General features: G+C 65.6%; 56 protein-coding genes, 1 tRNA gene and 1 riboswitch (2 of these 58 only partly in view). Of the genes, 35 read left to right on the forward strand and 22 right to left on the reverse strand.

Features of this window, described 5'->3' with window-relative positions; translation table 11 throughout:
* The 5 genes from GRB96_RS14015 to GRB96_RS14035 all read left to right on the forward strand — a co-directional run.
* Positions 1–567 carry the final stretch of an AMP-binding protein gene (locus tag GRB96_RS14015; protein ID WP_161432699.1) on the forward strand. The gene continues 1,104 nt to the left of window position 1, outside the view, so 567 of the gene's 1,671 nt are visible here — the last part of the coding sequence; the start codon falls outside the window, past its left edge; its stop codon occupies positions 565–567.
* Between the two features lie 16 nt (positions 568–583).
* Positions 584–1,351: an SDR family NAD(P)-dependent oxidoreductase gene (locus GRB96_RS14020; protein WP_161432700.1), complete on the forward strand. Its 768-nt coding sequence runs from the start codon at positions 584–586 to the stop codon at positions 1,349–1,351.
* A 250-nt stretch (positions 1,352–1,601) separates the two neighbouring features.
* Positions 1,602–3,413, forward strand: coding sequence for an acyl-CoA dehydrogenase C-terminal domain-containing protein (locus GRB96_RS14025; RefSeq protein WP_161432701.1), 1,812 nt, complete (start codon positions 1,602–1,604; stop codon positions 3,411–3,413).
* 180 nt (positions 3,414–3,593) lie between these two features.
* The gene (locus GRB96_RS14030; protein ID WP_161432702.1) at positions 3,594–4,559 is read left to right on the forward strand and encodes a zinc-binding metallopeptidase family protein; all 966 of its coding nucleotides are present in this window, start codon (positions 3,594–3,596) and stop codon (positions 4,557–4,559) included.
* Positions 4,560–4,643: 84 nt separating this feature from the next.
* Positions 4,644–5,525, forward strand: a complete 882-nt coding sequence (locus tag GRB96_RS14035) for a glutathione S-transferase N-terminal domain-containing protein (protein ID WP_161432703.1) — start codon at positions 4,644–4,646, stop codon at positions 5,523–5,525.
* 16 nt (positions 5,526–5,541) lie between these two features.
* Here the strand turns inward: GRB96_RS14035 and GRB96_RS14040 are convergent, their stop codons facing one another.
* A complete protein-coding gene (locus tag GRB96_RS14040) occupies positions 5,542–6,018 on the reverse strand; it encodes a nucleoside deaminase (protein WP_161432704.1) in 477 nt (158 codons plus the stop codon).
* Between the two features lie 132 nt (positions 6,019–6,150).
* On the opposite strand from GRB96_RS14040, the gene GRB96_RS14045 reads away from it, so the two are divergent.
* Complete coding sequence (locus GRB96_RS14045) at positions 6,151–6,510, forward strand: hypothetical protein (RefSeq protein WP_161432705.1); 360 nt, start codon at positions 6,151–6,153, stop codon at positions 6,508–6,510.
* Between the two features lie 63 nt (positions 6,511–6,573).
* Here the strand turns inward: GRB96_RS14045 and GRB96_RS14050 are convergent, their stop codons facing one another.
* Positions 6,574–7,176 (reverse strand): hypothetical protein, encoded by a 603-nt coding sequence (locus GRB96_RS14050; protein WP_205743545.1) that lies wholly within the window; start codon positions 7,174–7,176, stop codon positions 6,574–6,576.
* 601 nt (positions 7,177–7,777) lie between these two features.
* On the opposite strand from GRB96_RS14050, the gene GRB96_RS14055 reads away from it, so the two are divergent.
* The 5 genes from GRB96_RS14055 to GRB96_RS14075 all read left to right on the forward strand — a co-directional run bounded on the left by GRB96_RS14055 (position 7,778) and on the right by GRB96_RS14075 (position 16,471).
* Positions 7,778–8,323, forward strand: coding sequence for a DUF6624 domain-containing protein (locus GRB96_RS14055; protein WP_161432706.1), 546 nt, complete (start codon positions 7,778–7,780; stop codon positions 8,321–8,323).
* Positions 8,324–8,419: 96 nt separating this feature from the next.
* Positions 8,420–8,800: a hypothetical protein gene (locus tag GRB96_RS14060; RefSeq protein WP_161432707.1), complete on the forward strand. Its 381-nt coding sequence runs from the start codon at positions 8,420–8,422 to the stop codon at positions 8,798–8,800.
* 308 nt (positions 8,801–9,108) lie between these two features.
* Positions 9,109–9,900: an aminoglycoside adenylyltransferase family protein gene (locus GRB96_RS14065; protein WP_161432708.1), complete on the forward strand. Its 792-nt coding sequence runs from the start codon at positions 9,109–9,111 to the stop codon at positions 9,898–9,900.
* A 385-nt stretch (positions 9,901–10,285) separates the two neighbouring features.
* On the forward strand, positions 10,286–11,311 hold the full coding sequence (locus GRB96_RS14070; RefSeq protein ID WP_161432709.1) for an ATP-binding protein: 1,026 nt from the start codon (positions 10,286–10,288) through the stop codon (positions 11,309–11,311).
* A 24-nt stretch (positions 11,312–11,335) separates the two neighbouring features.
* Positions 11,336–16,471: a hypothetical protein gene (locus GRB96_RS14075; RefSeq protein ID WP_205743546.1), complete on the forward strand. Its 5,136-nt coding sequence runs from the start codon at positions 11,336–11,338 to the stop codon at positions 16,469–16,471.
* 333 nt (positions 16,472–16,804) lie between these two features.
* Here the strand turns inward: GRB96_RS14075 and GRB96_RS14080 are convergent, their stop codons facing one another.
* The 10 genes from GRB96_RS14080 to GRB96_RS14125 form a co-directional block, all read right to left on the reverse strand.
* A complete protein-coding gene (locus GRB96_RS14080; protein WP_161432710.1) occupies positions 16,805–19,123 on the reverse strand; it encodes a heavy metal translocating P-type ATPase in 2,319 nt (772 codons plus the stop codon).
* The gene (locus tag GRB96_RS14085; protein WP_161432711.1) at positions 19,120–20,484 is read right to left on the reverse strand and encodes an APC family permease; all 1,365 of its coding nucleotides are present in this window, start codon (positions 20,482–20,484) and stop codon (positions 19,120–19,122) included. The genes GRB96_RS14080 and GRB96_RS14085 overlap by 4 nt, the downstream gene beginning before the upstream one ends.
* 138 nt (positions 20,485–20,622) lie before the next feature.
* Entirely contained in the window at positions 20,623–20,961 is a 339-nt protein-coding gene (locus tag GRB96_RS14090; RefSeq protein ID WP_161432712.1) for a cation transporter, read from the reverse strand.
* A gap of 30 nt (positions 20,962–20,991) precedes the next feature.
* On the reverse strand, positions 20,992–21,195 hold the full coding sequence (locus GRB96_RS15770) for a DUF2933 domain-containing protein (RefSeq protein WP_161432713.1): 204 nt from the start codon (positions 21,193–21,195) through the stop codon (positions 20,992–20,994).
* A 45-nt stretch (positions 21,196–21,240) separates the two neighbouring features.
* Entirely contained in the window at positions 21,241–22,062 is an 822-nt protein-coding gene (gene lgt / locus GRB96_RS14100; protein ID WP_161432714.1) for a prolipoprotein diacylglyceryl transferase, read from the reverse strand.
* Between the two features lie 195 nt (positions 22,063–22,257).
* Entirely contained in the window at positions 22,258–23,010 is a 753-nt protein-coding gene (locus GRB96_RS14105; protein WP_161433144.1) for a copper resistance protein B, read from the reverse strand.
* A gap of 27 nt (positions 23,011–23,037) precedes the next feature.
* Positions 23,038–24,825 carry a copper resistance system multicopper oxidase gene (locus GRB96_RS14110; RefSeq protein WP_161432715.1) on the reverse strand — a complete coding sequence of 596 codons (1,788 nt, stop codon included), beginning with the start codon at positions 24,823–24,825 and terminating at the stop codon, positions 23,038–23,040.
* Positions 24,826–24,896: 71 nt separating this feature from the next.
* Positions 24,897–26,186 carry a sensor histidine kinase gene (locus GRB96_RS14115; RefSeq protein WP_240894180.1) on the reverse strand — a complete coding sequence of 430 codons (1,290 nt, stop codon included), beginning with the start codon at positions 26,184–26,186 and terminating at the stop codon, positions 24,897–24,899.
* Between the two features lie 22 nt (positions 26,187–26,208).
* Entirely contained in the window at positions 26,209–26,874 is a 666-nt protein-coding gene (locus tag GRB96_RS14120) for a response regulator transcription factor (protein ID WP_075369354.1), read from the reverse strand.
* A gap of 8 nt (positions 26,875–26,882) precedes the next feature.
* Positions 26,883–27,383 carry a cupredoxin domain-containing protein gene (locus GRB96_RS14125; RefSeq protein WP_161432717.1) on the reverse strand — a complete coding sequence of 167 codons (501 nt, stop codon included), beginning with the start codon at positions 27,381–27,383 and terminating at the stop codon, positions 26,883–26,885.
* Between the two features lie 127 nt (positions 27,384–27,510).
* Between GRB96_RS14125 and GRB96_RS14130 the strand changes: the two genes are divergently transcribed.
* From GRB96_RS14130 to GRB96_RS14135, 3 genes are all read left to right on the forward strand, one after another.
* A complete protein-coding gene (locus tag GRB96_RS14130) occupies positions 27,511–27,894 on the forward strand; it encodes a hypothetical protein (RefSeq protein WP_161432718.1) in 384 nt (127 codons plus the stop codon).
* Positions 27,895–27,967: 73 nt separating this feature from the next.
* Complete coding sequence (locus GRB96_RS15555) at positions 27,968–28,120, forward strand: hypothetical protein (protein ID WP_170293780.1); 153 nt, start codon at positions 27,968–27,970, stop codon at positions 28,118–28,120.
* Positions 28,117–28,557: a DUF411 domain-containing protein gene (locus tag GRB96_RS14135; protein WP_161432719.1), complete on the forward strand. Its 441-nt coding sequence runs from the start codon at positions 28,117–28,119 to the stop codon at positions 28,555–28,557. The genes GRB96_RS15555 and GRB96_RS14135 overlap by 4 nt, the downstream gene beginning before the upstream one ends.
* Positions 28,558–28,646: 89 nt before the next feature.
* Here GRB96_RS14135 and GRB96_RS14140 read toward each other — a convergent pair whose 3' ends face one another.
* Positions 28,647–29,522, reverse strand: coding sequence for an MBL fold metallo-hydrolase (locus GRB96_RS14140; RefSeq protein ID WP_161432720.1), 876 nt, complete (start codon positions 29,520–29,522; stop codon positions 28,647–28,649).
* Between the two features lie 145 nt (positions 29,523–29,667).
* On the opposite strand from GRB96_RS14140, the gene GRB96_RS14145 reads away from it, so the two are divergent.
* The 16 genes from GRB96_RS14145 to GRB96_RS14220 all read left to right on the forward strand — a co-directional run bounded on the left by GRB96_RS14145 (position 29,668) and on the right by GRB96_RS14220 (position 44,743).
* Complete coding sequence (locus tag GRB96_RS14145; RefSeq protein ID WP_161432721.1) at positions 29,668–30,621, forward strand: GlxA family transcriptional regulator; 954 nt, start codon at positions 29,668–29,670, stop codon at positions 30,619–30,621.
* 282 nt (positions 30,622–30,903) lie between these two features.
* Positions 30,904–31,950: a nicotinate-nucleotide--dimethylbenzimidazole phosphoribosyltransferase gene (gene cobT, locus GRB96_RS14150; protein WP_161432722.1), complete on the forward strand. Its 1,047-nt coding sequence runs from the start codon at positions 30,904–30,906 to the stop codon at positions 31,948–31,950.
* On the forward strand, positions 31,947–32,651 hold the full coding sequence (locus tag GRB96_RS14155) for an adenosylcobinamide amidohydrolase (RefSeq protein ID WP_161432723.1): 705 nt from the start codon (positions 31,947–31,949) through the stop codon (positions 32,649–32,651). Before cobT ends, GRB96_RS14155 begins: the two co-directional genes overlap by 4 nt.
* A complete protein-coding gene (gene cbiB / locus GRB96_RS14160; RefSeq protein ID WP_161432724.1) occupies positions 32,644–33,633 on the forward strand; it encodes an adenosylcobinamide-phosphate synthase CbiB in 990 nt (329 codons plus the stop codon). Before GRB96_RS14155 ends, cbiB begins: the two co-directional genes overlap by 8 nt.
* The gene (cobD, locus tag GRB96_RS14165) at positions 33,630–34,793 is read left to right on the forward strand and encodes a threonine-phosphate decarboxylase CobD (RefSeq protein ID WP_161432725.1); all 1,164 of its coding nucleotides are present in this window, start codon (positions 33,630–33,632) and stop codon (positions 34,791–34,793) included. Before cbiB ends, cobD begins: the two co-directional genes overlap by 4 nt.
* Positions 34,790–35,362 (forward strand): bifunctional adenosylcobinamide kinase/adenosylcobinamide-phosphate guanylyltransferase, encoded by a 573-nt coding sequence (locus GRB96_RS14170; protein ID WP_161432726.1) that lies wholly within the window; start codon positions 34,790–34,792, stop codon positions 35,360–35,362. Before cobD ends, GRB96_RS14170 begins: the two co-directional genes overlap by 4 nt.
* A complete protein-coding gene (gene cobS, locus GRB96_RS14175) occupies positions 35,359–36,114 on the forward strand; it encodes an adenosylcobinamide-GDP ribazoletransferase (protein WP_161432727.1) in 756 nt (251 codons plus the stop codon). The genes GRB96_RS14170 and cobS overlap by 4 nt, the downstream gene beginning before the upstream one ends.
* Positions 36,066–36,698: a histidine phosphatase family protein gene (locus GRB96_RS14180; protein WP_161432728.1), complete on the forward strand. Its 633-nt coding sequence runs from the start codon at positions 36,066–36,068 to the stop codon at positions 36,696–36,698. The genes cobS and GRB96_RS14180 overlap by 49 nt, the downstream gene beginning before the upstream one ends.
* Entirely contained in the window at positions 36,653–37,069 is a 417-nt protein-coding gene (locus GRB96_RS14185) for a bifunctional adenosylcobinamide kinase/adenosylcobinamide-phosphate guanylyltransferase (protein ID WP_161432729.1), read from the forward strand. Before GRB96_RS14180 ends, GRB96_RS14185 begins: the two co-directional genes overlap by 46 nt.
* A gap of 57 nt (positions 37,070–37,126) precedes the next feature.
* Positions 37,127–37,362: riboswitch (cobalamin riboswitch) on the forward strand.
* A 128-nt stretch (positions 37,363–37,490) separates the two neighbouring features.
* On the forward strand, positions 37,491–39,350 hold the full coding sequence (locus tag GRB96_RS14190) for a TonB-dependent receptor domain-containing protein (protein ID WP_161432730.1): 1,860 nt from the start codon (positions 37,491–37,493) through the stop codon (positions 39,348–39,350).
* Entirely contained in the window at positions 39,350–40,258 is a 909-nt protein-coding gene (locus GRB96_RS14195) for a cobalamin-binding protein (protein ID WP_161432731.1), read from the forward strand. The genes GRB96_RS14190 and GRB96_RS14195 overlap by 1 nt, the downstream gene beginning before the upstream one ends.
* Positions 40,255–41,223 carry an iron chelate uptake ABC transporter family permease subunit gene (locus GRB96_RS14200; RefSeq protein ID WP_161432732.1) on the forward strand — a complete coding sequence of 323 codons (969 nt, stop codon included), beginning with the start codon at positions 40,255–40,257 and terminating at the stop codon, positions 41,221–41,223. Before GRB96_RS14195 ends, GRB96_RS14200 begins: the two co-directional genes overlap by 4 nt.
* The gene (locus tag GRB96_RS14205) at positions 41,223–41,990 is read left to right on the forward strand and encodes an ABC transporter ATP-binding protein (protein ID WP_161432733.1); all 768 of its coding nucleotides are present in this window, start codon (positions 41,223–41,225) and stop codon (positions 41,988–41,990) included. Before GRB96_RS14200 ends, GRB96_RS14205 begins: the two co-directional genes overlap by 1 nt.
* A gap of 4 nt (positions 41,991–41,994) precedes the next feature.
* Complete coding sequence (gene cobO / locus GRB96_RS14210) at positions 41,995–42,600, forward strand: cob(I)yrinic acid a,c-diamide adenosyltransferase (RefSeq protein WP_161432734.1); 606 nt, start codon at positions 41,995–41,997, stop codon at positions 42,598–42,600.
* Positions 42,597–43,304, forward strand: coding sequence for a 5,6-dimethylbenzimidazole synthase (gene bluB, locus GRB96_RS14215; protein WP_161432735.1), 708 nt, complete (start codon positions 42,597–42,599; stop codon positions 43,302–43,304). The genes cobO and bluB overlap by 4 nt, the downstream gene beginning before the upstream one ends.
* Positions 43,292–44,743, forward strand: a complete 1,452-nt coding sequence (locus GRB96_RS14220; RefSeq protein ID WP_161432736.1) for a cobyric acid synthase — start codon at positions 43,292–43,294, stop codon at positions 44,741–44,743. Before bluB ends, GRB96_RS14220 begins: the two co-directional genes overlap by 13 nt.
* Before the next feature lie 22 nt (positions 44,744–44,765).
* Here GRB96_RS14220 and GRB96_RS14225 read toward each other — a convergent pair whose 3' ends face one another.
* The 8 genes from GRB96_RS14225 to bioB form a co-directional block, all read right to left on the reverse strand.
* Entirely contained in the window at positions 44,766–45,758 is a 993-nt protein-coding gene (locus tag GRB96_RS14225) for a hypothetical protein (protein WP_240894181.1), read from the reverse strand.
* 34 nt (positions 45,759–45,792) lie between these two features.
* Positions 45,793–47,073, reverse strand: coding sequence for an adenosylmethionine--8-amino-7-oxononanoate transaminase (bioA, locus tag GRB96_RS14230; protein WP_161432737.1), 1,281 nt, complete (start codon positions 47,071–47,073; stop codon positions 45,793–45,795).
* A 121-nt stretch (positions 47,074–47,194) separates the two neighbouring features.
* Positions 47,195–47,279: transfer RNA gene (locus GRB96_RS14235), tRNA-Leu, on the reverse strand.
* A 43-nt stretch (positions 47,280–47,322) separates the two neighbouring features.
* The gene (gene bioD / locus GRB96_RS14240; protein WP_161432738.1) at positions 47,323–48,024 is read right to left on the reverse strand and encodes a dethiobiotin synthase; all 702 of its coding nucleotides are present in this window, start codon (positions 48,022–48,024) and stop codon (positions 47,323–47,325) included.
* A 1-nt stretch (position 48,025) separates the two neighbouring features.
* Complete coding sequence (locus tag GRB96_RS14245; RefSeq protein ID WP_161432739.1) at positions 48,026–48,823, reverse strand: methyltransferase domain-containing protein; 798 nt, start codon at positions 48,821–48,823, stop codon at positions 48,026–48,028.
* Positions 48,820–49,575 carry an alpha/beta fold hydrolase gene (locus GRB96_RS14250; RefSeq protein WP_161432740.1) on the reverse strand — a complete coding sequence of 252 codons (756 nt, stop codon included), beginning with the start codon at positions 49,573–49,575 and terminating at the stop codon, positions 48,820–48,822. The genes GRB96_RS14245 and GRB96_RS14250 overlap by 4 nt, the downstream gene beginning before the upstream one ends.
* Entirely contained in the window at positions 49,572–50,747 is a 1,176-nt protein-coding gene (gene bioF / locus GRB96_RS14255; protein ID WP_161432741.1) for an 8-amino-7-oxononanoate synthase, read from the reverse strand. Before bioF ends, GRB96_RS14250 begins: the two co-directional genes overlap by 4 nt.
* A 3-nt stretch (positions 50,748–50,750) precedes the next feature.
* On the reverse strand, positions 50,751–51,881 hold the full coding sequence (bioB, locus tag GRB96_RS14260; RefSeq protein WP_161432742.1) for a biotin synthase BioB: 1,131 nt from the start codon (positions 51,879–51,881) through the stop codon (positions 50,751–50,753).
* 69 nt (positions 51,882–51,950) lie between these two features.
* On the opposite strand from bioB, the gene GRB96_RS14265 reads away from it, so the two are divergent.
* Both GRB96_RS14265 and GRB96_RS14270 read left to right on the forward strand, forming a co-directional pair.
* On the forward strand, positions 51,951–52,667 hold the full coding sequence (locus GRB96_RS14265) for a ComF family protein (protein WP_161432743.1): 717 nt from the start codon (positions 51,951–51,953) through the stop codon (positions 52,665–52,667).
* Between the two features lie 41 nt (positions 52,668–52,708).
* Complete coding sequence (locus GRB96_RS14270) at positions 52,709–53,695, forward strand: serine/threonine protein kinase (RefSeq protein ID WP_161432744.1); 987 nt, start codon at positions 52,709–52,711, stop codon at positions 53,693–53,695.
* Positions 53,696–53,750: 55 nt separating this feature from the next.
* Here the strand turns inward: GRB96_RS14270 and GRB96_RS14275 are convergent, their stop codons facing one another.
* Complete coding sequence (locus tag GRB96_RS14275; RefSeq protein WP_161432745.1) at positions 53,751–54,293, reverse strand: TraB/TrbI/VirB10 family type IV secretion system protein; 543 nt, start codon at positions 54,291–54,293, stop codon at positions 53,751–53,753.
* Between the two features lie 262 nt (positions 54,294–54,555).
* Between GRB96_RS14275 and folE the strand changes: the two genes are divergently transcribed.
* The 3 genes from folE to GRB96_RS14290 form a co-directional block, all read left to right on the forward strand.
* On the forward strand, positions 54,556–55,113 hold the full coding sequence (gene folE / locus GRB96_RS14280; protein WP_161432746.1) for a GTP cyclohydrolase I FolE: 558 nt from the start codon (positions 54,556–54,558) through the stop codon (positions 55,111–55,113).
* 39 nt (positions 55,114–55,152) lie between these two features.
* A complete protein-coding gene (gene folX / locus GRB96_RS14285) occupies positions 55,153–55,554 on the forward strand; it encodes a dihydroneopterin triphosphate 2'-epimerase (RefSeq protein WP_205743548.1) in 402 nt (133 codons plus the stop codon).
* Between the two features lie 167 nt (positions 55,555–55,721).
* Positions 55,722–55,870, forward strand: the beginning of a protein-coding gene (locus tag GRB96_RS14290; RefSeq protein ID WP_161432747.1) for an NAD-dependent succinate-semialdehyde dehydrogenase. The gene runs 1,309 nt beyond the window's last position; only the first 149 of its 1,458 coding nucleotides appear in the window; it begins with the start codon at positions 55,722–55,724; its stop codon lies off the right edge, out of view.

The following is a 55,870-nucleotide window of genomic DNA, read 5'->3' on the forward strand; positions in this document are numbered from 1 at the left end:
ATGGGCGTGCCGATGCCGGGTTACCGTCTGGTGATCCTCGACGCCGAGTACAACGAGTTGCCCCCGGGCCAGCCGGGCGTGCTGGCGGTGGACATCAAGAACTCCCCGGCCCACTTCTTCGCCGGTTACACCTGGCAGGAGAAGCATCCCTTCGCCGAAGGCTACTACCTGACCGGTGACGTGGTGATCCGCAACGAGGACGGCACCTTCCAGTTCGCCGGCCGCGACGACGACATCATCACCACCGCCGGTTATCGCGTGGGCCCCACCGACGTGGAGAACAGCGTGATGACCCACGCGGCAGTGGCCGAGTCCGCCGCTGTGGGGCAGCCCGACGAGATCCGCGGTGAGATCATCAAGTCCTACGTGGTGCTGCGCGAGGGCTTCGAGGCCAGTGACGAACTGGCCGACGAGATCCGCCAGCAGGTCCGCGAGCGACTCTCCACCCACGCCTTCCCGCGGGTGATCGAATTCGTCGATGAACTGCCCAAGACCCCGAGCGGCAAGATCCAGCGCTTCAAGCTGCGCGCCGATGCCGTCGATAAAACCGAGGCACCGACCCAGTAACCCCGAGGAACCCGATATGCAAGTCAAGGACAATACCTTTCTGATCACCGGGGCCGCCTCCGGGCTGGGGGCGGCCACCGCCGAGCGCCTGGTCGCCGCCGGCGGCCGGGTGGTGCTCTGCGACCTGAGCGACGCCGTCGAGGCCCACGCCGAGCGCCTGGGTGACGCCGCTCGGGCGGTGCGCGGCGACGTCACCTCCGGCGAGGATATCCAGGCCGCGGTGGATGCCGCCATCGAACTCGGCGGCGAGCGAGGCCTTTCCGGGGTGGTGCACTGCGCCGGCATCGTCAGCGTGGCCAAGCTGGTCGACCGCGAGGGCAACCCCGCCGACCTCGAGGCCTACAACCGCACCATCCAGATCAACCTGGTTGGCACCTTCAACGTGATGCGCCTGGCGGCCGCGGCCATGGCGAAGAATGCCCCGGGCGAGGACGGCGAGCGAGGGGTGATCATCAACACCGCCTCCATCGCCGCCATGGATGGCCAGGTGGGGCAGTGCGCCTACAGCGCCTCCAAGGCCGGCGTGGTGGGCATGAGCCTGCCGGCGGCCCGGGAACTCTCTCGCCACGGCGTGCGCGTGATGGCTATCGCCCCCGGGGTTTTCGAGACCCCGATGATGAGCGAGATCCCCGACGAGGCCGCCCAGGCCCTGGCCGCTGCGGTCCCTTTCCCCAAGCGGCTCGGCAAGCCAGACGAGTACGCCCGCCTGGCCGAGCAGATCATCACCAACTCCATGCTTAACGGCGAGGTGATCCGCCTGGACGGCGGGATTCGCATGCAGTAAGGCCTTCGGCAAGCTGCAAGCCACAAGGAGCAAGCTTCAAGGAAACCCCTTGGCTTGCTCCTTTTTTCATCTTGCTCATGGGTGGTATCCCTTGCGCCTTGTCGCTTGAGGCTGGAATTTAAACGAACGCTTGACTCCCCATTCTCGCACGCGTAATTTCAAACGCATGTTTGAAAGTGGCCGCCGCCACTTTTCTTGACTGACTGCTGGCGACACTTCTCGTGGCCAGGTGTGGAATTGGAGAGTTGAGATGCCCGATTATCAGGCCCCCCTGCGCGATATTCGCTTCGTCATGGACGAGTTGCTGGACTATCCGGCCCATTACGCCAGCCTGCCCGGTGGCGAGGATGCGACCCCCGACGTGGTGGCGGCCATCCTGGAGGAGGGTGGGCGTTTCGCCCGCGAGGTGCTGTTGCCGCTGAACCAGAGTGGCGACCAGGAGGGCTGCCTGCTGGAGGGCGGTGAGGTGAAGGCGCCCAAGGGCTTCAAGGAGGCCTATGCCCAGTTCGTGGAGGGCGGCTGGCCGAGCCTGGCCGCGGACCCCGCCCACGGCGGCCAGGGGTTGCCGCACTCGCTGGCGATGGTGCTAAACGAGATGATCTGCTCCACCAACCTGGCCTGGGGCATGTATCCGGGGCTCTCCCACGGCGCCGCCGACGCCCTGCGCCACCACGGAACCGAGGAGCAGCAGGCCACCTACCTGACCAAGCTGGTGGAGGGCACCTGGACCGGCACCATGTGCCTGACCGAGCCCCACTGCGGCACCGACCTCGGCCTGATCAAGACCCGCGCCGTGCCCACCGATGACGGCGCCTTCGAGATTACCGGCACCAAGATCTTCATCTCCGCCGGCGAGCATGACCTGGCCGAGAACATCGTCCACCTGGTGCTGGCCAAGCTGCCCGACGCCCCCGAGGGCTCCAAGGGCATCTCGCTGTTCGTGGTGCCGAAATATCTTCCCAATGAAGCGGGCGAGCCGGGCGAGCGTAACGGCGTGGTGTGTGGGTCGCTCGAGCACAAGATGGGCATCCACGGCAACGCCACCTGCGTGATGAACTTCGATGCGGCGAAAGGCTTCCTGGTGGGCGCGCCCAACAAGGGCCTGGCCTGCATGTTCACCATGATGAACGCCGCCCGCATCGGCGTCGGCATCCAGGGCCTGGGCCTCACCGAGGCGAGCTTCCAGAACGCCCTGGCGTATGCCCGCGACCGTCTGCAGATGCGCGCGCTCTCCGGCCCCAAGGCGCCGGAGAAGGCCGCCGACCCGATCATCGTCCACCCGGACGTGCGCCGTATGCTGCTGACCCAGAAGGCCTTCGCCGAGGGCGGCCGGATGCTGGTGCTCTACACCGCCCAGATGATCGATATCGTCGAGCACGGCACGGATGCTGCCGAGAAGGAGCGCGCCGAGACACTGCTGGGCCTGCTGACTCCGATCGTCAAGGCGTTCCTCACCGAGGCGGGATTCGAGGCCACCAACGAGGGCGTCCAGGTGTTCGGCGGCCACGGCTTCATCCAGGAGTGGGGCATGGAGCAGCTGGTACGCGATGCGCGCATCACCCGCCTCTACGAGGGCACCACCGGCATCCAGGCCCTCGACCTGCTGGGTCGCAAGGTGCTGATGAGCCAGGGCGAGAGCCTCAAGGTGTTCACCAAGGAGATCCACAAGTTCTGCCAGGCCGAGGAGGGCAACAGCGAGCTGGCCGAGTTCGTGCGCCCGCTGGCCAAGCTCAACGCCGAGTGGGGCGAGATGACCATGGCCATCGGCATGAAGGCGATGACCGACCGCGAGGAGGTTGGCGCGGCCAGCGTCGACTACCTGATGTACGCCGGCTACGTGACCCTGGCCTATCTGTTCGCTCGCGCGGCAAAGCAGGCTAGGGCGGCGCTGGCCGAAGGCACCGAGGAGGGCACCTTCTACCGTGCCAAGCTCGATACCGCACGTTTCTTCTACCAGCGGCTGGTGCCACGCACCCGCGCCCACAAGGGAGCCATCGAGGCCGGCGCCGAGCCGCTGATGGCGATCAGCGCCGAGGACTTCGGTCTGGGGTTTGAAATCTGAGTCGATTTATGGACTTGCGTTCATAACGGCGAACGACAGGCGGCGGGGGCTTCCCTCGCCGCCTTGTTCGCGTTGAACAGCATGCTACGGAGGGAGTTTGCTCCGCTGACGAGTAAGGAGGACGATGCGGAGTAGAGCGTCGGGCCATCTGCCTTGCGGTAACAGCGGAGTGACTGCCTCATGCGTGTCTTTGCCAACCCGGTCGGTGCCGGGTCCCTCTGGTTCGATAACCTCGCCACCGCCGACGGCACGCCCGTCGCCTATGACCCTCAGGCCAGGGCGTTTCTGCCCATGCCGCCGTTCTGCGTGAATCGCGAGGTCATCGGCTGTAACTGGATCGCCCCGAAGCAGGGCGCCTTCTGCCGCTCCTGTGCCATGACTGCGCTGGCGCCGGACCCTTCCATCCCCGATGCTATGCCCAACTGGGCGCAGACCGAGGCCGCCAAGCGCTGGGTGCTCGACAACCTGGGACGCTGGCACTGGTTTCGCCCCGAGGATCCCGGCGCGCCGCCGGTATTTCATATGCTGGCCGAGGGCCCGACCCCGGTGGCCATGGGTCATGCCGGGGGCGTGGTGACCATCAGCGTGGCCGAGGCGGATGCGGTGCTGCGTACCACCCGTCGGGAAGCCCTGGAAGAGCCCTACCGCACCATGATCGGTCATATGCGCCACGAGATCTCGCATATGCTGTGGTGGCGGCTCAGCCTGCGGGATGACTTCCTGGATGCCTTCCGCAACATGTTCGGCGACGAGCGAGTGGACTACCCCAGTGCGCTCCAGCAGTACTTCCACGACGGTCCGCCGCCCGGCTGGCAGTCGAGTTTCCTCACCGCCTATGCCTCCGCGCACCCCCATGAGGACTGGGCCGAGACCGCCGCCCACCTGCTTCATCTCACCGATATCACCGACAGTTTCGTGGCGGCGGGGCTCTCCTCGCCGGAGCTGCCGAGCCCCCACTGGGACCCCTACATGGAGCCCGACGCCGAGCGCCTGATCCGGGTCGCCGCCAGCCTTGTGGCAGGCGTCAACCACGTCAATCGCTCCATGGGGCTCTCCGATCTCTACCCCTTCGTTCTCTCGGATGCCGCACGGCGCAAACTGGTGTTCGTGCATGACTGGCTGCGTCGTGGCGCCCAGGGGCTGTAAGTCGACCCAAGTTGGGGGCATGATGATTGCCTCCACGTCCCGTCGCGGTGGCGATTGCACCACCACCCCCAAGAGGAATCGCCCATGTCACGAACCACCCGCCTGCAGGAGCTGATCCGCCTCCTGCGCCATCGCCGTGAGCCCATGCCGGGCCCTGAACTTGCCGAGGCGCTGGGCGTCTCGCTGCGCACCCTCTACCAGGAGGTCGCCGTGCTGCGCGCGGTGGGCATCGAGGTGGTCAACACGCCCGGCGAGGGCTATGTGCTGCCGCCCGAGGTGACGCTGCCGCCGCCGGCGCTGGCGGAGCCCGGTGCGCCCGAGAAAGCCGAGGGAGGCTCGGCCGAGACGGCGCCCGCGGAGCTGGTGTTCTACACCAACCCGTTGTCGCGAGGAGGCATCGTGCACTGGATGCTGGAGGAGCTCGGCGTCAACTACCGCACGGTGACGCTTGAGTACGGCGCCGCCATGAAGTCGCCGGAGTACCTCGCCATCAACCCGCTTGGCAAGGTGCCCGCCATCCGTCACGGCGACACCGTGGTGACCGAGTCCGCGGCGATCTGCGCCTATCTGGCCGATGCCTTCCCCGAGGCGAGGCTGGCGCCGCCGCTGTCTGCCAGGGGCGACTACTACCGCTGGCTCTTCCTTGCAGCCGGGCCGCTGGAGAGCGCCATAGCCCTCAATGACCTGGGTGTGCAGCCCACGGCGGAGCAGAAGATGCGGCTGGGCTGCGGCGACTACTGGACGCTGGTGGAAGCCCTGGCCGGCGCCGTGGCGGGAAGGTCCTACATTGCCGGCGACGTTTTCAGCGCGGCCGATGTCTACGTGGGCTCGCACATCGGCTGGGGTATGCAGTTCGGCACCCTGCCGCGGCGCCCCGAGTTCGAGGCCTACTGGGCCGGGTTAAGGCAGCGCCCGGCCCATCAGCGTTGTGAGGCTTTCGTGCAACAGGCCCTGGCCAGCGGCTGAGCCGGCAGCGAGACCCTCAGGCGCCGTGCAGACGGCGGTGCAGCTCGCGGATCCGCTCGGCGAAGGCCGGCACCGGCCCCTCGACCGCCGCGTTCGGCACCACCTGCCGTATCGGCAGCGGGGCCACCGGCGCCGGCGCAACGCCCATCTCCTCGAGCCAGCCGATGAGCTGCTGCGAGGAGCTGGCGTAGACGATCCGTCCCAGGCCTACCCAGCCGTGGGCTGCCGCGCACATGGGGCAGTGCTCGCCAGAGGTGTATACCGTGGCCCTGGCGCGCTGCTCTGGCGTCAGGTGCTCCGCGGCCCAGCGTGCCAGGAAGAACTCCGGGTGCTGGGTGGCATCCCCGCCGGCCACATGGTTGTGGTCCTCCGCCAGCACCTCGCCGTCGCCGCTCACCAGCACCGAGCCAAACGGTTCGTCGCCCGCCTCCAGGCCCTTCTCCGCCAGTGCCACGCAGCGCTCCAGGTGGGTCATGTCCGTGTCGTCGATCATGATCAGGGCTCCTTGGGTTCCGTGTGAGCCACCAGCATACTCCACGTCCGGCGCTGGCCAAGCCGGGTCCCGGTTCGGCAGGGTCGCCTGCGGCTGCCACACTGTGGCTACCCCCTTCTCGAGGAGCCAATCATGAGCAATGGACCCTATGGGCAACTCGCCTGCGACTGCGGCGCCGTCACGCTGCTGGTGTGTGGTGGCTCCCTCGGCAACGGCAGGGATGCCGAGGGTGAGCCCGTGAGCCTCTGGCCCCAGGAGGCCATCCAGCTCGGCCAGGGCGCCGATGAGCTCGAGGTGGTGCCGGATGCCCGGGGCCTGGCTGCCTGGCAGTGCCGGCGCTGCGGCGAGCGATTACTGCACATCGATGATGAGGCCGGCATGGTGGTGCTGGCGGGCTCTTCAGAGGAGGGCGACGAGGCCGGCCTGGCGCTGACCACGGCGCAGCAACGCCGGCTCGCGGAACTGGGGTATCGGGTCGCTGATGGGGCGTAGCGGCGGAGCATCGAATCCCTGAGCGAAGGGGAGGCGGCCATGCCGGACGCCTCCCCTTTGGGGTCAGGTGCTGCGCAGGTCGCAGCTGACCGCCGGGTTGAAGGGTTCCAGGTTGCCGCCGGGGTTGTTGCGGAACCAGACGTGCTGGTCGTAGTGGGGCTCGAAACCGTGGGCCTGGTCGCCGGGGATGGCCGGATCCTCCGCCATGTAGTCCCAGCGGCGACCCAGGAAGTTCGGTGGCTCGGCGTTTCCGGCCTCCTGCCAGGCCCGCGCGAACACCAGGTTCTCGATGCCCACCAGCACCATGGAGCCGTCTGCCTGGGGCTCGTAGAGCAGGATGGCGGGATTCCTGAAGTCGGTATGGGTGCCGCTGCCGTCAACACGCGGCTCGGTGGTGGTGAGGCCCAGCAGGTCGGGGCGCAGGTAGTGGATGCCCATATGCCCGAGCTCCGCCGGCAGGCCGTGCTCCCCGGCCTTCACACATTCGCCGGAGGGATCCGGCATGTAGCCCTCCGCCAGGGCCACGTTCACGTCCTCGAAGCGCTGCATGGCGGCGCGCAGTTCCTCGATCATCGTTTCGGTGTCGTCGGTCATCAGGGCGACGGTCGGCAGGCTTGCCGCCGCCAGCCCCATGGCGATGACGCCGCCCCACAGGATGCGTCTCATCTCGTGATCCTCCAGGAGATCCGGGCAGGCCCGCTGGCGTGCAGGTACCCGGCACAGGATGCGCCACCTGCTGGTGCGGCAGGCCGGGCGCGAAGGGCGGTCCATCCCTTGAAATATAGTGAGCGCGCCGCCTTCACGCCGGCGCTAATGGCGTGGCTCGCCCATCGACTCGCCCGGCATGGCAGCCCGAAGCCCCCTGAGCTAGGCTGGAGTGGCAAGACAGGAGAGCAAGGCCAACAACAGGCCGGCGCAGGGGGCAGGGACGCAGGATGATGACGAGACTCAGCAGACGCTACGCTTCACCGGCGTTTTCTCGGAACAGGGGCAAGGCCCCCGGTCCGGCAAAACGCCGGTTTTGTTTTGAGGGGCATAGCCGGTTTCGACCCAAAGCCGACATGGTGGCAAAGGCTGCATGTTCGTTCATCGGGGATATGTAGCATGCATGATGATTGGTGTTATACTGCCGAGCTATACTTAAGTCATAGGGTTTTCAATGGGTTGTGAGTGTTTTTGCGTGCGGTATAATATTGTTGAACGCGCATGCTCGTTCAAGTCAATAAACGAGCGCGCTATCTAATACCTGTTAACTGGGAAGGAGCCCATGAATCAGAATCTTGCGGATGAGCTGGTCACGATGATGGCAGAAGACCAGCGGTTGTTGCAGCAACTCTTCGATTCCGGAGAACTACCATCTGAGTCTTATCATCCCCGGATGAAAGCCCTGCATGAGCACAATGCTTCCCGACTGAAGGAGATTATTGGTGCTCACGGCTGGCCTGGCGTTTCGTTAGTTGGGGAAGAGGCTGCCAAAGCTGCATGGCTGGTCGTTCAGCACTCTGTTTCAGATCCCGAGTTCATGAATGAGTGTGTCTCTTTAATAGAGGATGCCGTTGCGAGAGAGGATGTAGCGGGCTGGCAGCTGGCATTCCTCCAGGATCGGGTGCGTACGCTATCTGGCAAGCCTCAATACTACGGTACTCAGTTTGATGTTGATGAAAACGGTTGGCCAACACCGTTTCCTATTGAGGGTTCTGCTACGGTTAATGAGCGCCGTGCGCGTCTTGGGCTGACCTCCATAGAGGAGCGCCAAGAACAAATGACTGAGCAGGAGCGGAAGCGCCGTGCCAATATCGAACAAACCAGTTAACAAAACGCGGCACTCGGACGCCCTTGTCTCCGCTTCGCTGCGTCAAGGTCGCCGGTGCGCTCTGCGTTAGCAGGTAGGAAAAGGAGATTCCAAGTTTTGAATAGGTTCGCGTTCACGGCACTGATTTTATTTTCAGTCTTTTCATCATTGTTGCTTGCAGATACGAAAGCCGAGCCATCGATCGAGGCTTTGCTCCATTCACAAATTGGTGCTATCGCTTCAAACGATTATCAGCAATTTCTGGAACATACTGATTCAACCTTTCGGAAAGCTATCAGCGCAGAGCAGTTCGAAACCCTTTCAAGATCTCTATCCTCAAGATTCAAAGGTGGATACCAATCTGAGTATTTGGGGGTTCTCAATCAGGAAGGGTTCAAGGTTTATCTATGGAAGGTGATGTCTTCAAGCTCGGAGTCCGATAGCCTCATAAAGATGGCTATGGGGCAAAACCAGATTGCCGGATTTTGGATCGAGTAAACTGCTAACAAGTGGGTGAAGCTGACCGGTACTACGCTGCGCTCCGTACCGGCAGCTTACCCAAGGCGTTGAGCAGAAGGAGCTGAAAAGTGCTGATTCTCAAATTAACGGTCGTGCCGCTGTTCATCGCCGCCGTAACGCTCCCGAGTCGAGTTTTGGAGTGCGCTTGCTCTCGCGGTAGGGGCGGGTGTCTGTGTTCAGGCGGTAGTGCAGTGGCTTATGCTGCCCAACAAGACGCTCCAGCCGACACGCTGACGCGCGCGGCTGAGCTTTTGCGTTAGGCGGCTATATACTACAGATTCATTTATATGCCAAACATAGCCGAAATTCCGACAGAAGCAGCTCAAGCGCTTCAAATCATACAAAGCTGCCTCGGTAGGTCAGTTGTCGGGATCTATCTTTTCGGCTCATGGGCTGTCGGAGGGCTTCGGCCCGACAGCGATGTCGATCTCCTAGTGGTGGTTAACAGCAGCCTGGCCGAATTGGACCGGAGGCGGCTCGTCGAAGAGCTCATGCAGGTATCTGGCTTTATCGGCAATCAAACCGACACACGACCGCTTGAGCTTACGGTTGTCCTCCTTTCCGAGGTCGTCCCATGGCGCTACCCACCAAAGCACGAGTTGGTTTATGGAGAATGGCTTCGGGATCAGTTTGAGGCCGGTCGAATCCCCGCCCCCGAACACGATCCGGACCTAGCTATCGTCCTGAAAAAAGTCCGGGATAGCAGCACCGCGCTTGTGGGCCCGGATGCCGCGGCCATGCTCGACCCTGTGCCGATAGCCGATGTGCAGCGGGCAATGCTCGACTCCTTGCCCAGCTTGATCACCAGCATCCGAGGCGATGAGCGTAACGTGCTTCTGACCCTGGCCCGGATGTGGCTCACGGCAGCTGAAGGCGAAATCACGCCCAAGGACGTCGCTGCGGAATGGGCTATAGCCCGCCTGGACCGGGAAGACGCCCTGCTGTTGGATCTGGCCAGGAAAGGCTACCGTGGCGAGTGCGATGATAACTGGGCTGGAAAAGATGCAGAGGTTCTCGCGCTCGCCTTGAGTATGAAGAGATCAATAGAGAAGAACTTGCGCGTATGTGGGCAACCTTGAAGCGCAACATAACCAAGAAGCCTAACCAGTGCATGGAGTGCGATGGCTGCTGCGCAGCCGCGCCTCATGCTTTTCGTTAAATATCAGAAATATCTCAATAGCCGCTTCTGGCCGGATCCCGAACTTCAGGCTACGCTGATGGAGGAGGTACGGCATTTGACGACCCAAAGCCGACATGCCGGCAAAGGCAGCGAGCACGTGCATCCTTGTTATGCAGCATGCGCGGTGATTGGTGTTATGCTAGCCGAGCAATTCTTAATATTGCTGAGCTGCAATGGGTTAGGAGGAAAGTGGAGTGCAGTATAGTATTGTTGAACGTGCATGCGCGTTCATCAGATATCAGACCGTGCGGTCTAATACCTGTTAACCCTGCACAAGGAACAAGATGAGTCGCATCTACGAAGATCGAGTTAAAGAGATTCTCGCTAATTCGAGCGATGATGGAAAAGTCAGATCTAGAGAATCGACGTCTCTCGAATTTAAAGAAAGCTTTGGCTTCAAAAGCCTAGCGAAGTATCTAAAGACAATTTGTGCCTTTGCGAATACGCAAGGCGGGGTGCTTGTTTTTGGTGTTACTGATAACCCGAGAACGTTGAAAGGAATCGATAAAGATAAATTTGATCAGATTAAAATAGAGCAGCTATCCACGTACCTTTCGGAATATTTCAGCCCAGAAATTCACTGGGATATAGGCGTTGTCACGTTCAAAAGAAAGCACTATGGATTTATCGCAATAAAAGAGGCCGATGATAAACCAGTAATATGTAAGAAAAACTCTGGTGATGTCCTCAAAGATGGTGACATCTACTATCGGTATCGCGGGACAAGTAAACGAATCGAGTTTCCTGAACTAAAGCGAATGCAGATTGAAATTCGCGAAAAAGAAAGAAAGCTATGGATGGAGCATATAGAGAAAATATCGCGAATTGGACCAAAAAATGTAGCGTTGCTTGATCTTTATAGCGGCAAGATGGAATCCTCCAACATAGCGAACAATTTTGTTATAGATGAGGAGCTATTGGCCGGCTTGAAAAATGAGGTCTCTTTTGTTCAAGAGGGACATTTTAAGGAAAAAGAGGGAGCTCCTACGCTCAAGCTGGTAGGGAATCTTGCGCCAGTCGATACTGTGGTGGTTCCTAACCTTGACCCAAATAAAGATTATCCTTTTTTGGTTAAGCATTTGGCGGATGAGCTTCAAATTCGATCCTATGATGCCCAGGTTCTTGTCTGGAAGCTGGGACTAAAAAGCAGCAAAAGATATGCAATCGAAGTTGACGCTGGTGCTTCAACTATATTTAAGTACTCCAAATATGCGCTAACAGCTATACGCGACGACCTAGCGAAACACGACGATAAAAAAGAATATCTAGCTAATGCAAGCAAAGAGTATCAATCACGCAATAAGGGTTAACAAAGCGTTGCACCGGACAAGCCGGTGAACGCGGCGTTAATTGGTAACAGCGAAACAGTGGAACATTTGGTGGATTACATGGATGGCCCAAGCCAGAAACGAGTTTCAAGTCCGATCTCCACGGGCGGCGAGGGCGTGTTCTTCGAGCAACACGTCGCGGCTTACTGGCTAGCGCAGCTGCTCGTACGCAGCATCCCGCCGATCCTGACCGATACCGGCGTCACAGAAGTCCATTTCCAGACCGAACATCTCGGCTTCAATACGGACGACGTTCTCGTTGTCTGCCCGCGCGCAGGCGCGGCGACTGCGCGGCTCGTCGGGCAGGTGAAACGCAGCTTCACCATCAGTGCCGCCGACGACGAATGCAAGAAGGCCATTGGCGACTTCTGGAGGGATTTCAAGGAGGCTGACCCTTTCAATCCCCAGCACGACCGCTTCGTGCTCGTCACGCTGCGCGGCACGAATACGCTTCTCGAGAATTTCGTCGGGCTGCTCGACTGCGCGCGGGGCGCGGCCGACGGCGAAGAATTCCAACGGCGGCTGTCTCTCGACGGTTTCATCTCGAAGAAGTCCGTCCACCAGTATAACGAGCTCTGCCGCATCGTCAGCGCATTGGAAGGAACGCCCGTTATCGCCAAAGACCTGTGGCCTTTCCTGCGGGTGCTCCACGTCCTGAGCCTCGATCTGCACACCTCCACTCGCCAGACCGAGGCGCACATCAAGACGCTGCTCGCCCTCAAGTCTACCGACCCAGATCCCGTTGCCAGTGCGACGGCTGCCTGGGATGCTCTTTTAGGCCATGCCAGCGAGGCTGGACCGGCGGCACGGAGCCTGAAACGCGCCGACCTTCCAGCCGCTCTCGTCCAGGCGTACAGCGAGGTGGGCGCGCACGAGCAGCGGGTACTGACGGCACTGAAGAACCACACGGACTTCGTGCTGCGGAAGATCCGCATGACGATCGGGCCTGCTTTCCACCTGCGGCGCGCTGGCATCGTCCACAAAGTGCTTGCGGCCATCGAGGCGAGGCAAGTCGTCCTGATCACGGGCCCGGCGGGCAGCGGCAAATCCGTCATTGGGAAGGAAGCGGTAGCCTATCTCTCCCGCGAACTCTTCGCTTTCGGGTTCCGGGTCGAGGAATTCGCCGTCGCCCACATCGACCAAACACTCCACAACAGCCAGATCCCGGCGCGCGCCACAGAGCTTCAGGCCATCCTCGGCGCACAGGGCCGCAAGGTGCTTGTGATCGAGAGCGTCGAACGCCTGCTTGAGAAACCGACGCGCGACGGGTTCAGCGACCTCATGACGCTCGCCCAGTCCGACGACGGCCTCGGTATCCTCATGACCTGCCGCGACTATTCCGTGGAGCAGGTACGGGCCAGCTTTCTCCAGGCGGCGGGGATTGATCACGCTGTCATCGAAGTTCCGCCGCTTGACGACACCGAATTGCAGGAAATCCAGGCCGCCTTCCCGTCGCTGGCAGTGCCACTCGCCAACTCCGCCCTTCGCGAGATCCTGCGCAACCCGTACTTCATCGACAAGGCATTGCAGATTCCGTGGGATGCGGGACGTCCGCTTCCGGAGAACGAGCGCGATTTCCGCGCCGTCTTCTGGCGGCAGATCGTGCGCGCGGACCAGAATCCGGCCGACGGCATGCCGCGCCTGCGCGAAGTGGCTTTGCAGGAGCTGGCGGTGCGCAGGGCTCGTGCCCTGTCGGATTACGTTCCAGCTACTGGACTCAATGCCGCAGCCATCGCCCTCCTCAAACAGGACTCCCTCGTTGTTTCGCCCGACAGCAATGCTTTGCTCGTGGCGACGGCGCACGACGTCCTCGAGGACTGGGCCATCCTTCAATGGATCGAGGAACAGCACCTCACGGATGAGACGGCGTTCAAGGCATTGTCGTCAGCGATAGGGCCCCATCCTGCGGTGCGCCGCTCGTACCGGAAGTGGGTTGCCGAACTGGTTGACCGCGACGCACCTGCAGCGGACCGGCTGTTCAGCGCGGCCATCGCACAGGCGGACGTGCCCGCCCAGTTCCGCGACGATACGTTGGTCTCGCTGCTCAAGGCACCGTCCGCGTCAGAATTCCTCACGCGTCACGAGGCCGAGCTGCTCGCCAATGACCGCGCTATCCTCAAGCGGGTCATCCACCTCCTGCGCGTCGCCTGTGTGACGTCGCCCGCGTGGCTTGCCGACGTGCGTGGCCACAGCTCGATCCTGAGCGTGCCGGAAGGCGCGGTCTGGGCAACCGTCGTGAGGCTGGTGCACCGCAACATAGGCAGTTTCGGACCAGAAGACGCACCGCTGCTTCTCGCGTTGATCGAGGATGCCGTGCGGGGCGTCAGCTGGTGGGCACCTGACATCGGCGGGGCCGAACATGTCGCTGGCATTGCCCATTGGCTCCTTCCGCGCTTTGACCACTACAGGGGAGGAGACACGCGCCAACGCATTCTGAAGGTGATTGCGAAGATCCCGAAAGCCGACCCCGCGCGCTTCGAAGCCGTCCTGCGCGGGCAGATCAAGGAAGGGCGCCGCCGCGATCCCGTCGCCGAGGAATTCCGCGACATCCTCCTTGCGGGGCTCGACGGTGCGCCCGCTGCGCGCGACCTGCCGGACCTCTTGATCTCCGTCGCCCTGGATACCTTCCTCGCCACGGAAGAATATCTACGCGCGGAACCCTATGGCCGCTCATCCATCGATGTTGACCTTTACTTCGGCATCAAGGAACACCTGCGCCATGATTTCTTCCCTGCTAGTGCCTTCCGGGGGCCGTGGATCAACCTGCTCACGCACCATCCGAGAAAAGGCCTCGACTTCCTGATCCAGGTCTTCAATCACAGTGCCGAGTGGTACGCGCATCCGCGTCTCCGTGACCCCCTCGAACCCGCCTGGGAAGTCGAGCTCACGTTTGCCGACGGGACCATGCGGAAGCAATGGGTGAACCCGCGTCTCTGGGGCCTGTATCGCGGCATGACCGTCGGGCCATATTCGCTCCAGTCGCTGCTGATGGCCTTCGAGAAGTGGTTGCTCGACTACGCCCAATCCCATCCCGAGGGGCTCGACGCGGTACTGCTCGAAATTCTCCAGCGCAGCGACTCCGCCGCGCTCGCAGCCGTCGTCGCAAGTGTGGCGACTGCTCATTCTCACCGGTCAAGCGAGGCCCTTCTGGTGCTGTTGTCGGTGCAGGACTACATCGAGATCGATCGCAGCCGCATGGCCGGCGAGCACCAGACTTCGATCCTCACGGGACTGTTCCCTACCTTCCGCGCCGAAAACAAGATCTACGAAGAGGAGCGGAAGAAGTCGAACGCGCTGCCGCACCGCAAGCACGACCTTGAAGCGGCCATCGCAAACCTGCAACTCGGTCCTCTGGCCCCGCGGGTTCACGCCATCATCGACCGATATATCGCGGCACTGCCCGGGCCGGATAAACGCAACAAGCACGACCTCACATGGCAGCTGGCCCTTCACCGGATGGACTTCCGTCAGTACGACGTGGCCCACGACCAGCCCGCTGGGGGCGAAACATCGGCAGGGGACGGCGAGGGCTCTGCGAGGAATTACATCCGCCTCGAACCCAAGCCTCCGGCTCCGGAAGTTCAGCAACTCATTGACGAGAGCACGAAGAAGATGGGCGAGATGAATGCCCGTCTGGGTGTTTACATGTGGGGGCTCCAAGTCTTCCAGCGGGAGGCCGGCTCTGCCGACCCCGCCCAGTGGCGGGAGAAGCTGGCAAGTGCCAAGGGGATGGACCGCACCGCGGAGTATCCTGACAACAGCCGTAACGCTCCAGGATTTGTGGCCGCCATCTGCGCCCGCGATCACTGGGAGGAGATGTCGCCGGAAGAGAAGGAGTGGTGCATCGACGTCATCTGCTCCGAAATCTCCCGACACGCGGACCAATTGGGAACCATGGACCGCATGCAGCAGTTTTCGATGCTGGCTGATCGCCCCTGTGCCTTCGTCGTGCCGCTGCTGCTCTCCAAGCCCCTGACTGAAGTCCAGACGCCGCGCGTGCGCCAGGCCTTTATTGCCGCGCTAACCCATCCGTTCGACGAGGTGCGTTGGTACGCCACATGGGGCATGAACGACAAGTTATGGGCCGCGAACCCCGCTCTTGCCCTGCGCGCCGTCAATGCCATCGCAACCGAGGCCGCTCTTGCCGACCGCGACTGGAACGCCGAGGAGAAGAAGCGTTACGACAAGCGGCGCACGCCGGACACGATCTCTGCCACCGCGGCTGCAGACGTTCGCGGGCGGTTCTGGACCGAAGGGGAAATCGCCGAAGATGCGCACGTCAAGTTCGATATCACCGAGATATTCGGAGCCGAGGCGCACGCGAAGATCCTCGCGATTCTGGGCCAGGTTCCCAACGAGCCTCTGGCCGTGGCCGCACACCGGCGCGCCAGCGAAGACCTCGTGGAGTGCTGGAACCGTGAGCACGATCGTTCTCCCGACCGGCGCGATAGGAATTTTCACAGGGAGCAAGCCATATCCGACCGCATTCAGCAATTTGTGATGCGTGCGTCAGATGCCGATGCCGAGCAAGTCCTACAGCCGATCCTCGAGGCCGTTGACCGGCATCCGCGCGAGGTCCACAACGTCATCCAGGGGTTCACTAGCAGCGAGGACAGCAACCCCAATACGCCGCATTACTGGTTCCTATGGAACCTGTTTGCCGAGCGGGTCAAGCGCGCCAGGTGGCTCGCGCATCTTGAAAGGGAGCATCCCCACGGTAGCGAGGTGCTGTCGACGATCTTCCTGACCGCGTGGTGGAAGGACAACGTCCATCACTGGCGGAGCCTTGAAGGCTACGCCCACAACGTCGACGCACTCTTCGACGTGCTGCCGCCGGTCTGGATCGTGCTGGACAGCTATGTCCGCTTCCTCTACCACATCGGCGAGCGTTCCATGCCCGCCGCGTTTGTGCGCATCGCGAACGCGCTCAGGCGCGGGAACCCTGCCGACATGCTGCGCGAGTCCAACACCGTCTTCATGCTCGAAGTTCTTCTCCAACGGCATGTTTATGCACGGCCGCTGGAACTCAAGCGCGATCCGGCCCTGCAAGAGGCGATCCTGTATGTGCTCGATGTTCTTGTCGAGAGCGGTTCTTCCGCCGCGTTCAGGATGCGGGACGATTTCGTTACGCCGGCTGCCTGATGCTCCCCAATCTCTTCCCAAGGAACTGGCTGAAAGATGCGTCTTGGGTTGTCTCAACGATTTTCGCCAAGTACTCGGAGAGCTGCTCGTAGGCCGGTCACCCAGTGGCCTCTTCGGATCGAAAGTGGACAACCAGTGGCTGCATCAACCACGATGCCGCATAACAAAAGCATGCAGCGGACGGCGCTGATGCTGTACGTTATATCAGAAGATGCTGAAAGGCTGCTTCTGGCCGAAATCGGATATAGCGCGCCACCGTGGCGATGTCGCAAACGGGCACGCTATATCCTCTTGGGCGTTGCCAGTAGATGACTCTGCACCTCTCTCGCTTAGTCAGTCAGCGGACTTCAGCTTCACAAGCCTCAGCCGCAGCGCATTGGCGATCACGCTCACCGAGGAGAGCGACATCGCCGCGGCGGCGATGATCGGTGACAGCAGCAGGCCGGTGAAGGGGTAGAGGATACCGGCGGCGATGGGCACCCCCGCGGCGTTGTAGACGAAGGCGAAGAAGAGGTTCTGGCGGATGTTGCGCATGGTGGCTCGCGACAACCGGTGCGCCTCGACGATCCCGGTCAAATCCCCGCGCAGCAGGGTCACGCCGGCGCTCTCGATGGCCACGTCGGTGCCGGTGCCCATGGCGATGCCCACGTCGGCGGTGGCCAGGGCAGGGGCGTCGTTGACGCCGTCGCCGGCCATCACCACCACGCGACCCTCGTCACGCAGGTGCTGCACCACGCGCCCCTTGTCTTCGGGGAGCACCTCGGCTTCCACCTCGTCGATGCCCAGGCGGCGCGCCACCGCCTCGGCGGAGGTGCGGTTGTCGCCGGTGAGCATGACCACCCGAATGCCGTCGGCCTGCAGGGCTCGGATGGCCGCCTCGGTGGTCTCCTTGACCGGGTCGGCGATGGCCAGCAGGCCCGCCAGGCGGCCGTCCACCGCGGCGAAGATCACGGTGGCGCCGTCGCCGCGCAGCCGATCGGCCTCCTCAGCTTGCTCCGAGAGGTCTACCCCTTCGCTCTCCATCAGCAGGCGATTGCCGAGCGCGATGTGGTGGCCGTCGATCCGGCCCGTCACGCCCTTGCCGTTGGGGGAGTCGAATTCCGTGGCCTCCGAGAGGCTCACGCCATCGTCCTTGGCCTTGTCGACGATCGCCTGGGCGAGGGGGTGTTCGCTACCGCGCTCAAGCCCCGCGGCCAGTCGCAGGAGTTCCTGAGCGTCGAAACCTTCGGCCGGGCGCAATTCGGTGACCCGCGGCTTGCCCTCGGTCAGGGTGCCGGTCTTGTCGACCACCACGGTGTCGACCTTCTCCAGGCGCTCCAGCGCCTCGGCGTCGCGGATCAGTACCCCCGCCTGGGCCCCTCGACCCACGCCGACCATGATCGACATGGGAGTGGCCAGCCCCAGGGCACAGGGGCAGGCGATGATCAGCACGCTGACCGCGGCGATCAGCCCGAAGGCCATGGGCGGTGCCGGCCCCCACAGCGACCAGGCGATGAAGGCCACCACCGCGACCAGGATCACCGCCGGCACGAAGACGCCGGCGACCCTGTCGGCCAGCCCCTGGATGGGCGCCCGGCTGCGCTGGGCGCTGGCCACCATCTGCACGATCTGCGACAGCATGGTGTCGCGGCCCACCTTGTCGGCGCGCATGATGAACGAGCCCTGGCCGTTGATGCTGCCACCGATCACGCCGTCGCCGGCCTCCTTGCGCACCGCCAGTGGCTCGCCGGTGACCATCGACTCGTCGATGTTGGAGCGCCCCTCCAAGACCTCGCCGTCCAGCGGCACCTTGTCGCCGGGGCGCACGCGCAGGCGATCACCCACCTGGACCTTGTCGAGGGAGACTTCCTCTTCCTGGCCCTCGTCATCGAGGCGTCGCGCGTTGGCCGGGGCCAGGTCGAGCAGGGCGCGGATTGCCCCGGAGGTCTTCTCCCGGGCTCGTAGCTCTAGCACCTGCCCGAGCAGTACCAGCACCACGATCACCGCCGCCGCCTCGAAGTAGACCGCCACCGAGCCGTCGGTCTGGCGGAAGGTCTCGGGGAAGATGCCCGGCACGATGGTCGCCAGCAGGCTGTAGACCAGCGCCGCCCCGGTGCCGATGGCGATCAGGGTGAACATGTTGAGGCTGCGGCGCATGATGGAGCGCCAGCCGCGCACGAAGAAGGGCCTGCCCGCCCAGACCACCACCGGCGTGGCGAGCAGCAGCTGGATCCAGTTCGAGACTTGGGGGGCGATCAGGTGATCGAGGCCGAACACATGGCCGCCCATTTCCAGCACCAGCACCGGCAGTGCCAGGGCCAGCCCGATCCAGAAGCGCCGCGTCATGTCCTTGAGCTCCTCGGAGGGCCCGGACTCGGCGGAGACCGTCTCGGGCTCCAGGGCCATGCCGCAGATCGGGCAGTCCCCCGGCCCCTCCTGGCGGATCTCGGGGTGCATCGGGCAGGTGTAGATCGTGCCGGGCGGCGCTGGCTCGGCCGGTGTGTCGTCGCACTGCAGGTAGGCGTCAGGGTCCCGCTTGAACTTCTGCTGGCACCTGGCTGAGCAGAAGTACCAGGTCTTTCCAGCGTGTGAGGCGCGGTGGTCGGTATGGTGAGGATCGACCGTCATCCCGCAGACGGGGTCCGTGACCTCATGGGTGTGGTCCTGTGTCATGCTCCATCCTCCCTGCTGTGGCTGCCACTCGCGTCATGCGAATGAGCATGGTGGTCGGCGTCCTGCTCGGATCGCCGGGAAAGAAAGGCGTATTCCGCCACCAGGATGACGGCCATCGCGGCGGCGGCAACGTAGAGCACCAGCGGGTCGGTGGTGGCCTTGACCCAGAGGAAGCCTGCCAGCACCACCAGGTCGAGGGCGATCGCGGTCAGCAGGATGGCCGGGCGGGCCGCCACCGCATCGCGTAGATGCCGCAACACCCCCCAGTGAATGGCGATATCCATCACCAGATAGAAGATGATGCCGAGTGCCGCGATGCGGCTCAGGTCGAAGAACGCCGTCAGCAGCAGGCCGAGCACGATGGTATAGACCAAGGTGTGCTTCTGGATGCTGCCGGGCATATGGAAATGGCGATGGGGCACCAGCTTCATCTCGGTCAGCATCGCCAGCATCCGCGATACCGCGAAGACGCTGGCGATGATGCCACCTGCCGTGGCCAGCATGGCGAGCAGGACGGTGAACCAGACGGCGGCCTCCCCCAGCGCAGGGCGTGCAGCCGCGGCCAGCGAGTAGTCCTTGGTCGCGATGATCTCCGTCAGCGACAGGTTGCTGGCGACGGCGAGGCCCACCAGCGCATAGATCACCACGCACAGGGCGATCGAGACGATGATGGCCCGGCCGACGTTACGGTGGGGATCGCGGATCTCGGCCCCGCTGTTGGTGATGGTGGTGAACCCCTTGAAGGCCAGGATGCCGAGCGCGGTGGCCCCCAGGAACCCGGAGACGCCGGGCGCCGGCGCCTCGGCCGTGGCCCGGATACCGATGGTGTCGGCCACCAGCACGCCCACCACGCCGAACAGGATGATGCCACCGATCTTGATGACCCCCAGCACCGACGCCACGCCCTGGATCAGCTTGTTGGCGGAGAGGTTGATGAGGAAGGCGGCGATCAGCAGGCCGACACCCAGCGCCGGCACCAGCAGCGACCGGTTACCCCCATCGAACAGCTCCAGGGTATAGGAGCCGAAGGTCCTCGCCAGGAAGCTCTGGGCGATCACCATGGAGAAGTACATCAGCAGCGCATGGAAGGCCGTGGGCAGGGTGGGCCCATAGGCCTTGTGAAGGTACATGCCGATGCCGCCGGCCGACGGGTAGGCATTGGACATCTTGACGTAGGAGTAGGCGCTGAAACTGACGATCATGGCCGCCGAGAGGAAGGCCAGGGGAAACAGCTCGCCGGTCATCTCGGCCATCTGTCCGGTCAGCGCGAAGATTCCGGCACCGATCATTACCCCGGTTCCCAGGGCGATGGCCCCGACAAGGCTAAGGCTGTTCTTCTGGTACTGGGGCGACCTGTCCATGCATCTCCTTGCGTGTCGGCCTTGGTGATGGGGAAGTGATCTGCTGGGCGCGGTTGGCCATCGGCAATGTGATCACTCCTCATCCTAGAGCCCTTGTGTAACCCAAGGGTCAATCGGCACCCCTCGCCATCATCAAGGTCAGTGACAGCTCCAGGGCTTCTGCTTGGCATTGTCCTTCACGTTCTGGTCGATGAAGCGGTAATAGTCCTCCTTGATCCGGTTCCAACGTCCGGCGCCGATGTCTACGCCATGGCGTGCCAGTACCACCTCGATATCATCGATACACAATCGCTTGGCATCGTAGGCAAGGTGGAGTTTGCGATGTTCCGGGTCGTAGGACACGCGGTCGAGGCCACGCAGCGCGTCGATCTCGGTTACCGCCGCCGCGATATGCCCTGATGGACCGGGTGTTAGCTTCAGCGAGCGAGTGACCAGTGACGCTTGTGAAACGCCGGGGCGGTGATCGTGATGTGACATGCTCCACCTCCGTTCTGTACTAGCCGTGGTTCAGTTATCGTCGTCTTTGTCGTGACGGCCACCGTGGTGGCGGTGCAGGAAGAGATGCATCAGGGGGCAGGCGAGCAGCAGCAGCGGCAACGCCTGATAGAGGTGCAACCGATGGCCGGTCACCAACAGGTAGCCACCCACCGCGAGGAGGCCTGCCAGCGGCAGCCAGACCATCATCAGGCGGTGTTGTGCTCTCTTCTCCATGGCGACCTCCCGGTGGGTTGGCGTGTGAGTGGAGTCGTGTCGGCGTCAAGTCGATGGTCGGCTCGTTCTGGCCACCGCATCGAGCGGGTCTCGGCGCTGGGCTGCGAGCAGCAGGAGCAGTCCAGTCGCCACCATCGGCAGGGACAGCAGCTGCCCCATGGTGAGCCAATCGAAGGCGACGAAGCCCAGCTGGGGGTCGGGCAGGCGCACGAACTCGACCGCGAAGCGAAAGACGCCGTAGAGCATCAGGAAGAGCCCCGAGACGATGCCGCGTCGGCGCGGTCGGGTGGAGACCCACCACAGCACGACGAACAGCACCACACCCTCCAGGGCAAACTCGTAGAGCGCCGACGGGTGGCGTGGCGCCGAGCCCAACCCCATCATGGACGGGAAGACCATCGCCCAGGGAACGTCGCTCACGCGTCCTGGCAACTCATGGTTGATGAAGTTGCCCAGCCGCCCGGCGCCCAGGCCAATCGGCACCAGCGGTGCGATGAAGTCGGTCAGCTGGAGGAAGGCCAGGCGATGGCGGCGAGCGAACCACCAGGCGGCGACCAGCACGCCGGCAAGGCCACCGTGAAAGCTCATCCCGCCTTCCCAGAGCCTGAACAGCCAGAGCGGATCGGCCGCCAGCTGATCGAGGCCGTAGAAGAGCACATACCCCAGTCGACCGCCGAGGATGATCCCCACCGCGCCATAGAAGATCAGGTCGCCGATATCGTCATGGGTGAGGCCGAGCCGGTGGGCACGTCGTCTGCCCAGCCACCAGGCTGCGGCCAGCCCCACCACGTACATCAGCCCATACCAGTGGATGCTCAGTGGGCCCATCGACAGTGCCACCGGATCGATCTGGGGGTAGGGGATCATGCGTCGCTCCTGTGATGTGTCTGACCATCGCCGGTGGCCCGGCAACGGTTCCTGTTACCGCCAGTGTGGCGACGCTGTCTGAATCCAGGCTGAACGCCATGGCCGAGACGATTGACACGGATCAACCCAGGCTCGGATCGCCAAAGACGACGACGCCACCAGGCGGTGGCGTCGGTCGCGAGACCGATTCGTGGCTCAGAACATCAGCCTGGCCCCGGCGACGATGCCGGTATCTTCGGTGGGATCGCCATGGTGGCGGGCGATGTCGGCGGTATCGCCGTACTGCTTCTGCCAGTAGGCACCGACATAGGGCGCAAGGCGGCGCGTCACCTCGTAGCCCAGGCGCATGCCGACGCGTACCGAGTTGAGCCCCTCGCCGACGCCGAATGCCTCGGCCTCGCTGGCGGCCACGGCGATCTCGGTACGCGGCTGCAGGTAAAGCCGCTGGGTCAGGCGCAGGTCGTACTCGCCCTCGAAACTGGCCGAGACGTCGCCTTCGTCGCTGACCTGAAACGCCAGGTCGGTCTCGATGCCGTAGGGCATCACGCCCTGCAGGCCGATCACCCCATAGCCACGTTCGGCGTGGTCATCGGAGAAGACCCCACCCTGGTAACCGATACCGCCCTGCAGCTCCCAGAAATCGGCGATCAGCCGGCTGTAGAGCAGCTCCAGGGATTCGAACTCGGCATCCTCGCCATCGCCCTGGACGTTCTCGCCCTCGGACTTCAGGTAGACCCGGTTGATGTCCCCGCCGTACCAGGCCTGGAAGTCCCAGACCAATTCCTCATGACCCTTGTCGGGCACGGCATATTCAAGACGGTCGAACAGCGCCATGGCCATGTTGTGCTTGGCCATGGGGGCGGGCCAGTCCGCCGGCGCATCATAGCCATCCTCTGCCAGGGCGACGGAGAGCGGGAGCGTGGCCAGCAGGGCACCGGCCGCGATCATCGGGATTCTGGTATTCATGGCGTCTCCTTACGCGACCTTGACGACCCGGAACATGCCGGCGTCCATGTGATAGAGCAGGTGGCAGTGGAAGGCCCAGCTGCCCTCGGCATCAGCGGTGATCAACGCCGAGACGCGCTCGCCGGGCTTGATGTTCAGGGTGTGCTTGCGCGGGATCAGCTCGCCCTGGCCGTTCTCCAGCTCCATCCACATGCCGTGAAGGTGGATGGGGTGTTCCATCATGGTGTCGTTGACCAGGATCAGGCGCAGCCGCTCGTCCTTCTCGAAGTGAATGGGGCCCGTTACCTCGCTGAACGTCTTGCCGTCGAAGGACCACATGTAACGTTCCATGTTGCCGGTGAGGTGTAGCTCCAGCTCGCGGCCGGGTTCACGGCGGTCGGGCCAGGGGGTGAAGGCCTTGAGGTCGCGGTAGACCAGGGTGCGGCGTGCGTTGGGATCGATGCCGATGCCGGCCTGGTCATAGCGCGAGCCCGGCTGGGCCTCTCCCGCCGCCAGCATGCCGTTCCCGCGGGTCTTGGCGGATTCCCTCGCCATGCTGCCGCCATGGTCCATCTCGGAATGATCCATGCCCTCCCTGTCATCGCCGGACATGTTGGAATGATCCATGCCCTCCATGTCACTGTCGGACATGCTGGAGTGGTCCATGCCATGGGCACCCATGGCCTCCATGCCGCGGTCGGCGATCCTGCGACGCTCGGGGATCTCCGCGGCCATGCCCTCCCGCGGTGCCAGGGTCGCGCGGGCATAGCCGCTGCGATCCATCGATTCGGCGAAGATCGTATAGGCGGTGTCGTCCTCGGGGGCGACCAGCACGTCGTAGGTCTCGGCCACCCCGATGCGGAACTCGTCCACCGGGACCGGCTGCACCGGCTGACCGTCGGCGGCCACCACGGTCATCTTGAGCCCTGGGATGCGTACGTCGAAGTAGGACATTGCCGAGCCATTGATGACCCGAAGGCGGATCCGTTCGCCGGCCTTGAACAGCGCCGTCCAGTTCTCCTCGGGAGAGTGGCCATTGAGCAGGTAGGTGTAGGTGCTGCCGGTGACGTCGGCGATGTCGCGTGAGCTCATGCGCATCTTGGCCCACATGCCGCGCATCTCCGCCGTCGCCGCAAAGCCCTTCTCGCGCACGTCGGCGAAGAAGTCGCCGATAGTGCGTTCCTGGAAGTTGTAGTACCCCTCGGCGGTCTTGAGGTTGCGGAACACCGCCATGGGATCCTCGAAGGTCCAGTCGGTGAGCAGCAGCACGTGCTCGCGATCATAGCGGAAGGGTTCGCGCTCGGCGGCGTCGATGATCAGTGGCCCGGCATGGCCGAGCTGCTCCTGAAGGCCGGAGTGACTGTGGTACCAGTAGGTACCGTTCTGGCGTACCGGGAAGCGGTAGGTGAAGGTCTCACCGGGGGCGATGCCGGCGAAGCTGACGCCGGGAACGCCATCCTGGTCGGGCGGCAGTATCAGGCCATGCCAGTGGATGGAGGTCGGCTCATCGAGCAGGTTGGTCACCCTGAGCACGGCATCCTGGCCCTCCTTGAGCCGGATCATCGGCCCGGGGCTCTCGCCGTTGATGGTGTAGGGCCGCGCCGCCTGACCATCGATCTCAAGCGACTCGCGACGGATGGCAAGCGCCACCTCGGGGCCTTCCTCGACTCCCTTGGCGTAGACATTGGTCTGCCCCCATGGATCGGCCCAGGCCGGGCGCAGGCCAAGGGCAGCCGCCGAGCCGATGCCCAGGGCAGCACCCCCCTTGAGCAGCCGCCGGCGCGACAGCGGCTGCGTAATGACGCTGGAACGTGCCATCTGTGACTCCCGTCGATGTTGGAAGGCGACATCATGACGGGGCAAGCTGAATCGGGCCTGAAAAGGTCAGGTTACGCAGCGTCCAGCGTGAAGGGCACGTGAATCTCCACACTCAGACCGCCCAGTGCGCTATGCCCGAAGCGGACCTTCCCGGCATAGCGCTTCAGTAGCTGGTTCAGGATCGACAGGCCCAGGCCATAGCCGGGATGCGCCTCGTCCAGGCGCCACCCGCGCTCACCGAGACGAGCGAGATCATCCTCTGCGACTCCGGGACCATCATCCTCGACGCGCAGGGTAAGGCCACCCTGAAGGCCTATCTCGCAGTGAACCTCCTGATTCGCCCATTTGCCGGCATTGTCGAGCACGATACCGATCATCTCCGACAGGTCCTGAGACTCGATGGGAATGCGCTGTCCGGTGCCTTCGGCTATCTCCAGGGTGAAGCGCTTGGCCGGGTAGAGGGTCCGGAACATCTCGATCAGTCGGTTGGCGTCGCGACACGGATCGGCAAGGCGCCCGGCATTGGGACCCGCGATGCGCGAGCGGCGAAGTTCGACATCGAGCTGAGCGTGAATCTCCTCCAGGCGCTCCTCCAGGCGTTGGCGCCGCGCGGCATCGATGGGTCGGGAGCCGCGCAGCACCTGAATGACCGCGGCCAGAGGTGTCTTCAGCGCGTGGGAGAGGTTGGCAACCGACTCTCGGGAGCGCTGCAGGCGGCCATCGATCTCGTCCATGAAGCGGTTGAGCTGCCCGACCAGGCTGTCGAGCTCGGAGGGGACATCCAGGGAGAGGCGGTCGCGCTTGCCGGCCTGCAACTCACCGAGCTGGTGGCGCAGCCGTGACAGCGGCACCATGCCCCGACTGACGGCCAGCAGGTTGAGCACCACCAGCAGGAGCAGCAGGCTGGCGGCGATGCCACCGACCCACCAGTGCAGACGATGAAGGCCCGCCTCGACCTGGGAGAAATCTTCGCCGATCAGCAGCACCCCCTGTTGGTCGTCGAGGGTGAAGGGCTGGCGGAAGACCAGCAGGTGCTGTCCCGCCTCACGCACCTCGGCCAGCGACTCGTCGCTGGACAGCAGAGGCAACAGCGCCTCCTGCCAGCGTGGGTGAGAGGCCGAGACCTCATCGCCCAGGCGCAGCACATAGAGGTGATGGAAAATCGCGAAGCCGCGGCTGGCAGAGTCCAGGACTCGGGCGGTGGCCAGGTGATCACGGCGCAGTTGCTCGATGGCGTGATCGGCTTCGCGTTCGAGCCGTTCCCCCAGGAAGTCCCGCGCCAGGTCGTTGAGCAGGATCCCGTGCAGTAGCCAGGTCAACCCGGTGACCAGCAGGGCGATACCCGACAGCCAGGCCAGCAAGCGGATTCGCAGGCTGCGACGATCAATCCGCAACAAAGACATAGCCCTGGCCGCGACGGGTCTGGATGCTTGGTTTGCCCAGGTGACGGCGCAGCCGCGCGATGTACACCTCGATGAGATTGGGTGCCGCGGCGTCCTGCTCCAGGGCGTAGAGCTGGTTGAGGAGGTGCTCCTTGGAGAGCACGCGCCCCGGATGATGCATGAAGTAGCGCAGCAGCACGAACTCGGTGCCTGTCAGCGGGTGCCAGGGGCCATCGGCCACACGGACGCACTGGTTGGCCTCGTCCAGGGAGACATCACCCAGCGTCAACTGACTGGAGAGTCGCCCCGATTGGCGGCGCAACAGTGCCTTGACCCGGGCGATAAGCTCGGCTTCGTGGAAGGGTTTGGTCAGGTAGTCATCCGCGCCGCCTTCGAGCCCGACGACCTTGTCTTCCCAGGTGTCCCGAGCCGTCAGGATCAACACCGGCAGGTCGCGGCCCGACTGGCGCCACCGCTTGAGCAGGTCGAGACCCGAGCCATCGGGAAGGCCCAGGTCCATGATCGCCAGCGCATAGGTCTCGGTCGTCATAAGCGCCTCGGCGATTCTCAGAGACGTGGCCAGGTCGACCCGGTAACCGTTGTCCTTGAGGGATTCGGCGAGGCTCTCGGCCAGCAAGTCGTCATCTTCGAGTAGCAAGAGCTTCATGCGTCGGCTCACTTGCCCAGCTGGATCTCGCCGACCATGCCGGACTCGGAGTGTCCCGGGATGTTGCAGGCATAGACGAGCGACTCCACGTCGGCGGGGGCGGTCCACACCAGCTCTGCGGTGTCGCCGGGCGCGATGGTTACCGCCGGCATCTCGCCGCCATGCGCACCTTCCGCCATGTCATGGCCGCCATGGCCGTCGTGGCCGTCACCATGACCACTGTCTCCCATAGCCTGCATCATCTCGCGGTGCGCTTCCTGGGCTGCGGCATCGCCGATCACGAATTCGTGCTTCAGGTTGCCGGTGTTGACTACCTTGAAGCGCACAGTCTCTCCAGCGGTGATGCCGAGTGTCTCGGGATCAAACCACATGTCACCGGCCTCGACCTGGATGGTGCGGTCGACCTCGGCATCTGGCGCTGTAGCGTGAGAACCACCATGTTCACCGGCAGCAAGGGCGGAAGTGGCGGCCAGGCAAAGGGTGATGGCCAGCAGTGACTTGCGCATCATGGAACCTCTTTGATCGTATCAGGGGAGCATTGGTTATACCGCAGCAACCTGAAATGAGACTGAACTCGAAACCTCTTGACCCTTGTGTAACGCGCAGGTTGTAGCATCCAAGGGTCTGATGAAGGCCATGCCGAATCCCTTGTCCTGGATCATGTCGGACGACACGACCACCAAGGCAGAATGGGGCCTCGACTATGAGGATGACCGAATGACCTGCAATGTTCGCTACCTGCTGCACACCCGAGGAGTACGCCTGATGGCGTTGCTACTCGCGGTATTGCTGCTGGTCGCCAGCCTGCCCGGTCATGCGACCATGGACGCCTGCGCCGTCGACTGTGGCACATCCCAGGTCGAGATGCTCGATCATACCGTCGCCGACTGCGGCGCCTGCGCGGCATTGACCGCCACGCCGATTGTCCCCCGCGTCCCTCCGGACGCTCTTGTAGACCTGGCCGACCCAGCCGTGGTCGAGTTCATCGCTGCACCACCCCGAGAACCTCCCAAGTCCTGACGTCGCTCGACTTCCCGGTAACGACGTATTGGCTCGTTATCGGCGCCCCCTTTCTTTCGTCAGGAGTCACATCATGTACGCCAACGATTGCTTTTCCCTGATGGGGTCAATGGGTTGGATGGGCTGGCTGATGCCCTTGACCGTCATGCTTCTGCTCGGTCTCGGCATTGCCGTTCTCGCCAAGTACCTCTTCACGTCTCGTCGGTCTCGGGAGGATCGCTCATGAACCGTTTTGCCCCCACTCTGGTTGTCTCCGCAGCGCTGCTGATCGGTGCCGGCACCGCACAGGCCGCTATGCCCGATGCGGCGACCCTCTACAAGAACCCCCAGTGCGGCTGCTGCGATGAATATGCCCGCCAACTCGAAGCGCTCGGCGTCGAGGTCACCGTCGTCGACGACGTGCCGATCGGCCAGGTCAAGGAACGTGCCGGGCTTCCCTACGGTCTGGGCTCCTGCCACACCATCGAGATGGGCGAGTACATCATCGAGGGTCACGTGCCCTTCGAGGCGGTAGAGAAACTCTTCGAGGAGCACCCCGACACCGACGGCATCGGCCTGGCGGGCATGCCCATCGGCACCCCGGGCATGCCCGGGCCAAAACAGGGTGACTGGAGCGTCTACCAGTTTCGCGCCGGAGAAGCCCAGCCATACATGACGCTGTAACGTCTCCACGTGATGGCAACTGCCCGGGTGAAGCCTCACCCGGGCAAATAGAGAAAATCGGGCCGCCATGAAGGTGGCGGCCCTTGGGATCAGAAGGAGATGACCTCGCCGTCGGCGGGGATCACGACATGATCCTCGATGCCCACCGCCTGCACGTACTCTCTCAACTCTTCCCGTGTCAGCGACATATGGTTGATAGCATCCATGTGTGTGGCGACTACTGTTGCTTCCGGTGCTGTCTGGGTAGCGCGCAGTACATCTTCCTTGCCCATGATGATGGGATCATCATAATCGCTGCGCATCGCTTGCCCTGCGTTGAGCACCACAATCTTAGGGTCATACTCATCTAACGCCTGATCAACTTCATCGCGCCATATGGTGTCGCCTACCAGGTAGAGAGTCTCCTGGCCAGGTGCTTGGAAGACTACGCCCATCACATCTCCGAGAGCGGCCGCGACTTCAGGTGAGGCATACATTTCATCGGTGCCATGCTGGCCGCCTGTCCTGCTCAGGGTTACGCCATCGAACTCGGCCTTATCGGAAAGTATGCGCACGTTGGTAAAGCCCTGCTCACGGATCATCGCTGCATCGGCCTGGTGCTGAGCGAACAGTGGGATATCCTTCGGCAGCAGCGCCTGGGCGGCGGCGTCCCAGTGGTCGAGGTGGGTGTGGGTGACGATCACGGCGTCCGTGTCGTCGATCACATCCTCTGCCGGCATTGGCAACCCAACCAGCGGATTGCGCAGCTCGCTACGGTAGGTGCCATCGAAACCCGGGTAGGCGCCCTGCTTGGCCAGCATGGGATCGATCAGGAAGGTGGTATCCCCATAGGTGATCTTCACCGTGGCATTGCGGATCTGCTGCACCTGCTGCGTTGTCTCCTGAGAGATCGAGTCCGCGGATGCACTGCCGGCGATGAGGGCCGTGGCCAGGGCCAGGGAACTGGCGAGGGTCTTGATCAGCATCTGGATGCTCCTCCATTACGTTACTGGGTGATGGCAACCAGTCTAGCGGGGCGCGGTTGAGCAAAAAATTGGCCTGAATGACAATATTCGAAAGATTCGGGCCAAGGTGCCATGATTATGAGGAACGAAGCTCAGGAGTCGCACCTTGCCGTTGCCCAGCGTCGGACTGATCCTTTACCCGAATATCAGTCCCTTCCATTTCTCGGTGCCCTATACGGTGTTCGGTATGGCCTTGCCCGATCGCCCACTGTTCGATCTGTCCATCGTGGCGCTGGAGGGGAAGCCGCTGGCGGCCGAGCGGGCGATGACGGTACGGCCCGACGGCGGCCTGGAGCTGCTGGACCGGGTGGATATCGCGGTGGTGCCTGGCTGGCATGACCTGAATGAAGCGCCGCCGCCAGAGCTGGCCGAGTCGCTCGTCCGGTGTCATGAGCGGGGTGCCCATGTGGTGGGACTCTGTTACGGCACCTATGCCCTGGCTTACGCCGGGCTGCTGGACGGTAGGCGGGCGTCGACTCACTGGATGGCCGAGCAGGATTTCATCGGCCGCTTTCCCAGAGTCAAGCTGGATACCAATGCGCTCTACGTGGAGGAGGATCGTCTGGTGACGTCTGCCGGTACCGCGGCCGGCCTGGATTGTTGCTTGTTCCTGGTGCGTGAATATTACGGCGCGCAAATTGCCAACAAGGTGGCCCGGGCCATGGTGGTCCCACCGCATCGAGAGGGTGGGCAAGCGCAGTTCATCGAGCAGCCGGTTGCTACCTCTACCCAGGACGCCCACATCAACCGCCTGCTCGACTACCTGCGAGAACACCTGGCGGAGTCGCACACCATCGATGCGCTTGCCACCCGTACCGCCATGAGTCGGCGGACCTTCACGCGCCACTTCCACAAGGCCACCGGCATGACGGTGGTGGAGTGGCTGGTGAGCGAGCGGCTGCGGCGTGGACGCGAGCTGTTGGAAACCACCTCCTTGTCGGTAGAGGCCATTGCGGAAAGGGTCGGTTTCCACACGGCGACATCGTTTCGGCAACATTTCAGGCAGCGGCATCGGGTCAGCCCCCGCGACTGGCGAAAGACCTTCGGCGAAAGCACCTGATTATCGTTGGTCCTATCCTTCTGCACGTGACCGCTCTCGATGCCGACGCTATGCCCGCCGGTGACAGCGGCGACTCTGTGGGCCGTCGGCCCTTGGCTCAAGCGCCCCGCAAGTCGCAGCCGACTGCGGCGGTGCGGGGCGGGAGACGCGCGGCCTTGATCCCGGCCGGCTTTTCTCCCAGGCGTATCATGGTCTTGCCCAGCATCGGCGGAACAATGTCCCGGCCGAGAGCTGCTATCATGGCGCCATTTCGTTAGCCACCATCCCGCTGGATCTCCCGCTATGCTCGCCGACACCCTTGCCGCCCTGACCCCCGCCGATCACGCCGCCGGCCACCGTATGGCGTTGCATCTGGATAACCTCACCAAGCCACCTGGCAGCCTGGGGCGCCTGGAAACGCTGGCCGTGACGCTGGCGGCGATCTCCGGCGAGGCCTCTCCCCGGGTCTCGCCCCCAGGGATGCTGGTCTTCGCTGCCGACCATGGGGTAGCCGCCGAGGGTGTCTCGGCCTTTCCCCAGGAGGTCACCGCACAGATGGTGGCCAACTTCGTGGCCGGCGGGGCGGCGATCAACGTCTTCGCCCGCCAGCTCGGGGCACGCCTCGAGGTGATCGACGTGGGGGTGGCTGCCACGCTGCCCGGCCAGGGCGTCGTGGATGAGAAGGTGCGCCATGGCACCGCCAACATGGTCGAGACGGATGCCATGCATCGCGATCAGGCGGTGTCGGCCATCGAGGCGGGCATCCGCGCCGCCGAGCGGGCCGTCGATGCCGGCTGCCGCTGCCTGATCATCGGCGAGATGGGCATCGCCAATACCACGGCGAGCAGCGCCCTGCTCGCCACGCTCAGCGAGGCGCCGGTGGCCGGCCTGATCGGCAGCGGTACCGGCCTTCCGGCCGAACGCCTTGCCCACAAGCAGGCGGTCATCGAACGCGCCCTTGCCGCCCGTGCGCCGGATCGTGACGACCCCTTGGACGTGCTCGCCAAGCTTGGGGGACTCGAGATCGCCGCCATGACCGGCGCCTACCTGGGCGGAGCGGCTCGCCGGGTGCCGCTGCTGGTGGACGGCTTCATCGCCACGGTGGCCGCGCTGGTGGCCTGTCGACTGGGAGCCGACACCCGCGACTATCTGATCTTCGGACACCGCTCCCGCGAGCCGGGCCACACTCATGCCCTGGCAGCCCTCGATGCCCAGCCGCTGCTCGACCTCGAGCTGTGCCTGGGGGAGGGCACCGGCGCGGCCCTGGCCTACCCGCTACTGGAAGCGGCCTGTCGTGTGCCGGCCGAGATGGCCACCTTCGACGCTATCGGCATCGACACCGCGCCGTGACGTCGGAACAACGTCTCGCCTTCGGCCCGGGAATCACCCTCGACGTCACCGCCGACTGGGTGCACCTGGCCGCCTCGCGCCCGCTCTGGACCCTGAGTAGCGCCCTGGTGGGCGGCGGCTTCGGCTGGCGGCGGCACTTCTGCAATTTCCACGTGGACAAGGGGTACGCCGGGGGCGCGCCGGCGGCGGATCTCGCCGACTGGCTGGCGGCGCGACGGCTGCCGGCGGGCGAGAGCCTGGCCATGATGACCGCGGTGCGCCTTGAACACCTGCACGTGGAGGCGGGGCAGGGGGTGCTGGCGGCGGTGACCGCCGGGGCCGGCAATGCCGTGGATATCGCCGCCCCTCTGGCCGGGGATCCTCGGCCGGTAGGCACCATCAATACCCTGCTCCTGATCGATGGCCACCTCACCGACGGCGGCCTGGTCAACGCCTGCCTGTCGGCCAGCGAGGCCAAGGTGCGCGCCCTGCACTCCCTCGGGGTGCTGGACCCCCATAGCGGCACGCCGGCCAGCGGCACTTCCACCGATTGCCTGGCCGTTGCCGCGACGCAAGTGGGCGAGGTGACCCCCTATGCCGGTTCGGGAACACGGCTCGGTCGCGAGCTGGGCCGGGCGGTTTATCGGGCCACCCGCGCCTCGCTGCTGGCCTCCCGGGAGTGGCGGCGGCGCCAGGCGATGGAGGAGGGCACCCATGGCTGAGCCGCTGTCGCCTGCGCTGCTGGCCCTGGTGCTGGCCGCCGTGGTCCTGGACCTGGCCATCGGCGATCCGCGCCGGCTGCCCCATCCGGTGGTGGGCATGGGGGCGGTGATCGCCCTATTGGAGCGCGCCTGGAACCATGGCTCGCCCCGGGCGCGCCGAATCCGCGGCGCGCTGATGACCGCCCTGGTGGTGGCGGGCAGCGCCCTGCTGGCCTGGGTCGCCATCGCCCTGCTGGCGAACCTGCACCCCTGGCTGGGCTGGCTGGCGGAGGGGTGGCTGCTGGCCAGCTGCCTGGCCATTCGCGGCCTGCGCGACGCCGCCCTCTCGGTGGCCGCACCGCTGGCCCGGGGCGACCTGCCCGCGGCGCGTCGGGCGCTCTCCCTGATCGTCGGCCGCGACACCGAGGGGCTGGACGAGGGGGAGGTGACCCGCGGGGCGGTGGAGACCGTGGCCGAGAACACGGTGGACGGCATCACCGCGCCGCTCCTCTTCGCTATGCTGGGGGGCGCCCCGCTGGCGGTGGCCTACAAGGCGGTCAACACCCTGGACTCCATGGTGGGCTACCGCAGCGAGCGCTACCGCGACTTCGGCCGGGCCTCGGCGCGCCTGGATGACGCCGCCAACTGGCTGCCGGCCAGGCTCACCGCCCTGACCCTGTGGCTGGGTGCCTGTTGCCTGGCGGTTGGTCGGCAGGCCCTCCATACCCGCAGTGCCCTGGCCGCCACTCGCCGCGAGGCGCCCCGGCACCCGAGCCCCAACAGCGGCTGGCCCGAGGCCATGGTGGCCAACCTGCTGGAGGTCCAGCTCGGCGGCACCAACCGCTACCGCGGCGAGATCTCCGAGCGCGCCCGCCTGGGTACGCCTCGGGAGCCGCTGGGCCAGGCCCATATCGGTGCGGCGATTCGCCTGATGCACGGTGGCTGGCTGGTCTTCCTCATCCTGCTGGCGGCGACGGTGCTGCTTGGAGAGACAATATCGTGAGGGCACGAGACTCGAGATCCACCTCCCCTGGCTGGCCCCTGCACGGCGGCCAGCCCGGCCCCCTGTTGGCGCGCTTCGGCCTGGCCGAGGAGGCCCCGGTGCTGGATGTGAGCGCCAACCTCAATCCACTTGGGCCGCCGGCCTGGCTTCCCGGGTGGTTGACGGCCCGGCTCGCCGAGCCCGAGACGCTCGCGCGCTACCCCGACCCCGGCTACGCCGAGGCACACGCGGCCATCGCCGCCCACGAGGGGCTGGCCACGGAGCAGGTGCTGCTGACCAACGGCGGCGCCGAGGCGATCTTCCTGGCCGCCGCCCTGCAGGCCCGCGAACGGCCCGGGGTGCCGGCGGCCATCATCGAGCCCACCTTCGCCGAGTACGCCCGGGCCTGCGCGGCCCACGGGCTGCCGGTGCAGAGGCTCCCTCTGGCACCCCCGGACTTTCGCCTCGATGTCGAGGCCATTGCCGCGGGGCTGGGTGATACACGGCTGCTGTGGCTCTGCCGCCCCAACAACCCCACCGCCACCCTGGTACCCAAGGCCGACGTGGAGCGCCTGCTCGCCCTGACCGCGGCGCGAGGCTGTCGGCTGGTGGTGGACGAGGCCTTCGTGGACTTCATCGGGGACCCCCGGGAGTCGCTGACGCCGCTGCTCGCCGACCATCCGCACCTCGTGCTGCTGCGCTCGATGACCAAGCACTTCACCCTGCCGGGGCTGCGGCTGGGCTATCTGCTGGGTGCACCCGAGGCGGTGGCGGCGGCCCGCTCCTGCCAGCCCGCCTGGAGCGTCAATGCCCTGGCCGCGGCCCTGGTGGGGCCCCTGCTGGCCGACCGTGACTTCGCCCGGCGCACCCAGGGCTGGCTCGCCGCCGAGCGGCCCAGTCTGCAGGCGGGGCTCGAGGCCCTGGGCCTTGAGGTGGTGCCGAGCCGGGCCAACTTCTTCCTGGTGCGCCACCCCGGATCGGGTGAACAAGGGTGCGAGGCGACCCGGGCGCTGTTGCCGGCATTGTTGCGCCGCGGCGTGCTGGCGCGTCACACCGAATCCTTTGCGGGCCTCGACGGCGGCTGGTTGCGCCTGGCGCTGCGCGATGCCGAGGATAACGAGCGCCTGCTGGCGGCCCTGGTCGGCGCGTTGGCGGATAGTGGCGAGGAGGGCGCGTCATGATCGCCTTTGTCAGCGGCGGGGCGCGTTCCGGCAAGAGCCGCCACGCCGAGGGCCTGGCCCGCCAGTGGCAGGCCGCCGGCGGCGGAGAACTCGTCTATCTCGCCACGGCGCGGGCCGCGGACGCCGAGATGGCCGCGCGCATCGCCCGCCACCGCCAGGAGCGCGGGGCCGGCTGGCACACCCTGGAGGTGCCGCTGGCGCTGGACTCCGCCCTGGCCGAAGTGGGCGTGGGCAACACCGTCCTGCTGGATTGCCTGACCCTCTGGGCCAGCCAGTGGCTCTACGCCGGTGGCGGCCGCGAGGCGGAGGGGGAGGCGCTGTTGGCCCGGGTGATCGAGGTGGCCCGAGCACGCGATATCGCCCTGGTGGTGGTCTCCAACGACCTCAATGAAGATATTCCCCCAACCGACGCGGAGACCTGGCGCTACCTGGCCTTCCTCCAGCGGCTGCACCGCCAGCTGGCCCGAGAAGCGGATCGGGTGATCGAGGTGGTGGCGGGCATGGCTCTCGAATGGAAAGCCATCGACAGGCAGCCCTCCGGGGAGCGAGACGTGGAGACGCGTCGATGAACAACGCCCTCTACGGACTGGTGCTGGCGCTGCAGTTCCTGACCCGAATTCCGCTGCCCATCGTCTGCCCCTGGAATGCCGCCACCTGCCGATGGGCGCTGCGCTGCTATCCCTTGGTGGGCCTGCTGATTGGCGCGCTTCTGGCAGGGCTGGCCATGCTGGGGCAGGGGCTGCCCAGCCCGTTGCTGGCGCTGGCGCTGCTCAGCCTCTGGGTGGCGCTCTCCGGGGGACTGCACCTGGACGGGGTCATGGATATCGCCGACGCCCTGGGCAGCAATGCCCCCCTGGAGCGGCGCTGGGCAATCATGAAGGACAGCCAGGTGGGCAGTTTCGCGATCCTGGCCCTGGTCTTCCTGTTGGCTTGGAAGGGGGCGCTGATCTTGGCCCTGCTCGAGGCGGGAGCGAGCCCCTGGCTGTGGCTGATGCTGCCGGCGCTTTCGCGCTTCGGGGCGCTGCTGCTGCTGCGTCTGGCCCCCCTGGCACGGCGCGAGGGGCTTGCCTGGACCTGGCGCCAGCACCTGGCGCGGCGGGATCTGGGGCTGGCGCTGCTGCCGTTGCTGCCCTTCTTCGGCTTCGTGCCTGGCGGCGCCTGGCTGCTCGGCGCCCTCTGCGTCTTTCTGTTTCTGTATGGCCTGGCCATGGTGCGGGCCTTTACCGGCATCAACGGCGATATCGTGGGTGCCGCTATCGAGGGAGGAGAACTATGGGTGCTGCTCAGCGCCTGGAGCTGGTGGTGGTTCGCCACGGCGTGACCGCCTGGAATCTCGAGCGACGCTATCAGGGCCAGCGCGATATCCCGTTGCTGCTGCCCGATGCGCTGGCGGATATGGATCGGCTTCGCGACCACCTGTCGGACGAGGCCTTCGACGCTGTGCACTGCAGCGACTTGATCCGCTGCCGCCAGACCCTGATGCATGTGTTGCCGGCGTGGGAGGCGGCGGCGCTCTTCGATTCGCGGCTGCGCGAGCTTGATTTTGGCGATTACGAGGGGCGCACCTGGGAAGCGCTCAAGGAGGACGCCCGCTATCGGGCCTGGATCGACAGCGCCGGTGAGCAGGCGCCTCCCGGTGGCGAGTCCGCTGAGGCGCTCTGGACGCGCCTGGAGGCCTGGCTTGGGGAGGTGCTCCTTCAGGCCGCCGAGCGGGGGCACCGCCGGGTACTGGCGGTGAGCCACGGCGGGGGGATTCGTGAGCTTCGGCGGCGCCTGGAAGGCAGCGACTTCTGGGAAGGTGTGGTGGGTCAGGCCCAGGGCCGCCGTTTCGAGTTCGACAACCAGGAGGGGGAGTGGCGATGCAGAGCGTCATCGGTGGTGCCTATTCGGGTCGACGCCGGCTAGCGGCGGAGCGCTTCCCCCGTGCCGGTTGGCACCGGTTGGTGAAGGGGGAGGGCGCCGAGGAGTGCCTGGTCGGACACGCGGGGCGGGATGTGCTGGTGGTCGACGGCCTCGCCTCCTGGCTCTCGGCCGCCCTTGCCGAGATCCCGGACGACGATGCCCTGAGGGAGACCTGGTTGAGGCTGCTTGATGGCCTCGTCGCGGCGCCCTGCGAAGCGGTGCTGATCCTCGACGAGATGGGGCGTGGCATCGTACCCATGGACCCGGCGGCGCGGCGCCTGCGGGACCATAACGGCTGGCTGGCCCAGGCCGCGGTCGAGCGTAGCCGGACGGCCTGGTATATGCGTCATGGCCTCTGCAAGCAGCTGAAATAAAAGATTTTTGAGTGTGCCTTCTAACCTCCGGCGTTGACCGCGCTGCCGCGCCTTGCTAGCTTACGCGCACTCTCAGGTGCCCCAGGCGTATCACAGCGCCGGGGTGAAACGGGAAGTCGGTGCGCGGTGCTCTTGCCGAGAGTCCGCCATTCCGACGCTGCCCCCGCAACGGTGATCGAGATAGAAGCGGCCAAACAGCCACTGTGCCAAGGCACGGGAAGGCGGTCGTCTTGAAGGCCAGTGAGAGGCCTTCGCTCGTCAGCCCGGAGACCGGCCGGAGAGCGCATGCCGAACCGCGGAGGGCGGTCTCGGGCAGGGCAGTTGCCACTCGCCTGGCCGCACTCTCGCCTGATGTCCCCCCTCGCCTCGGCCCAGAATAGACCCGCATCGTACGGGTTGGTACGACAAGCAAGGGACATCCATGACTATCGCTTACCCCTCACGTGGCCTGGCCGCCTTCGCCCTGGCCACCCTGCCGCTGGCCGTCATCTCCCATACCGCCCAGGCCCAGAACGCATCGGACGACGGCGATGACACCCCTCAGAGGCTCACCCCCCTGGTGGTCACCGCTGCGCTAGCGCCGCGCACTTCCGACGAGAGCCTCTCCTCGGTAACGCTGCTGGAAGAGGCCACCCTGCGCCGCCAGGACCCCACCAGCATCACTGATTTGCTGCGCGGTCAGCCCGGGGTGGACGTCACCTCCAATGGCAGCTTCGGCAAGAGCAGTAGCGTCTATATTCGCGGCACTTCGAATAACCAGAGCCTGCTGATGATCGATGGCATTCGCCTGCGCTCCGCGACTCTTGGCGGCCCGGCGTGGCAGTTCCTCGATCCGCGCATGTTCCAGCGGGCCGAGATCGTCCGCGGCCCGCGTGGCAGCCTGTATGGCGCCGATGCCATGGGTGGGGTGGTGCAGCTGTTTACGCCGGAAGGCGGCGGTGAGCCCGCACCGCGTATCTCCTTCGGCGGCGGCTCCTTCGATACCCAGCGCTATAGCGCCAGCCTTTCCGGTGCCGAAGGCGGCACGCGGTACCATTTCGCCGCCAGCCGCTTCGATACCGACGGCGAGCCGGTACGCCGTGGCGGAGATGATATGGGCTACGACAACACCTCGGCGCTGGCGCGCATGTCGCATACGCTGGATAGCGGCGCGGAACTGGGGGTATTGGCGCTTAGGGCGCGTGGTACCACCGAGTATGACGAGAGTGGCTCGCTGGCCACGACGGACTATGTGCAGCAGGTGGCGGGTATCTATGGTGAGCTGCCGATTACCGGAAGCTGGCGCAGCCGCTTGACGCTTAGCGAAGCGCGTGATGAAAGTGTCAACCATGCCTATGACTCCATCCTCGATACGCAGACGCGCACGGCCCGCTGGGAAAACACGCTTAGCGCTGGGGCACATGAACTTATCATTGGCGCGGAGTACATGAACGATAGCGTGGCCGGTAGTACCACCGGGAGCACACCCTGGGATGGTCCTTATGATATAGAGGATCGCGATAACAAGGCCGTTTTCAGCCAGGCGTTGCTCGATTTCTCTCCTGTCGCCGTCCAGGCCAGTCTGCGTTTCGACGACAACGAGTCTTACGGTGAAGAGGTCACAGGCAGCTTGGCGCTGGGTTATGACCTGGATACTCACCATACGCTGCGGGCCAGTTACGGTACGGCCTTCAAGGCTCCCACTTTCAACGATCTCTATTGGCCGGGATTTGGTAATCCCGATCTGGAAGCGGAGACTTCCGAAACGGTGGAGCTTGGGGTACGGGGTCAATATGCGCGCTGGTTCTGGGATGCAGCGCTCTATCAGACCGATATCGATAACCTGATTTCCTGGCAACAAATGGGAGAGCCGACGATAAACGTGCCTACCACGCGCATCCGCGGCATGGAGCTAAGTGCCGGTGCTGAAATCGATGATTGGACCCTCTCAACGGCGCTGACTTATACCGACCCTGAAGATCGCTCAACAGGTAATCGGCTGCCGCGCCGTGCCAGCCAGAGCTTGCGTTTCGATGTCGACCGCGAACTGGGCGAGTGGTCACTGGGCGGCTCCTGGGTTGCCCAGAACCATCGCTACGACGATGCCGCCAACCAGAACCGCCTGGGTGGCTTTGGCCTGCTTAATCTACGTGCGGGTTGGGAATTCGCGCCGATGTGGTCGGCTCGCCTGACCGTCGAGAACGCCCTGGACAAGGAGTACACTACAGCCAAGTTCTTCGACGGCGATGACTACATCAACGCCGGTCGTAGCGCCTTCCTTAGCGTGCACTTCGGGCAGTGATGACGATACGGATTTCTCGATTACTCCTGACCGGCCTGGTGCTGCTGCTGAGTGTGGCAGCTCCGGCCAGCGCCGAGGTGTGCGCCGTCGACGATACCGACCGAGAGGTATGCCTGGCGGCCCCGGCGCAGCGTATCGCCGCCCTGTCGCCAGGGGCCACCGAACTGGTCTACGCCGCCGGCGCCGGCGAGAAGGTCGTCGCCGTGGTGGCCTACAGCGACTATCCGCCCGAGGCCCGCGAGGTCGCCTCGGTCGGGAGCCATACCCGCCTCGACCTGGAGCGGCTCGTCACCCTGCGGCCGGACCTGGTGATCGGCTGGGTCACCGGCAACCCACCCGAGCAGCTGGAGCGCCTCGAGGCCTTGGGGCTGCCGGTCTTCTATATCGAGCCGCGCTCCTTCGAAGGCGTGTCCGGCGCCATCGAGCGCCTGGCGATACTCGCCGATACCGAAGCGGAAGGTGATCGGGTGGCCGGTGAGTTTCGCGACGGCATGGCGGCACTCGCCGCCCGCTACGCCGAGGCCGCGCCGGTGCGGGTCTTCTATCAGGTGTGGGACGAGCCCTTGATGACGATCAATGACGACCACCTGATCGGCCAGGTGCTGCGCCTGTGCGGTGGCGTCAACGTCTTCGGGGCGCTTCCGCGGCTGGTGCCGCGTCCCGGCGAGGAGGCGGTGCTGGCCGCCGATCCCGAGGCGATCCTGGCCGGCGGCATGGGCGAGGAGAACCGCGATTGGTTGGACCACTGGACACGCTATCCGCAGCTCACCGCGGTGGCGCGGGATAACCTCTTCTTCGTGCCGCCGTCGCTGATCCAGCGGCCCACGCCGCGGCTACTGGAGGGTAGCCGACTGTTCTGCGAGAAGCTGGAGCGGGCCCGCGAGCGGCGGGGAGCACTGGGCTCGTGACGGCGTTGATCCGCCCCCTCGGCGCCCTGGCCCTGTCCGCGCTGGCGGCCCTGGTGCTGTCGGTGGCGCTGGGCAGTGTGACCCTGCCGCCGGACGAGATCCTGGCGGCCCTGGGAGGGCAGGGCGAGGCGCTCTCCCGCACCCTGATCCTTGAGCTGCGCCTGCCGCGCTCGCTTGCCGCCTTCGCGGTGGGCGGGCTGCTCGCTGTGGCCGGCGCCCTGATGCAGGTGCTGCTGCGCAACCCCTTGGCCGACCCCTATGTGCTGGGGCTCTCCGGAGGTGCCTCGGTGGGGGCCCTGATGGCCATGCTGGCGGGGCTAGGCAGTGTGTTGGTCTCGGGCTCGGCCTTCGTCGGGGCGCTGGTCTCGACCCTGCTGGTGTTCGGCCTGGCCCACGGGCGCGGCGGTTGGACCCCGGCGCGACTGTTGCTCACCGGGGTGGTGGTGGCCGCCGGCTGGGGAGCGGTGATCACCCTGATGCTGGCAGTGAGCCCCGCCGACCGCCTGCCCGGCATGCTCTACTGGCTGATGGGCGATCTGTCCTACGCCGGCACCCCCTGGCCGCCGCTGGTGCTGCTAGCGATAGTCTGTCTGCTGGCGGTGCCGCTGGGGCGTAACCTCAACGTGCTGGCCCGGGGGGCCATGCAGGCCGCTGCCCTGGGGGTCTCGGTGCGGCGCCTGGAGTGGGGTCTCTACCTGGCCGCCAGCGCCCTCACCGCCATGGCGGTGACCACCGCCGGCAGCATCGGCTTCGTGGGGCTGGTGGTGCCGCACATGCTGCGCCTGCTGCTGGGCAACGACCAGCGCCTGATCCTGCCCGCCTGTGCCCTGGCCGGCGGCACCCTGCTGCTGCTGGCGGATACCCTGGCGCGGATCATGATCGCCCCGGAGCAGTTGCCGGTGGGGGTGATCACCGCACTGCTCGGGGTGCCCACCTTCCTCTATCTGCTCTATCGGAGTCAGTGATGCGTCGACTCGAGGCCCGGGAGCTGGTGATCGATGTGCCGGGACGCCCCGCCGGGCGGGCCCTTGGCGTCTGCGTGGAGCCAGGCCAGATGTGGGGCGTGTTGGGCCCCAATGGCGCCGGCAAGACCACCCTGTTGCATACCCTGGCCGGGCTACGCGCGCCGCGCCGTGGCGAGGTGCGCCTCGACGGCCGCCCGCTCGCCGCGCTCAAGCGGCGTCAGGTGGCGCGCCAACTGGGGCTGATATTCCAGGAGCGCCACGACGGCTTCCCCGCCACTGTGCGCGAAACCGCGCTGATCGGCCGCCACCCGTATCTGTCGCCCTGGCAGATGGAGGGCGCCGAGGAGCTGCGCCTGGCCGAGGCCGCGCTGGAGCGCCTCGATGTCGCGCATCTCGCCGAGCGCCTGGTCAGCACCCTCTCCGGGGGCGAGCGCCAGCGCCTGGCCATCGCCACCGTGCTGACCCAGGCACCGGCCATCTGGCTGGCCGACGAGCCCACCAACCATCTCGACCTGCATCACCAGGCGGGGGTGATGGCCCTGCTGGCCGAGCAGGCCGCCGAGGGCTGCGCCGTACTGATGTGCCTGCATGACCTCAACCTGGCCGCGCGCTGGTGCGACCACCTACTGCTGCTCTACCCGGATGGCGAGGCGTGCTGGGGCCCGGCGGAAGCGATGCTGGTGCCCGAGGTCCTGGAGCGTTTATACGGCCAGCGCCTGGCCACCGCCTGGGTCGACGGTGCCCCGGTTTTTGTACCTGTGAGGTAATCAAATGAAAAAAGTCGATCCCCAGCGCCATGCCGAGCGCATGGCCCACAAGCAGAAGATCATGCATGAGCGCATCGCCAAGGCCGACAAGGAGCAGGGCGTGCTGCTGGTGCTCACCGGCCCCGGCAAGGGCAAGAGCAGCTCCGGCTTCGGCATGCTGGCACGCGCCCTCGGCCACGGCATGCAGGTGGGTGTGGTGCAGTTTATCAAGGGCGCCTTCAGTACCGGCGAGGAGGCCTTCTTCCGCCAGCTGCCGAACGTGGAGTACCACGTAATGGGCGAGGGCTACACCTGGGACACCCAGGACCGTGAGCGGGACATCCAGACCGCCGAGGCGGCCTGGGAGGTGGCCCGGCGCATGCTCGGCGACGAGCACTTCGATATGGTGCTGCTCGACGAGCTCAATATCGCCCTGCGCCACGGTTACCTCGACCTCGACCGGGTGCTGGACGACCTCCAGACCCGCCCGGCCATGCAGCACGCCATCGTCACCGGGCGCCACGCCCCCGAAGCGCTGATCGAACTGGCCGACACCGTCACCGAGATGAAAGTGGTCAAGCACGCCTTCAAGGATCAGGGAGTGAGGGCTCAGAAGGGCGTCGAGCTATGAGCTTCGAGCACGCCTTCTCCGAGGCACAGCGGGCCGGTGTCTATCGCGCCATCCACGAGCGCCGGGACGTGCGTTCTCAATTCTTGCCCGACCCCATCCCGCCGGCGGTGCTGGCGCGATTGCTGGAAGCCGCGCATCACGCCCCCTCGGTGGGCTTCATGCAGCCCTGGGATTTCCTGGTGATCGACAGCCTAGAGGTGCGTCGGCAGGTGCACGATATCTTTATCCGGGAAAACGAGAAGGGTGCCAGGCAGTTCTCGGGTGAGCGGCAGCAGCGCTATCGTAGCCTGAAGCTCGAGGGCATTCTCGATAGCCCTCTCAATCTCTGCATTACCTGCGATCGCCGCCGGGGCGACGGCCCAGTGCTGGGCCGCACTAGCATCGTCGACATGGACCTGTTCAGTACCTGCCTGGCCGTCCAGAACCTCTGGCTGGCGGCCCGGGCGGAAGGCATCGGCGTGGGCTGGGTCAGCATCCTCGACCAGGGCGAGCTGGCCACGGTGCTGGGCCTGCCGGAGCAGGTCTACCCACTGGCCTATCTATGTATCGGCTATGTCAGCGAGTTTCTGGGCGAGCCGGAGCTGGCCCGCAAGGGCTGGCGTCAGCGGCTGCCGCTGGCCGAGCTGGTGCATGCTAATGGCTGGGGGCGAGGGGTCACCGATGACGAGCTTCGCCAGGCACTGGGGGACTCATGCCGACCCTGATGATCCAGGGCACCACCTCGGATGCGGGCAAGAGCACGGTGGTGGCCGCGTTGTGCCGCGCGCTCCATCGTCGTGGGGTGTCGGTCGCCCCGTTCAAGCCGCAGAACATGGCGCTGAACAGCGCGGTGACGGTGGATGGCGGCGAGATCGGACGCTCCACGGCGCTGCAGGCGCTGGCGGCCGGCATCGAGCCGCATAGCGATATGAACCCGGTGCTGCTCAAGCCGGAGAGCGACCGCGGTGCCCAGGTGATCCTGCGTGGCCAGGTGCATGGCCATATGGATGCCCTGGACTACCACGCCTACAAGCGCGAGGCGAAGGCCTCCATGCTGGCGGCCTGGGAGGCGCTGTCGAGCCGTTATGAGGTGATCATCGCCGAGGGGGCGGGCAGCCCGGCGGAGGTCAACCTGCGCGAGAACGATATCGCCAACATGGGCTTCGCCGAGGCGGTGGATTGCCCGGTGCTGCTGGTGGGGGATATCGACCGCGGCGGCGTCTTCGCCCAGCTGGTGGGCACACTCGAGCTGCTTAGCGAGAGCGAGCGGGCACGCACCCGGGGCGTTATCATCAACCGATTCCGCGGCGATATGGCGCTGCTGCAGCCGGGGTTGGACTGGCTGGATGAGTACACCGGCAAGCCGGTGCTGGGCACCTTGCCCTACCTGCAGGGGCTGGTGCTGGACGCCGAGGACAGCCTGGGCTTGGAGAGCAGGAGCCAGGGGGAACCGTCGCTGCGCGTGGTGGTGCTGGCGCTGCCGCGCATCAGCAACCACAACGACTTCGATCCACTGCGCCTGCACCCGCGGGTGGCGCTCACCTTCGTGGGGCCGGATCGGCCCATTCCGCCGGCCGACCTGATCATCCTGCCGGGCAGCAAGAGCACCCGCGCGGATCTCGCCTGGCTGCGCGCCCAGGGCTGGGAGGCGGCCATCCGCCGCCATCTACGTTATGGTGGCAAGCTGCTGGGGATCTGTGGTGGTTTCCAGATGCTGGGCGACTGGATCCACGACCCCGCGGGGCTGGAGGGGGCGGCCGGCTCGGCGCCGGGGCTGGGGCTGCTCGAGATGGAGACCCGCATGGTGGCCGGCAAACAGCTGCGCAACGTGAGCGGACGCCTGCTGCCCGAGGGCGTGCCGATCGCCGGCTACGAGATCCACAACGGCGTTACCACGGGGCCGGCGCTCGAGCGCCCCCTGTGCGAGCTGGTGGGGCGCCCGGACGGGGCAGTGAGCGACGACGGCCGGGTGCTGGGCACCTACCTGCATGGCCTTTTCGATCAGCCCGCGGCCGGTGCGGCACTGCTGGCCCGCTGCGGGCTGGAGGAGGCAGGCGAGGCGGTGGACCTGGCCGCCCACCGCCAGGCGGAGCTCGATCGACTGGCCGATGCCCTGGAAGCGCATCTTGATATGTCCGCTATTCAGCGGTTGTTGCGGTGTTAACGCCAGGCGTCTCGTGAGCGGGCTACAGCGTGACCCGGTCGATGAAGCGGCGGAAGTACATCTCCACGCGCAGGGTGAGTGCCCAGCGCGGGTCACGGTCGACCTCACGAGGGAAGTGCAGGGCCGGGGCGACGTCGAGGAAGGTGAAGCCCTTGTGGATGTCGCGGCGGAAACGTAGCTGCAGGTAACTGTCCTCGATGGTGGTGTGGGAGAGGCTCTCGCCCAGCACCACCGCGGAGTAGCGCAGCACGCTGCGGTTGTTGATGCGCTGGTTGAGCTCGGCGGCCTGGCTGAACTCCAGGGTGTCTTCCGTCTCGCGCCACTGCACGTTGCTGATGAAGCGCAGGTGGCGCTTCTCGTCTACCGGGCGGCCCAGGTCCCAGCGGGTGCGCGCCGAGTAGCCATCCTCGTTGAACCAGGAAAGGCGGTTGTCGCTATGCAGCTGCCAGGGGCCGTCGTCCAGGGTCCAGAGCCGCTGGGTGGTGACACGGGCGTAAGGGTCGAGGGGCAGGCGCACCTTCACGCCAGCGCCCAGCTCGGTGTCCCACTCCCGGGTCCTGTCGCCGTCCCCCAGGCGGCGCAGCCCCACCAGCACGTCCTCGATGCTGTCGACGCGGTCATCGGTCAGCGAGGACTCCTGTTCGCCGAGGGTGCCACGAGTCTCATCCGGCTCACTCTCGATGATCAGGCGCAGGCGCTCCTCGGTGGTGGGCAGGTCGAGACGGAATCGGGCGCCCAGGTCCTGATCGAACTCCTCGCCCTCCTTCCAGGCGAGCTCCTGGCTAATGCGCAGGTAGGAGTCGGAGTCCACGGTAAGGGCGTCGGTGGTACCGAAGAAGCTGTCGATGCTGCGGGACGTGCCATCCACCCAGTCGGTCATGGTGGCCTGAAAGGGGCCGATACGCTTTTCCGCCCATTCGGGCAGGTCGCTATCGTCATGGGGCATCTGAATGTCGGCCTGGGCATGGGGCATCAGGCTCAACGATGCGGCAAGGGCGATGAGCGTCTTTCGCATCTCTAGGATCTCGCGTGAATTCGTTTACGGCAGTCTATCCGAACCAGCCCTTCATGACCTCGGTAATTCGGCGCATTTCCTGTGCCGAAGTGATATAGGCCGGCATGGTGTAGAGCCAGCGGCCGATGGGGCGCAGCCAGACGCCTCGCTCCCGTGCCCAGTCATCCACTCCGACGAGGTCCGCCGCGTCATGGGTCTCGATCACCGCGGTGGCACCCAGCACGCGTATGTCCGTGATTGCCGGGTGTTCGGCCAGGCGTGTGTCGTCGAGCAGCTCGTTGTGTAGTACCTCGTTGAGCGCGGCGATGCGGCCCAGGTAGTCCTCCTCCTCGAACACCGCCAGGCTCTCCAGGGCCACGGCGCAGGCCAGCGGGTTGCCCATGAAGGTGGGGCCGTGCATGAAGGCATGCAGGGGGGAGTCGCCGACGAAGGCATCATGCACCCGGCCGGTAGCCAGCGTCGCGGCGTGGCCGAGATAGCCGCCGGTAAGCCCCTTGGAGAGCACCATGACATCGGGCGTGACATCGGCATGGTCGGCGGCGAACATCCGCCCGGTCCGTCCGAAGCCGGTGGCCACCTCGTCGAAGACCAGCAGCACGTCAAATTCGTCGCACAGCTTCCGAGCTCCACGCAGATACTGGGGCGAGGTCATGTTGAGCCCGCCGGCGGCCTGCAGCAGCGGTTCCATCAGCAGGGCGGCGATCTCGTGGTGGTGGCGTTCCAGCACCACGCGCAGGGCGGCGAGGTCCTGCTCCACCGCATCGGGCTCGGCATCGAAGGGGGCGGTGGGCGCCGGGGCGAAGTGGTGGCGCGGCAGGTAGCCGGCAAACAGCGAGTGCATCCCCTCCTCGGGGTCGCACACCGCCATGCAGCCGGCGGTATCGCCGTGGTAGGCCTTCATCAGCGAGAGCAGTCGGTGCTTGCCGGGCCGGCCGTGCAGCTGGTGGTACTGCACGGCCATCTTCATGGCCACCTCCATGCCCACCGAGCCGCTGTCGGAGAAGAAGACGTGGTCGAGCCCCGCCGGCGTGATGCGCACCAGTTCCCGGGCCAGCCGATCGGCGGGCTCGTGGGTGAGGCCGCCGAGCATCACGTGGCAGAGCGTGTTGGCCTGCTGCTGGATGGCGCGCACCAGCCGCGGGTGGCGATAGCCATGGATCATGCACCACCAGGAGCAGGTGGCGTCGAGCAGCGTCTCGCCGCCTTCCAGGGTGAAGCTTGCCCCTTCTCCGCCGACCACCCTGGGTGCCGGCCGTTGGGTCTTGAGGTGGGCATAGGGATGCCAGACAGGGGATGGACTCAGCAAGGAAGGCATCGGCTGGCTCCGTGGTCGTGAGGGGGGCAAATGACGGACATGCCAAGGCGCCGCCCATCTTGTTGGAGATGACGGACAATATCGCGTCGCAAGCAGGAGAGGTCGTAACGGGAAACTGAGATGGTGCGGATGAGAGGACTTGAACCTCCACGCCCGAAGGCACCAGGACCTAAACCTGGCGTGTCTACCAATTCCACCACATCCGCAAGGGTAGGCAGGTGTTGTATTTTACGGACGCCTTCCGGCAAGTCAATCGCCATCGGGCAGCTCCAGGTGATCCGCGGCGGACGCGGCCAGGGTTTGCGGATCGCCGGCCGGCAGGTGCGGCACGACGCCCAGGCAGGGGGCGTCGAGGGTTCTCGCCAGAGTCGCCAGGTTGTCGCGATAGGGCGCCTCGTCGGCAGCGAATGCCGGGTCCACCAGGCAACCGACCCAGCCGGCCAGGTGCAGCCTATCCGCGGCGATGGCATCACAGGTGAGTCGTGCATGGCTGATGCAGCCCAGGCGTAGTCCCACCACCAGTATCACCGGCAGACTCAGTGCCATGGCCAGGCCGGCGAGGTCCTCGTGGTCGTTCAGCGGCACCCGCCAGCCGCCGGCGCCCTCCACCAGGGTCAGCTCGCGCCCCAGGTTCAGCCCGCCACGGACACTCGCGGCCAGGGTCTCGAGCGTCACGCTCACACCCGCCTCGCGTGCGGCCAGGTGAGGGGCGATGGCCGGCAGGAAGGCATGGGGATTGACGGTGGCATAGGGCACCGGCGGATGGCTCTGGGCCTGCAGCGCCAGGGCATCGGGGTTACGCGGCCCTTCGGCGGTTGACTCGCTGCCCGAGGCGACGGGCTTGAGTCCCAGGGTGGATAGCTCCCGGCGGCGGGCCAGGGCCAGCAGGCCGGAGGTGATCAGGGTCTTGCCGGCATCGGTGTCCGTACCGGTCACGAAGTAGGCGGGCATCTCAGCGAACGAGCTCCAGCGTCAGCAGGTGGTAGGTGACAGGCAGCCCTGTGGGTTCGCGCAGGGACTCGTACCGCCGCCTGGCGCGAGCGAGGTCGGCGCGAGTCAGGTGTCCCGCAGGGCGCGAGACCTGGGCGCCGATGCCCTTGATGGAGGCCATCACCGCGGCCAGGTCGACATAGTGGAAACGTGGCCGGCTGGCAGCCACCGCCACACGGCGGAAGCCGGCCAGGTGCGCCGCCTCCAGGTATCGCTCGCGCTGGCGAAAGTCGAGCAGGGCAGCGGGGTGACCGGGGCGTTGCCAGGCGTGACTGACCTCGGCAAGGGTGCCTGGCCCCAGGGTATTGATCAGCGCTTGGCCACCGGGGCGCAGCACGCGATGCAGTTCCGCCATCACGGCATCGAGGTCGGGGCACCATTGCAGGGCGAGGTTGGAGAACACCAGTTCCAGGCGGCCATCGGCAAGTGGCAGGGCGGTGGCATTGCCACACACCCACTGCACCCGGTCGTCGTGATCACGACGGGCGACCTCCAGCATCCCCCGGGCGAGATCCAGGCCCACGATGCGGGCATCGGGAGCGAAGTGCTCGGCCAGTCGCTGGCTCCACTGGCCCGGGCCGCAGCCAAGGTCGAGCACCGACGCCGCCCTGGGCGGGAGTCGGGCCCAGAGTGTCTCTCCCATGGCCTGCTGGGCCGTCGCCAGGCGTTCGTAGTTGTCGGCGGCACGCGAGAAGGCGTGGGCCACGCGGCGCTGCCAGTCGTCGCTTGTTGCCGCATGGGGCAGGGCAGGCGTGTTCATGCGTGGGTACCCTCCGGGCGTGAGCTAGCGCCATTGGTAAGACACTCACGGGTCAGCACGACCAGGCCCTCGGCCAGCTCAGCGGGGCGCGAGAGCATCGGGCAATGGCCGGCGCCGTGGATGCGCCTGTCAGCACCCTGGCGCAGCGTCTCGGCCAGCAGCGGGTCGTCAGCGCCGGCCAGGGTGCGCACCGGACAGGGTGGTGCGGCCAGGGTGTCGCCGATATCCAGGGTGGCCAGCCAGTGGAGGCCCGCGGCGAGACTCGCTGCGTCGGGGCTCGGGTCGTCATGGAGAAGGTCGCGCAGGAGGCGGTGGGTGTCGCCAGGGGATGTTTCGCCGCCGAGCATCCAGCGTCGGAAGTGGGCCAGGGCGGCTGCGGGATCACGGGCGAAGGCGTGATGGAAGGCGGCCAGTTCCCGCGAGCCGACGCCTCCGGGGTGGCAGAAGGTCGGACCCATGCCCAGCAGGATCAGTCCTCGGGGCGGTACCAGGCTTGTCGGCAGGCGCCTGAGCAGGCTGGCCGCCAGCAGCCCACCCAGCGACCAGCCCACCCAGACCGCATCGGGGTGAAGCTCATCGGCCATGGTGGCGGCCAGGGCGTCGAGGTCGGTGGGGGATGCCAACGGCGGCCGGCCGCCATACCCCGGCCAGTCGGGCGCAGCGATGGTGACTCCCGCCGGCCAGTGGCGCGCCAGTGGCCGCCAGACTCGGGTGTCGACCCCCCAGCCGGAAAGCAGCACCAGGCGGGTCATGTCAGCATCTCTCCACCGGTTACGGTGTGCCGGGCCCAGCAGTCGGCCAGGCCCTCGAGCAGGGCGTTCAGGTCGTCGTCGGTATGGGCGGCGGAGAGGGTGATGCGCAGTCGCGCCTGGCCGCGTGGCACCGTGGGCTCGCGGATGGCGCCCACCTGGATGCCGCGCTCGGCGAGGTGTGCGGCCCAGGCCATGACCGTTGCATCATCGCCCAGCACCACCGGCTGGATCGGCGTGGAACTGGCCATCAGTGGCAGCCCCAGCGTCGCCGCCTCGCGGCGAAAGCGGGCGATCAGCGCGTGCAGCCGGGTGCGGCGTTGCGGCTCGGAGGCAAGGATCTCCAGCGCGGCGAGCGTGGCCGCCGCCACTCCCGGCGGCTGGGCCGTGGTGTAGATGTAGGGGCGGGCGAACTGGACCAGGTGCTCGACCAGTGCCTCGCTTCCTGCCACGAAGGCGCCGGCGGTGCCCAGCGCCTTGCCGAGCGTGCCCACCAGCACCGGCACCTCGTCCATGCCGTGGGTGTGGCCGACGCTGCCATCGCCGCGCTCGCCGAGTACACCCAGGCCGTGGGCATCGTCGATCATCAACCAGGCCCCGTGGCGGCGCGCCGTCGTGGCAAGCCCGGGGATGTCGGCGATGTCGCCATCCATGCTGAAGACGCCGTCGCTCACCACCAGCCGCAGGGCCCCTGTCGCGCTGCGCTCCAGCAGCCGGTCGAGGTCGGCCAGATCAGCATGATGGAAGCGTCGCGAACGGGCACCGGCAAGTCGGGCGCCATCGATCAGTGAGGCGTGGTTGAGGCGATCCTGGAAGACCCGGGTCTCCTCGTCGCAGAGCGCCTGCAGTACGCCCAGGTTGGCCATGTAGCCGGTGGAGAAGAGTAGCGCCCGTGGGCGACCGGTGAGATCGGCAAGGCGGCCCTCGAGTGCCTCGTGAACCGCGAGGTGGCCATTGACCAGGTGCGAGGCACGGGCCCCGGCACCATGGCGCCTGGCACCCTCGGCCATCGCCTCGGCAAGGCGCGGGTCCCGTGCCAGGCCCAGGTAGTCGTTACCGGCGAAGTCGCACAGCGCGCTTGTTGGCTGCCCGATGTGGCGGTGTCGCCACAGGCCCGCCGATCGGCGGGCCTGGGTGCGTGCGGCGAGCCGGTCTGCCCAGTCGTGGACGGCCATTGCTCAGCTCTGGCTGGCGTCGTAGGTCAGCTCGCTGGCCCGGGCGGCGGCTTTCCGCGCCGCCTGACGGGCCAGGTCGGCCTCGACGCGGGCGGCCACGCTCGTCTGAACCTGGTCGTCATCGACGCAGGTGTCTCTGCGCTCGGGATGCAGGCCGAGCCTTGTGAACAGCACCCGGTCGCGCTCGGCCTGGGGGTTGGCGGTGGTCAGCAGCCTCTCGCCGTAGAAGATCGAGTTGGCCCCGGCCAGGAAGGCCAGTGCCTGGGTCGAATCATCCATCTGCTCACGGCCGGCGGAGAGGCGCACGTGGCTCTTCGGCATCAGGATGCGTGCCACGGCGATGGCGCGGATGAACTCGATGGGGTCGAGGTCGTCCACCGCCTCGAGGGGCGTGCCGGGCACCTTGACCAGCATGTTGATGGGCACCGACTCCGGGTGCGGCTCGAGGCGCGCCAGCTGCTGGAGCAGGGCGGCGCGGTCGCGGGGCGCCTCGCCCATTCCCAGTATCCCGCCGGCGCACACCTTCATGCCCGCGTCACGCACGTGGCCAAGGGTCGCCAGGCGGTCGGCGTAGCTGCGTGTAGTGATGATCTCGCCATAGTACTCCGGTGAGGTATCGAGGTTGTGGTTGTAGTAGTCGAGCCCGGCTTCGGCCAGGCGCCCGGCCTGTTCGCCATCGACCATGCCGAGCGTCATGCAGGTCTCGAGCCCCAGCGCCTTGACCCGCCGGACCATCTCCAGCACCACCTTGAGGTCGCGCTCGCGGGGGCTCTTCCAGGCCGCCCCCATGCAGAAGCGGCTGGCGCCGGCGTCCTTGGCCGCCCGGGCCTGCGCCACCACCTTCTCGATCTCCAGCAGCTTCTCCCTGCCCAGGCCGGTGTTGTAGTGGCCGGACTGCGGACAGTACTTGCAGTCCTCGGGGCAGGCGCCGGTCTTGATCGAGAGCAGGGTGGAGACCTGTACAGCGTTGGGGTCGAAGTGGGCGCGATGCACCCGCTGGGCCCGGAACAGCAGGTCGTTGAAGGGCAGGGCGAAGAGTGCCTCGATCTCGTCGAGGGTCCAGTCGTGGCGCACCTCGCTCGGGGTGGCTAGGTTCTGGGTATCGACTGCACAGGACGGCGGCGTCGGTGTCATGGGGGAGTGCCTATGGTCAACTTTGTGGGAATTAACAGGTTGACGGATAGCTTACGGTCCGAGATGACGATGTCAACTCGCATTGGTCTTCTGGTTGACAGAGTGCTGCGCCGGGCCCTGCCGGGGCGATGCGCCTTCTGCCTCGCGCCGGCCCTCGCCGAGCGGCCCTGGTGCCAGGCCTGCTTCGAGGGGCTGCCGTGGAACCTGCCCGCCTGCCCCCTGTGTGGCGAGCCGCAGCCCGAGGCGTGGCGGGGCCGGACCTGTGGCGCCTGCCTGCGCCAGCCACCGGCCTTCGTGCGTACTCGGGCACCGCTGCGCTACAGCGACGAGATCGCCTGGCTGGTGCGGCGCTTCAAGTTCCAGGCCTCACCGCGGGCCGGAACGGTGCTGCTGGCGCTGCTGGAAACGGCACTGAGCGAGGAGGCGACGGCGTGGCCCGAGGCGCTGGTGCCGGTTCCACTGCATGCGCGTCGTGCCCGCGGGCGCGGCTTCGACCAGGCCGAGTGGCTGGCGGCAAGGCTGGCCAGGCGACTGGGGGTGCCGCTGCTGCGCGGTCGACGCCTGCATGATACGCCCAGTCAGCGGGGGCTCGACCGCCACGAGCGGCGGTCTAATCTGCGCGGAGGCTTCCGGATGCAGGACTCCCTGCCGGCGCGTGTGGCACTGCTTGACGACGTGATGACGACCGGCGCTACCCTGGAGGCCCTGGCTCGCGCCTGTCTGGCCGCCGGAGCCGAGGAGGTGGAGGCCTGGGCGGTGGCACGCACGCCACTGGGGGAAATATGAGCAAAGCCTGGTAGAGTGGGGTTTTCCCTGGAGGATGGACCATGGACGCCGATCTGCACCCCTTCTCCACTCTGTCGCCCGCCCGGGTCGTGGCGGCCATCGAGTCGCTGGGCTTCTGGCTGCCAGGCGAGCCCTTCGCGTTGAACAGCTACGAGAACCGTGTCTACCTGGTCCACGATGACGAGCGCCGTCGCTGGGTGGCCAAATTCTATCGCCCGGAGCGCTGGAGCGATGCGCGCATCCAGGAGGAGCATGACTTCCTGGCCGAGCTGGCCGCGGAGGAGGTGGCGGTGGCCGCTCCCTGGTGTGATGAAGCGGGGCACAGCCTGCACCGGGCCGAGGGTTTCCGTTTCGCGCTCTTTCCGCAACTGCCGGGTCAGGCGCCGGAACTTGCGAACCCCGCCCACCTGTTTGCCCTGGGCGAACTGATCGGCAGCGTGCATGCGGTGGGTGAGCGGAAGCCCTTCAGGCACCGCGGCGCCATGGACATGGATGGCATGGTGCTCGACGCCCGCGAACGTGTGCTCGCCGGCCCCTGGCTGGGTCGCCTTCAGCGCCAGGCCTATGAGCGTGTCACGACGGCGCTGCATGAAGCGCTGGTGGCATATCGCTGGGACCCAGAGCAGGCGATACGCGTCCATGGTGACTGCCATATCGGCAATATCCTGGGTCGCGACGAATACTTCGCGCTGGTGGACTTCGACGACTGTCTGATGGCCCCGGCGGTGCAGGATCTGTGGATGCTGATCACCGCGCAGGCCCCGGAGGAGCGGCACATGCAGCTCTCGGAGGTGATCGAAGGCTACGAGCAGCACCGCGAGTTCGACCGCCGCGAACTGGCCCTGGCCGAGCCGCTGCGTACCCTTCGCCTGCTGCGTCACAGCGCCTGGCTGGTGTCACGCTGGGAGGACCCGGCCTTTCCGGTAGCCTTTCCCTGGCTGGCAGATGCGGGTTACTGGGACGGCCATATCAGGACCCTGGAGCAGCAGCGCCAGGCGCTCGAGCGGGCGCCGCGCTGGTTGGCATGAAGACGCCGCGCCTCTTCTGGACGAAGAGGCGCGGATCAGCTGTCGGTGGGGGGGATTACTGGGCGTCGGGGTCGGGCTGCTCGGCGGGGATCGGGTTGGCGACGCCGTCACCCTCGGCCTGACGACGTTCGATATTGATCTGCTCGGAGGGATTCTCCTGCTCCTCGATGGCCAACTCGCTGGCCACCTGGAGCTCGAAGCCGTGTTCCGGGGTGATCTCGCAGCGGCCGTCCTGGCAGGCATTGATACCGAACTCGCCGTCGCTGTCGTAGGCCGCGGCGGAGATCTCGCCGCTGTAGATGTGGCTGTCGCTGCCTTCGGTGTCGATGCAGGTGACGCTGGAGGTGGTGATACGGATGCGTTCGCCATCGAGCTGCGCATCACCGACCATCACGCAGTAATCGGGTACCTGATGGCTACCGCTGCCATCGGCCACCGGGCGCAGCAGGATGTCGTCCTGGCGAGGCGCCTCGGCGTCGAGGCTCAATGACGAGACCACCTGCACTTCCAGGCGGGCATCGGCGGGAAGCACCAGGGTGGTGGCGAAGGCCAGGGAGGGGGCCAGCAGGAGGCCCAGCAGCAGGGGTGTCTTGGTCATGTCGGGCTCTCGCGGAAAGATCTGCACAGCATGAAAGACTGCATAATATCACAGCCTGACGCATCGACTCACCGCCGGGTTTCGGGTGCGGCAGGATGTCGCGAGGGATGGCATGGCGAGAACGCGTCGGCCGAGATGCCGAAAGGGGGCGGCGGGCTGCTAGACTATTGGCTTGGAGTGACAAAAAATTGTACAGGAATGTGTCCCTGTATATATTATGTACATGAAAGCTGGCAATCAGTGACGACCTGACGGGGCCCCCATGACAGAAGAGCTCGCCAACCACTACCGACAGATCATCCTCGCGCTGGGCGAGGATCCCGAGCGGGAGGGACTGCGTGACACGCCCAAGCGTGCCGCCAAGGCCATGCAGTTCCTTAACCGCGGTTATCTCCAGTCGCTGGAGGAGATCGTCAATGGCGCTGTCTTTGCGTCGGAGACCGACGAGATGGTGTTGGTCAAGGATATAGAGCTCTATTCCATGTGTGAGCACCACCTGCTGCCCTTCATCGGCAAGTGCCATATCGCCTACCTGCCCGATGGCAAGGTGCTGGGGCTCTCCAAGTTCGCGCGTATCGTCGACATGTTCGCCCGGCGCATGCAGATCCAGGAGAACCTCACCCGCCAGATCGCCGAGGCCGTCCAGGAGGTGACCGGCGCCCGTGGTGTGGCGGTGGTGATCGAGGCTCGCCATCTGTGCATGATGATGCGCGGCGTCGAGAAACAGAACTCCAGCATGACCTCCTCGGTGATGCTCGGCGCCTTCCGACAGAACCAGTCGACCCGTCAGGAGTTCCTGACGCTGATCAACGGGCGCTGAATCCAGGCGCATACTCTTGAGAGCCCAGGAGAGCCGGCCATGCCGCTGCATGCCATTGACGACCAGCACTTCGACCACGATCTGGCAACCATTCGCATCAAGAACCTTCGCCTGCGCACCCATATCGGGATAAAAGAAGAGGAGATCAAGAATCGTCAGGACGTGGTGATCAACGCGGTGATCCGCTATCGCGCCGACAAGGCGGTGGCGTTCAACCATATCGAGCAGGCATTGAATTACCGCACCATCACCAAGCAGGTGATCGCCCATGTCGAGGAGAACCGTTTCCTGCTGCTCGAGCGCATGACCCGCGAGGTACTCGACCTGATCATGGCCCACGAGCAGGTGTTGACCGCCCAGGTCGAGATTGACAAGCCCCACGCCCTGCGCTTCGCCGACTCGGTCTCCATTACCCTCTCCGAGAGCCGTCAGCTTCGTTGAGAAAGCCGTCAGCTTCGTTGAGAGAGCCGTCAGCTTCTTTGAGAGAGCCGCACGAGCCGCGTTGATGCTGGCGTGCGAAAAGGTGGGCCCCGCGCTTGGAGTGCCGGGGCCTTTGCGCTTAGCATGAGGGCAAACCGACCAGTGCCGCGATGCGGCGGGAGAACAATATGCAAGCCCTCAAGGAAACGCAGCTCTACTGTCCCTTCGCCTATATCGATGGCAGTTGGGTAGCCGCGGACAGTGGCGAACAGATCCAGGTCGTCAACCCGGCCACCGGCGAGGCCATGGGTGACGTGCCACGCCTGGGACGTGCCGA

Source organism: Halomonas alimentaria, from assembly GCF_009902005.1.
Taxonomy (GTDB): domain Bacteria; phylum Pseudomonadota; class Gammaproteobacteria; order Pseudomonadales; family Halomonadaceae; genus Halomonas; species Halomonas alimentaria.

Excerpts from the sequence above, each read along its gene's own strand:
- bioF (WP_161432741.1), bottom strand. The coding sequence starts at position 50,747 with ATGGCCGTCCACGACTGGGCAGACCGGCTCGCCGCACGCACCCAGGCC.
- GRB96_RS14140 (WP_161432720.1), bottom strand. The coding sequence starts at position 29,522 with ATGCTGATCAAGACCCTCGCCAGTTCCCTGGCCCTGGCCACGGCCCTC.
- GRB96_RS14130 (WP_161432718.1), top strand. The coding sequence starts at position 27,511 with ATGCCGAATCCCTTGTCCTGGATCATGTCGGACGACACGACCACCAAG.
- GRB96_RS14245 (WP_161432739.1), bottom strand. The coding sequence starts at position 48,823 with ATGAACACGCCTGCCCTGCCCCATGCGGCAACAAGCGACGACTGGCAG.
- GRB96_RS14170 (WP_161432726.1), top strand. The coding sequence starts at position 34,790 with ATGATCGCCTTTGTCAGCGGCGGGGCGCGTTCCGGCAAGAGCCGCCAC.
- GRB96_RS14030 (WP_161432702.1), top strand. The coding sequence starts at position 3,594 with ATGCGTGTCTTTGCCAACCCGGTCGGTGCCGGGTCCCTCTGGTTCGAT.
- lgt (WP_161432714.1), bottom strand. The coding sequence starts at position 22,062 with ATGATCCCCTACCCCCAGATCGATCCGGTGGCACTGTCGATGGGCCCA.
- GRB96_RS14125 (WP_161432717.1), bottom strand. The coding sequence starts at position 27,383 with ATGATGCGCAAGTCACTGCTGGCCATCACCCTTTGCCTGGCCGCCACT.
- GRB96_RS14270 (WP_161432744.1), top strand. The coding sequence starts at position 52,709 with ATGGACGCCGATCTGCACCCCTTCTCCACTCTGTCGCCCGCCCGGGTC.
- bluB (WP_161432735.1), top strand. The coding sequence starts at position 42,597 with ATGAGCTTCGAGCACGCCTTCTCCGAGGCACAGCGGGCCGGTGTCTAT.
- GRB96_RS14045 (WP_161432705.1), top strand. The coding sequence starts at position 6,151 with ATGAGCAATGGACCCTATGGGCAACTCGCCTGCGACTGCGGCGCCGTC.
- GRB96_RS14120 (WP_075369354.1), bottom strand. The coding sequence starts at position 26,874 with ATGAAGCTCTTGCTACTCGAAGATGACGACTTGCTGGCCGAGAGCCTC.
- cobO (WP_161432734.1), top strand. The coding sequence starts at position 41,995 with ATGAAAAAAGTCGATCCCCAGCGCCATGCCGAGCGCATGGCCCACAAG.
- bioB (WP_161432742.1), bottom strand. The coding sequence starts at position 51,881 with ATGACACCGACGCCGCCGTCCTGTGCAGTCGATACCCAGAACCTAGCC.
- GRB96_RS14195 (WP_161432731.1), top strand. The coding sequence starts at position 39,350 with ATGACGATACGGATTTCTCGATTACTCCTGACCGGCCTGGTGCTGCTG.
- GRB96_RS14070 (WP_161432709.1), top strand. The coding sequence starts at position 10,286 with ATGAGTCGCATCTACGAAGATCGAGTTAAAGAGATTCTCGCTAATTCG.
- GRB96_RS14185 (WP_161432729.1), top strand. The coding sequence starts at position 36,653 with ATGCAGAGCGTCATCGGTGGTGCCTATTCGGGTCGACGCCGGCTAGCG.
- cbiB (WP_161432724.1), top strand. The coding sequence starts at position 32,644 with ATGGCTGAGCCGCTGTCGCCTGCGCTGCTGGCCCTGGTGCTGGCCGCC.
- GRB96_RS14105 (WP_161433144.1), bottom strand. The coding sequence starts at position 23,010 with ATGATCGCGGCCGGTGCCCTGCTGGCCACGCTCCCGCTCTCCGTCGCC.
- GRB96_RS14035 (WP_161432703.1), top strand. The coding sequence starts at position 4,644 with ATGTCACGAACCACCCGCCTGCAGGAGCTGATCCGCCTCCTGCGCCAT.
- GRB96_RS14020 (WP_161432700.1), top strand. The coding sequence starts at position 584 with ATGCAAGTCAAGGACAATACCTTTCTGATCACCGGGGCCGCCTCCGGG.
- GRB96_RS14025 (WP_161432701.1), top strand. The coding sequence starts at position 1,602 with ATGCCCGATTATCAGGCCCCCCTGCGCGATATTCGCTTCGTCATGGAC.
- GRB96_RS14055 (WP_161432706.1), top strand. The coding sequence starts at position 7,778 with ATGAATCAGAATCTTGCGGATGAGCTGGTCACGATGATGGCAGAAGAC.
- GRB96_RS14040 (WP_161432704.1), bottom strand. The coding sequence starts at position 6,018 with ATGATCGACGACACGGACATGACCCACCTGGAGCGCTGCGTGGCACTG.
- GRB96_RS14275 (WP_161432745.1), bottom strand. The coding sequence starts at position 54,293 with ATGACCAAGACACCCCTGCTGCTGGGCCTCCTGCTGGCCCCCTCCCTG.
- GRB96_RS14090 (WP_161432712.1), bottom strand. The coding sequence starts at position 20,961 with ATGTCACATCACGATCACCGCCCCGGCGTTTCACAAGCGTCACTGGTC.
- GRB96_RS14220 (WP_161432736.1), top strand. The coding sequence starts at position 43,292 with ATGCCGACCCTGATGATCCAGGGCACCACCTCGGATGCGGGCAAGAGC.
- cobS (WP_161432727.1), top strand. The coding sequence starts at position 35,359 with ATGAACAACGCCCTCTACGGACTGGTGCTGGCGCTGCAGTTCCTGACC.
- GRB96_RS14250 (WP_161432740.1), bottom strand. The coding sequence starts at position 49,575 with ATGACCCGCCTGGTGCTGCTTTCCGGCTGGGGGGTCGACACCCGAGTC.
- GRB96_RS15555 (WP_170293780.1), top strand. The coding sequence starts at position 27,968 with ATGTACGCCAACGATTGCTTTTCCCTGATGGGGTCAATGGGTTGGATG.
- folX (WP_205743548.1), top strand. The coding sequence starts at position 55,153 with ATGCCGCTGCATGCCATTGACGACCAGCACTTCGACCACGATCTGGCA.
- bioD (WP_161432738.1), bottom strand. The coding sequence starts at position 48,024 with ATGCCCGCCTACTTCGTGACCGGTACGGACACCGATGCCGGCAAGACC.
- GRB96_RS14180 (WP_161432728.1), top strand. The coding sequence starts at position 36,066 with ATGGGTGCTGCTCAGCGCCTGGAGCTGGTGGTGGTTCGCCACGGCGTG.
- GRB96_RS14265 (WP_161432743.1), top strand. The coding sequence starts at position 51,951 with ATGTCAACTCGCATTGGTCTTCTGGTTGACAGAGTGCTGCGCCGGGCC.
- GRB96_RS15770 (WP_161432713.1), bottom strand. The coding sequence starts at position 21,195 with ATGGAGAAGAGAGCACAACACCGCCTGATGATGGTCTGGCTGCCGCTG.
- GRB96_RS14065 (WP_161432708.1), top strand. The coding sequence starts at position 9,109 with ATGCCAAACATAGCCGAAATTCCGACAGAAGCAGCTCAAGCGCTTCAA.
- GRB96_RS14135 (WP_161432719.1), top strand. The coding sequence starts at position 28,117 with ATGAACCGTTTTGCCCCCACTCTGGTTGTCTCCGCAGCGCTGCTGATC.
- GRB96_RS14110 (WP_161432715.1), bottom strand. The coding sequence starts at position 24,825 with ATGGCACGTTCCAGCGTCATTACGCAGCCGCTGTCGCGCCGGCGGCTG.
- folE (WP_161432746.1), top strand. The coding sequence starts at position 54,556 with ATGACAGAAGAGCTCGCCAACCACTACCGACAGATCATCCTCGCGCTG.
- bioA (WP_161432737.1), bottom strand. The coding sequence starts at position 47,073 with ATGCCTTCCTTGCTGAGTCCATCCCCTGTCTGGCATCCCTATGCCCAC.
- GRB96_RS14225 (WP_240894181.1), bottom strand. The coding sequence starts at position 45,758 with ATGCGAAAGACGCTCATCGCCCTTGCCGCATCGTTGAGCCTGATGCCC.
- GRB96_RS14190 (WP_161432730.1), top strand. The coding sequence starts at position 37,491 with ATGACTATCGCTTACCCCTCACGTGGCCTGGCCGCCTTCGCCCTGGCC.
- cobT (WP_161432722.1), top strand. The coding sequence starts at position 30,904 with ATGCTCGCCGACACCCTTGCCGCCCTGACCCCCGCCGATCACGCCGCC.
- GRB96_RS14080 (WP_161432710.1), bottom strand. The coding sequence starts at position 19,123 with ATGACACAGGACCACACCCATGAGGTCACGGACCCCGTCTGCGGGATG.
- GRB96_RS14085 (WP_161432711.1), bottom strand. The coding sequence starts at position 20,484 with ATGGACAGGTCGCCCCAGTACCAGAAGAACAGCCTTAGCCTTGTCGGG.
- GRB96_RS14050 (WP_205743545.1), bottom strand. The coding sequence starts at position 7,176 with ATGAGACGCATCCTGTGGGGCGGCGTCATCGCCATGGGGCTGGCGGCG.
- GRB96_RS14205 (WP_161432733.1), top strand. The coding sequence starts at position 41,223 with ATGCGTCGACTCGAGGCCCGGGAGCTGGTGATCGATGTGCCGGGACGC.